54 protein-coding genes (2 of these 54 cut by a window edge) are annotated in these 56196 nt (G+C 71.4%); 22 read left to right on the top strand and 32 right to left on the bottom strand.

Going from position 1 to position 56196, the window contains the following annotated elements; genetic code table 11:
* The 5 genes in view from tkt to pgl are tightly spaced (at most 35 nt apart) and all read left to right on the top strand, a layout consistent with a single transcriptional unit that may run on beyond the window.
* Positions 1–2064, top strand: the 3' portion of a protein-coding gene (gene tkt / locus ACFWYM_RS29310; RefSeq protein ID WP_384843730.1) for a transketolase. Its footprint begins 30 nt before the window's first position; 2064 of the gene's 2094 nt are visible here — the last part of the coding sequence; the start codon falls outside the window, past its left edge; the stop codon is at positions 2062–2064.
* Between the two features lie 35 nt (positions 2065–2099).
* Positions 2100–3218 carry a transaldolase gene (tal, locus tag ACFWYM_RS29305; RefSeq protein ID WP_384843727.1) on the top strand — a complete coding sequence of 373 codons (1119 nt, stop codon included), beginning with the start codon at positions 2100–2102 and terminating at the stop codon, positions 3216–3218.
* A gap of 4 nt (positions 3219–3222) precedes the next feature.
* Positions 3223–4755, top strand: coding sequence for a glucose-6-phosphate dehydrogenase (gene zwf, locus ACFWYM_RS29300; RefSeq protein WP_384843724.1), 1533 nt, complete (start codon positions 3223–3225; stop codon positions 4753–4755).
* Positions 4752–5777, top strand: a complete 1026-nt coding sequence (gene opcA, locus ACFWYM_RS29295; RefSeq protein WP_384843721.1) for a glucose-6-phosphate dehydrogenase assembly protein OpcA — start codon at positions 4752–4754, stop codon at positions 5775–5777. Before zwf ends, opcA begins: the two co-directional genes overlap by 4 nt.
* Positions 5774–6556 (top strand): 6-phosphogluconolactonase, encoded by a 783-nt coding sequence (pgl, locus tag ACFWYM_RS29290; protein WP_384843718.1) that lies wholly within the window; start codon positions 5774–5776, stop codon positions 6554–6556. Before opcA ends, pgl begins: the two co-directional genes overlap by 4 nt.
* Positions 6557–6602: 46 nt before the next feature.
* Here pgl and ACFWYM_RS29285 read toward each other — a convergent pair whose 3' ends face one another.
* The 13 genes from ACFWYM_RS29285 to ACFWYM_RS29225 form a co-directional block, all read right to left on the bottom strand.
* Entirely contained in the window at positions 6603–7091 is a 489-nt protein-coding gene (locus tag ACFWYM_RS29285) for a DUF2087 domain-containing protein (RefSeq protein ID WP_384843715.1), read from the bottom strand.
* A gap of 106 nt (positions 7092–7197) precedes the next feature.
* Entirely contained in the window at positions 7198–8850 is a 1653-nt protein-coding gene (pgi, locus tag ACFWYM_RS29280; RefSeq protein ID WP_384843712.1) for a glucose-6-phosphate isomerase, read from the bottom strand.
* 189 nt (positions 8851–9039) lie between these two features.
* Positions 9040–9375: an RNA polymerase-binding protein RbpA gene (locus ACFWYM_RS29275; protein WP_003957010.1), complete on the bottom strand. Its 336-nt coding sequence runs from the start codon at positions 9373–9375 to the stop codon at positions 9040–9042.
* 237 nt (positions 9376–9612) lie between these two features.
* Positions 9613–9846: a preprotein translocase subunit SecG gene (secG, locus tag ACFWYM_RS29270; protein ID WP_384843709.1), complete on the bottom strand. Its 234-nt coding sequence runs from the start codon at positions 9844–9846 to the stop codon at positions 9613–9615.
* Between the two features lie 158 nt (positions 9847–10004).
* The gene (gene tpiA / locus ACFWYM_RS29265) at positions 10005–10781 is read right to left on the bottom strand and encodes a triose-phosphate isomerase (RefSeq protein ID WP_384843706.1); all 777 of its coding nucleotides are present in this window, start codon (positions 10779–10781) and stop codon (positions 10005–10007) included.
* Positions 10782–10787: 6 nt separating this feature from the next.
* Positions 10788–11999, bottom strand: a complete 1212-nt coding sequence (locus ACFWYM_RS29260) for a phosphoglycerate kinase (RefSeq protein ID WP_384843703.1) — start codon at positions 11997–11999, stop codon at positions 10788–10790.
* Positions 12000–12099: 100 nt separating this feature from the next.
* On the bottom strand, positions 12100–13110 hold the full coding sequence (gene gap / locus ACFWYM_RS29255; protein ID WP_384843700.1) for a type I glyceraldehyde-3-phosphate dehydrogenase: 1011 nt from the start codon (positions 13108–13110) through the stop codon (positions 12100–12102).
* Positions 13111–13606: 496 nt separating this feature from the next.
* Positions 13607–14596 (bottom strand): DNA-binding protein WhiA, encoded by a 990-nt coding sequence (whiA, locus tag ACFWYM_RS29250; protein ID WP_384843697.1) that lies wholly within the window; start codon positions 14594–14596, stop codon positions 13607–13609.
* Entirely contained in the window at positions 14587–15615 is a 1029-nt protein-coding gene (gene yvcK / locus ACFWYM_RS29245) for a uridine diphosphate-N-acetylglucosamine-binding protein YvcK (RefSeq protein ID WP_384843694.1), read from the bottom strand. The genes whiA and yvcK overlap by 10 nt, the downstream gene beginning before the upstream one ends.
* Positions 15612–16547 (bottom strand): RNase adapter RapZ, encoded by a 936-nt coding sequence (gene rapZ / locus ACFWYM_RS29240; protein WP_384843691.1) that lies wholly within the window; start codon positions 16545–16547, stop codon positions 15612–15614. Before rapZ ends, yvcK begins: the two co-directional genes overlap by 4 nt.
* Positions 16544–18619, bottom strand: a complete 2076-nt coding sequence (gene uvrC, locus ACFWYM_RS29235; RefSeq protein ID WP_384843688.1) for an excinuclease ABC subunit UvrC — start codon at positions 18617–18619, stop codon at positions 16544–16546. Before uvrC ends, rapZ begins: the two co-directional genes overlap by 4 nt.
* 84 nt (positions 18620–18703) lie before the next feature.
* Positions 18704–19531: a hypothetical protein gene (locus tag ACFWYM_RS29230; RefSeq protein ID WP_384843794.1), complete on the bottom strand. Its 828-nt coding sequence runs from the start codon at positions 19529–19531 to the stop codon at positions 18704–18706.
* 5 nt (positions 19532–19536) lie between these two features.
* Positions 19537–20199, bottom strand: a complete 663-nt coding sequence (locus tag ACFWYM_RS29225; protein ID WP_384843685.1) for a papain-like cysteine protease family protein — start codon at positions 20197–20199, stop codon at positions 19537–19539.
* A 313-nt stretch (positions 20200–20512) separates the two neighbouring features.
* On the opposite strand from ACFWYM_RS29225, the gene ACFWYM_RS29220 reads away from it, so the two are divergent.
* Positions 20513–21418: a hypothetical protein gene (locus tag ACFWYM_RS29220; RefSeq protein ID WP_384843791.1), complete on the top strand. Its 906-nt coding sequence runs from the start codon at positions 20513–20515 to the stop codon at positions 21416–21418.
* Between the two features lie 43 nt (positions 21419–21461).
* Here ACFWYM_RS29220 and ACFWYM_RS29215 read toward each other — a convergent pair whose 3' ends face one another.
* Positions 21462–21884, bottom strand: a complete 423-nt coding sequence (locus ACFWYM_RS29215; protein WP_384843683.1) for a Rieske (2Fe-2S) protein — start codon at positions 21882–21884, stop codon at positions 21462–21464.
* Between the two features lie 166 nt (positions 21885–22050).
* Here ACFWYM_RS29215 and ACFWYM_RS29210 point away from each other — a divergent pair, with 166 nt between their 5' ends.
* Complete coding sequence (locus ACFWYM_RS29210) at positions 22051–22983, top strand: carbohydrate kinase (protein ID WP_384843680.1); 933 nt, start codon at positions 22051–22053, stop codon at positions 22981–22983.
* A 78-nt stretch (positions 22984–23061) separates the two neighbouring features.
* Here the strand turns inward: ACFWYM_RS29210 and ACFWYM_RS29205 are convergent, their stop codons facing one another.
* On the bottom strand, positions 23062–23919 hold the full coding sequence (locus ACFWYM_RS29205) for a helix-turn-helix domain-containing protein (protein WP_384843677.1): 858 nt from the start codon (positions 23917–23919) through the stop codon (positions 23062–23064).
* A 101-nt stretch (positions 23920–24020) separates the two neighbouring features.
* On the opposite strand from ACFWYM_RS29205, the gene ACFWYM_RS29200 reads away from it, so the two are divergent.
* Positions 24021–24590: a YceI family protein gene (locus ACFWYM_RS29200; RefSeq protein WP_384843674.1), complete on the top strand. Its 570-nt coding sequence runs from the start codon at positions 24021–24023 to the stop codon at positions 24588–24590.
* A gap of 9 nt (positions 24591–24599) precedes the next feature.
* Here ACFWYM_RS29200 and ACFWYM_RS29195 read toward each other — a convergent pair whose 3' ends face one another.
* Together ACFWYM_RS29195 and uvrA are read right to left on the bottom strand one after the other, a co-directional pair.
* Positions 24600–25385: a crotonase/enoyl-CoA hydratase family protein gene (locus ACFWYM_RS29195; RefSeq protein ID WP_384843671.1), complete on the bottom strand. Its 786-nt coding sequence runs from the start codon at positions 25383–25385 to the stop codon at positions 24600–24602.
* 146 nt (positions 25386–25531) lie between these two features.
* Positions 25532–28576 (bottom strand): excinuclease ABC subunit UvrA, encoded by a 3045-nt coding sequence (uvrA, locus tag ACFWYM_RS29190; protein ID WP_384843668.1) that lies wholly within the window; start codon positions 28574–28576, stop codon positions 25532–25534.
* A 224-nt stretch (positions 28577–28800) separates the two neighbouring features.
* Between uvrA and ACFWYM_RS29185 the strand changes: the two genes are divergently transcribed.
* Together ACFWYM_RS29185 and ACFWYM_RS29180 are read left to right on the top strand one after the other, a co-directional pair.
* Positions 28801–29526 carry a maleylpyruvate isomerase family mycothiol-dependent enzyme gene (locus ACFWYM_RS29185; RefSeq protein ID WP_384843665.1) on the top strand — a complete coding sequence of 242 codons (726 nt, stop codon included), beginning with the start codon at positions 28801–28803 and terminating at the stop codon, positions 29524–29526.
* A gap of 9 nt (positions 29527–29535) precedes the next feature.
* On the top strand, positions 29536–30192 hold the full coding sequence (locus tag ACFWYM_RS29180) for an MBL fold metallo-hydrolase (protein ID WP_384843662.1): 657 nt from the start codon (positions 29536–29538) through the stop codon (positions 30190–30192).
* A 27-nt stretch (positions 30193–30219) separates the two neighbouring features.
* Here the strand turns inward: ACFWYM_RS29180 and aroQ are convergent, their stop codons facing one another.
* On the bottom strand, positions 30220–30702 hold the full coding sequence (gene aroQ / locus ACFWYM_RS29175) for a type II 3-dehydroquinate dehydratase (protein ID WP_384843659.1): 483 nt from the start codon (positions 30700–30702) through the stop codon (positions 30220–30222).
* Between the two features lie 97 nt (positions 30703–30799).
* On the opposite strand from aroQ, the gene ACFWYM_RS29170 reads away from it, so the two are divergent.
* Positions 30800–31858 carry a S66 peptidase family protein gene (locus tag ACFWYM_RS29170; RefSeq protein ID WP_384843656.1) on the top strand — a complete coding sequence of 353 codons (1059 nt, stop codon included), beginning with the start codon at positions 30800–30802 and terminating at the stop codon, positions 31856–31858.
* Positions 31859–31942: 84 nt separating this feature from the next.
* Complete coding sequence (locus ACFWYM_RS29165; protein WP_384843653.1) at positions 31943–33241, top strand: MFS transporter; 1299 nt, start codon at positions 31943–31945, stop codon at positions 33239–33241.
* Positions 33242–33253: 12 nt separating this feature from the next.
* On the opposite strand, the gene ACFWYM_RS29160 is transcribed toward ACFWYM_RS29165, so the two are convergent.
* From ACFWYM_RS29160 to ACFWYM_RS29130, 7 genes are all read right to left on the bottom strand, one after another.
* Positions 33254–34354, bottom strand: coding sequence for a calcium:proton antiporter (locus ACFWYM_RS29160; RefSeq protein ID WP_384843650.1), 1101 nt, complete (start codon positions 34352–34354; stop codon positions 33254–33256).
* A gap of 59 nt (positions 34355–34413) precedes the next feature.
* Positions 34414–34716 (bottom strand): hypothetical protein, encoded by a 303-nt coding sequence (locus ACFWYM_RS29155; RefSeq protein ID WP_384843647.1) that lies wholly within the window; start codon positions 34714–34716, stop codon positions 34414–34416.
* A 128-nt stretch (positions 34717–34844) separates the two neighbouring features.
* A complete protein-coding gene (locus tag ACFWYM_RS29150; protein ID WP_384843644.1) occupies positions 34845–35834 on the bottom strand; it encodes a TerC/Alx family metal homeostasis membrane protein in 990 nt (329 codons plus the stop codon).
* A 239-nt stretch (positions 35835–36073) separates the two neighbouring features.
* On the bottom strand, positions 36074–38008 hold the full coding sequence (locus tag ACFWYM_RS29145) for a TerD family protein (protein ID WP_384843641.1): 1935 nt from the start codon (positions 38006–38008) through the stop codon (positions 36074–36076).
* 50 nt (positions 38009–38058) lie between these two features.
* Complete coding sequence (locus ACFWYM_RS29140) at positions 38059–38637, bottom strand: TerD family protein (protein WP_384843638.1); 579 nt, start codon at positions 38635–38637, stop codon at positions 38059–38061.
* Positions 38638–38764: 127 nt separating this feature from the next.
* Positions 38765–40924: an excinuclease ABC subunit UvrB gene (gene uvrB, locus ACFWYM_RS29135; RefSeq protein WP_384843636.1), complete on the bottom strand. Its 2160-nt coding sequence runs from the start codon at positions 40922–40924 to the stop codon at positions 38765–38767.
* A 97-nt stretch (positions 40925–41021) separates the two neighbouring features.
* Positions 41022–41909: an MHYT domain-containing protein gene (locus ACFWYM_RS29130; protein WP_384843633.1), complete on the bottom strand. Its 888-nt coding sequence runs from the start codon at positions 41907–41909 to the stop codon at positions 41022–41024.
* 272 nt (positions 41910–42181) lie between these two features.
* On the opposite strand from ACFWYM_RS29130, the gene ACFWYM_RS29125 reads away from it, so the two are divergent.
* The 3 genes from ACFWYM_RS29125 (at position 42182) to ACFWYM_RS29115 (ending at position 45081) form a co-directional block, all read left to right on the top strand.
* The gene (locus ACFWYM_RS29125; RefSeq protein ID WP_384843630.1) at positions 42182–43102 is read left to right on the top strand and encodes a glycerophosphodiester phosphodiesterase; all 921 of its coding nucleotides are present in this window, start codon (positions 42182–42184) and stop codon (positions 43100–43102) included.
* 48 nt (positions 43103–43150) lie between these two features.
* Positions 43151–43720 carry a methylated-DNA--[protein]-cysteine S-methyltransferase gene (locus tag ACFWYM_RS29120; RefSeq protein ID WP_384843627.1) on the top strand — a complete coding sequence of 190 codons (570 nt, stop codon included), beginning with the start codon at positions 43151–43153 and terminating at the stop codon, positions 43718–43720.
* Between the two features lie 71 nt (positions 43721–43791).
* Positions 43792–45081, top strand: a complete 1290-nt coding sequence (locus tag ACFWYM_RS29115; RefSeq protein ID WP_384843624.1) for an MFS transporter — start codon at positions 43792–43794, stop codon at positions 45079–45081.
* Between the two features lie 38 nt (positions 45082–45119).
* Here ACFWYM_RS29115 and ACFWYM_RS29110 read toward each other — a convergent pair whose 3' ends face one another.
* On the bottom strand, positions 45120–45494 hold the full coding sequence (locus ACFWYM_RS29110) for a cupin domain-containing protein (protein ID WP_384843621.1): 375 nt from the start codon (positions 45492–45494) through the stop codon (positions 45120–45122).
* Positions 45495–45589: 95 nt separating this feature from the next.
* Here ACFWYM_RS29110 and ACFWYM_RS29105 point away from each other — a divergent pair, with 95 nt between their 5' ends.
* Complete coding sequence (locus ACFWYM_RS29105) at positions 45590–46498, top strand: pseudouridine-5'-phosphate glycosidase (RefSeq protein ID WP_384843618.1); 909 nt, start codon at positions 45590–45592, stop codon at positions 46496–46498.
* Positions 46499–46503: 5 nt separating this feature from the next.
* A complete protein-coding gene (locus ACFWYM_RS29100) occupies positions 46504–47433 on the top strand; it encodes a carbohydrate kinase family protein (protein ID WP_384843614.1) in 930 nt (309 codons plus the stop codon).
* Positions 47434–47604: 171 nt separating this feature from the next.
* Here ACFWYM_RS29100 and ACFWYM_RS29095 read toward each other — a convergent pair whose 3' ends face one another.
* On the bottom strand, positions 47605–48420 hold the full coding sequence (locus ACFWYM_RS29095) for a methyltransferase domain-containing protein (protein WP_384843611.1): 816 nt from the start codon (positions 48418–48420) through the stop codon (positions 47605–47607).
* 149 nt (positions 48421–48569) lie between these two features.
* Between ACFWYM_RS29095 and ACFWYM_RS29090 the strand changes: the two genes are divergently transcribed.
* Positions 48570–49721, top strand: a complete 1152-nt coding sequence (locus tag ACFWYM_RS29090) for a magnesium and cobalt transport protein CorA (RefSeq protein ID WP_384843608.1) — start codon at positions 48570–48572, stop codon at positions 49719–49721.
* Between the two features lie 19 nt (positions 49722–49740).
* Here the strand turns inward: ACFWYM_RS29090 and ACFWYM_RS29085 are convergent, their stop codons facing one another.
* Both ACFWYM_RS29085 and ACFWYM_RS29080 read right to left on the bottom strand, forming a co-directional pair.
* Positions 49741–50160, bottom strand: coding sequence for a CBS domain-containing protein (locus ACFWYM_RS29085; protein WP_384843605.1), 420 nt, complete (start codon positions 50158–50160; stop codon positions 49741–49743).
* Positions 50161–50367: 207 nt separating this feature from the next.
* Positions 50368–51060, bottom strand: coding sequence for a uridine kinase (locus ACFWYM_RS29080; RefSeq protein WP_384843602.1), 693 nt, complete (start codon positions 51058–51060; stop codon positions 50368–50370).
* A gap of 129 nt (positions 51061–51189) precedes the next feature.
* Between ACFWYM_RS29080 and ACFWYM_RS29075 the strand changes: the two genes are divergently transcribed.
* Positions 51190–51669: a DUF1772 domain-containing protein gene (locus ACFWYM_RS29075; protein WP_384843599.1), complete on the top strand. Its 480-nt coding sequence runs from the start codon at positions 51190–51192 to the stop codon at positions 51667–51669.
* Between the two features lie 114 nt (positions 51670–51783).
* Positions 51784–53316 carry a glutamate synthase subunit beta gene (locus tag ACFWYM_RS29070; protein WP_384843596.1) on the top strand — a complete coding sequence of 511 codons (1533 nt, stop codon included), beginning with the start codon at positions 51784–51786 and terminating at the stop codon, positions 53314–53316.
* A gap of 30 nt (positions 53317–53346) precedes the next feature.
* On the opposite strand, the gene ACFWYM_RS29065 is transcribed toward ACFWYM_RS29070, so the two are convergent.
* From ACFWYM_RS29065 to ACFWYM_RS29055, 3 genes are all read right to left on the bottom strand, one after another.
* Complete coding sequence (locus ACFWYM_RS29065) at positions 53347–54201, bottom strand: SAM-dependent methyltransferase (RefSeq protein WP_384843593.1); 855 nt, start codon at positions 54199–54201, stop codon at positions 53347–53349.
* Positions 54179–54394: a DUF397 domain-containing protein gene (locus tag ACFWYM_RS29060; protein WP_384843788.1), complete on the bottom strand. Its 216-nt coding sequence runs from the start codon at positions 54392–54394 to the stop codon at positions 54179–54181. The genes ACFWYM_RS29065 and ACFWYM_RS29060 overlap by 23 nt, the downstream gene beginning before the upstream one ends.
* A 99-nt stretch (positions 54395–54493) precedes the next feature.
* Positions 54494–55354, bottom strand: a complete 861-nt coding sequence (locus tag ACFWYM_RS29055; protein ID WP_384843590.1) for a helix-turn-helix domain-containing protein — start codon at positions 55352–55354, stop codon at positions 54494–54496.
* A 201-nt stretch (positions 55355–55555) separates the two neighbouring features.
* Here ACFWYM_RS29055 and ACFWYM_RS29050 point away from each other — a divergent pair, with 201 nt between their 5' ends.
* Positions 55556–55996, top strand: a complete 441-nt coding sequence (locus ACFWYM_RS29050) for an ATP-binding protein (RefSeq protein WP_384843588.1) — start codon at positions 55556–55558, stop codon at positions 55994–55996.
* A gap of 64 nt (positions 55997–56060) precedes the next feature.
* On the top strand, positions 56061–56196 hold the 5' portion of the coding sequence (locus tag ACFWYM_RS29045; protein ID WP_384843785.1) for a hypothetical protein. 317 nt of this gene lie beyond the right edge of the window; the window shows 136 of its 453 coding nt (coding positions 1–136); the start codon lies at positions 56061–56063; its stop codon lies off the right edge, out of view.

The following is a 56196-nucleotide window of genomic DNA, read 5'->3' as shown; positions in this document are numbered from 1 at the left end:
GAGTGGACCGAACTGGACCAGCGGGCCGTCGATACCGCCCGCGTCCTGGCCATGGATTCCGTACAGAAGGTCGGCAACGGCCATCCTGGTACGGCCATGAGCCTCGCGCCCGCCGCGTACACCCTCTTCCAGAAGGTGATGAGGCACGACCCGGCGGACGCCGACTGGACCGGCCGTGACCGGTTCGTCCTCTCCGCGGGCCACTCCTCCCTGACCCTGTACGTGCAGCTGTACCTGGCCGGCTTCGGCCTGGAGCTGGACGACCTGAAGGCGTTCCGCACCTGGGGCTCGAAGACCCCCGGTCACCCGGAGTACGGCCACACCACCGGCGTCGAGACGACGACGGGCCCGCTGGGCCAGGGTGTCGCCAACGCCGTGGGCATGGCGATGGCCGCCCGCTACGAGCGCGGTCTGTTCGACCCGGAGACGGCGCAGGGCGAGTCTCCCTTCGACCACTTCATCTACTCCATCGCCGGTGACGGCTGCCTGGAGGAGGGCATCTCCGCGGAGGCGTCCTCGATGGCCGGGCACCAGAAGCTCGGCAACCTGATCCTGCTGTGGGACGACAACCACATCTCGATCGAGGGCGACACGGAGACGGCGATCTCCGAGGACACCGTGAAGCGGTACGAGGCGTACGGCTGGCACGTCCAGCGCGTGGAGCCCAAGGAGAACGGCGACCTGGACCCGGCCGCGCTGTTCGCCGCGATCCAGCAGGCGAAGGCCGTCACGGACAAGCCGTCCTTCATCGCGATGCGCTCGATCATCGCCTGGCCCGCCCCCAACGCGCAGAACACCGAGGCCGCGCACGGCTCGGCGCTCGGCGACGAGGAGGTGGCGGCCACCAAGCGCGTCCTGGGCTTCGACCCGGAGCAGCACTTCGAGGTCGCCGACGAGGTCATCGCCCACACCCGCACGGCACTTGACCGGGGCCGTGAGGCCAAGGCCGAGTGGGAGAAGGGCTTCGCGGCCTGGCGCACCTCGAACGCGGAGCGCGCCGCCGAGTTCGACCGCATCACGGCGGGCGAGCTCCCGGCGGGCTGGGAGGAGAAGCTCCCGGTCTTCGAGACGGGCAAGGGCGTCGCGACGCGTGCCGCGTCCGGCAAGGTGCTGCAGGCCCTCGGCCCGGTCGTCCCCGAGCTGTGGGGCGGCTCCGCCGACCTGGCCGGGTCGAACAACACGACCATCGACAAGACGAGTTCGTTCCTCCCGGCGGACAACCCGCTGCCCGAGGCGGACCCGTACGGCCGGACGATCCACTTCGGCATCCGCGAGCACTCCATGGCCGCGGAGATGAACGGCATCGCGCTGCACGGCGGTACCCGCATCTACGGCGGCACCTTCCTGGTGTTCTCCGACTACATGCGCAACGCGGTCCGGCTGTCCGCGCTGATGCACCTGCCGGTGACGTACGTGTGGACGCACGACTCCGTGGGACTCGGCGAGGACGGCCCGACGCACCAGCCGGTCGAGCACCTGGCCTCGCTGCGCGCCATCCCGGGCCTGAACGTGGTGCGCCCGGCGGACGCCAACGAGACCGCGGTCGCCTGGCGCGAGATCCTCAAGCGCTACACGAAGGTCTACGGCAAGGGCGCCCCGCACGGCCTCGCGCTGACCCGCCAGGGCGTGCCGACCTACGACCGCGAACTCACCGAGGGCGCGGCCAAGGGCGGTTACGTGCTGTTCGACGCAGAGGGCGGCGAGCCTCAGGTCGTGCTCCTCGGCACCGGCTCCGAGGTGCAGCTCGCCGTCGAGGCGCGCGAGCAGCTGCAGGCCGCGGGCGTCCCGACCCGGGTGGTCTCGATGCCGTCCGTGGAGTGGTTCGAGGAGCAGGACCAGGCGTACAAGGACAGCGTCCTGCCGCCCGCCGTGAAGGCGCGCGTGGCGGTGGAGGCGGGCATCGGCCTGACCTGGCACCGCTACGTCGGTGACGCCGGCCGCATCGTTTCCCTTGAACACTTCGGCGCTTCCGCGGACGGCAAGGTCCTCTTCCGCGAGTTCGGTTTCACTGCGGAGAACGTGGTGGCCAAGGCGCGGGAATCCATCGACGCAGCTCAGCGCTGACGCCCGTATACGACCAAGTAGGAGATGTATTTTCCATGACAGACGCACTCAAGCGCCTCTCCGACGAAGGCGTCGCGATCTGGCTGGACGACCTGTCGCGCAAGCGGATCACGTCCGGCAACCTCGCCGAGCTGATCGACCAGAGCCACGTCGTGGGCGTCACGACCAACCCGTCGATCTTCCAGAAGGCGATCTCCAGCGGTGACGGCTACGAGCAGCAGGTCGCCGACCTCGCCGCCCGCGGCGTCACCGTCGAAGAGGCGATCCGCATGATCACGACGGCGGACGTCCGCGACGCCGCCGACATCCTGCGCCCGGTCTTCGACGCGACGGGCGGCCAGGACGGCCGTGTGTCGATCGAGGTCGACCCGCGCCTGGCCCACAACACGGCGGCCACGGTCGCCGAGGCCAAGCAGCTGGCGTGGCTGGTGGACCGTCCGAACACGCTCATCAAGATCCCGGCCACCAAGGCGGGCCTCCCGGCGATCACCGAGGTCATCGGCCTCGGCATCAGCGTCAACGTGACGCTGATCTTCTCCCTGGAGCGCTACCGCGCGGTCATGGACGCCTTCCTCGCGGGCCTGGAGAAGGCCAAGGAGCGCGGCCTGGACCTCTCCAAGATCCACTCGGTGGCGTCCTTCTTCGTGTCCCGCGTGGACACGGAGATCGACAAGCGCATCGACAAGCTCGGCACCGACGAGGCCAAGGCCGCGCGCGGCAAGGCCGGTCTCGCCAACGCCCGCCTCGCCTACGAGGCGTACGAGGAGGTCTTCTCCTCCGACCGCTGGGCCGCCCTCGACAAGGCGCAGGCCAACAAGCAGCGTCCGCTGTGGGCCTCGACCGGCGTGAAGGACAAGGCGTACAAGGACACCCTGTACGTGGACGACCTGGTCGCCCCGAACACGGTGAACACGATGCCGGAGGCCACCCTCGAGGCGACCGCCGACCACGGTCAGATCACCGGCAACACCATCGCCGGGACGTACGACCAGTCGCGCGCCGAGATCGCGGCCGTCGAGAAGCTCGGGATCTCCTACGACGAGGTCGTGCAGCTGCTCGAGGACGAGGGCGTGGAGAAGTTCGAGGCGTCCTGGAACGACCTGCTCAAGTCGACCGAGGCAGAGCTCAAGCGCCTCGCCCCTTCGGAGGGCTGAAACCTTGACCGCAGTACATGGAGCGAATCCGCTCCGTGACGCCGCGGACCGACGGCTCCCGCGTATCGCGGGGCCGTCGGGCCTGGTCATCTTTGGCGTTACGGGCGATTTGTCCCGCAAAAAGCTGATGCCCGCCGTGTACGACCTGGCCAACCGGGGTCTGCTGCCGCCGGGCTTCTCCCTCATCGGCTTCGCCCGCCGGGAGTGGCAGGACGAGGACTTCGCGCAGGAGGTGCACGACGCGGTCAAGCAGCACGCGCGCACGCCCTTCCGCGAGGAGGTCTGGCAGCAGCTCATCCAGGGCATGCGCTTCGTCCAGGGCAACTTCGACGACGACGACGCCTTCGAGGCCCTGAAGAAGACCATCCAGGACCTGGACCAGGCCCAGGGCACCGGCGGCAACTTCGCCTTCTACCTCTCGGTCCCGCCGAAGTTCTTCCCGCAGGTCGTCCAGCAGCTCAAGAAGCACGGGCTCGCGGACGCCCCGGAGGGCTCCTGGCGGCGCGCCGTCATCGAGAAGCCGTTCGGCCACGACCTGGCCTCGGCGCAGGACCTGAACGCGATCGTGCACGAGGTGTTCGCCCCGGACCAGGTGTTCCGGATCGACCACTACCTCGGCAAGGAGACCGTCCAGAACATCCTGGCGCTGCGCTTCGCCAACCAGATGTTCGAGCCGATCTGGAACCGGTCGTACGTCGACCACGTGCAGATCACCATGGCCGAGGACATCGGCATCGGCGGCCGCGCCGGCTACTACGACGGCATCGGCGCCGCCCGTGACGTCATCCAGAACCACCTGCTCCAGCTGATGGCGCTGACCGCCATGGAGGAGCCCGCCTCCTTCGACGCGGACGCGCTGGTCGCGGAGAAGGCCAAGGTGCTCGGCGCCGTGCGGCTGCCGAAGGACCTCGGCGCGGACACGGTGCGCGGCCAGTACGCGGCCGGGTGGCAGGGCGGCGAGAAGGCCGTCGGCTACCTCCAGGAAGACGGCATCGACCCCAAGTCGAAGACCGACACGTACGCGGCCATCAAGCTGGAGGTGGACAACCGCCGCTGGGCGGGCGTGCCCTTCTACCTGCGTACGGGCAAGCGGCTCGGCCGCCGGGTCACGGAGATCGCCGTCGTCTTCCAGCGGGCGCCCCACTCCCCCTTCGACCACACCGCCACCGAGGAGCTCGGCCAGAACGCGATCGTGATCCGCGTCCAGCCGGACGAGGGCATCACGGTCCGCTTCGGCTCCAAGGTGCCGGGCACGTCGATGGAGATCCGGGACGTGTCGATGGACTTCGCGTACGGCGAGTCCTTCACCGAGTCCAGCCCGGAGGCGTACGAACGCCTCATCCTGGACGTCCTGTTGGGCGACGCCAACCTCTTCCCGCGCACCGAGGAGGTCGAGCTCTCCTGGAAGATCCTCGACCCGATCGAGGAGTACTGGGACAAGCACGGCAAGCCCGCGCAGTACCCGTCCGGGACCTGGGGCCCGGTCGAGGCGGACGAAATGCTCGCACGAGACGGACGGAGCTGGCGTCGGCCATGAGGATCGACCTGACGGACACCACGTCCAGCAAGATCAACAAGGCGCTCGTACAGGGGCGCAGGGCGATCGGCACCCCGGCCGTGGGCATGGTGCTCACCCTCGTCATCGTCACCGACGAGGAGAACGCCTACGACTCCCTGAAGGCCGCCAACGAGGCGTCCCGCGAGCACCCCTCGCGCACCCTCGTGGTCATCAAGCGCGCCGCCCGCTCCCCGCGTGACCGCATCACCTCGCGGATCGACGCGGAGGTGCGGGTCGGCGCGGACGCGGGCACCGGCGAGACGGTGATCCTGCGCCTGTACGGCGAGGTCATCAACCACGCCCAGTCGGTCGTCCTGCCGCTGCTGCTGCCGGACGCCCCCGTGGTGGTCTGGTGGCCGGTGAACGCGCCGCTGGACCCGGCCAAGGACCCGCTGGGTGCCCTGGCCCAGCGCCGCGTCACGGACACGTACGCGGCCGAGCAGCCGATCCAGGAGCTGACCGCCCGCGCCGAGGCGTACCACCCCGGCGACACGGACCTGTCCTGGACCCGGATCACGCCGTGGCGCTCCATGCTCGCGGCCGCCCTGGACCAGGTCGCGTGCAATGTGACGTCGGTCGAGGTGGAGGGCGAGGAGTTCAACCCGAGCGTCGAGCTGCTCGCGATGTGGCTCGCCGACCGGCTGGACGTCCCCGTGAAGCGGTCGCTCTCGGCGGGCCCGGGTCTGACCGGCGTCCGCATGGAGACGAGCTGCGGCCCGATCGTCCTGGACCGGGCGGACGGCTCGCTGGCCACGCTCTCCATCCAGGGTCAGCCCGACCGCGCGGTGGCGCTCAAGCGCCGCGAGACGGCCGAGCTGATCGCGGAGGAGCTGCGCCGCCTCGACCCGGACGACACCTATGCCTCGGCGCTGAAGTTCGGCGTCGACCGCCTCGGTGAGCCGTCCGACCAGACTACGGTGCCTCCGGTCACGGAGACGCCCGAGCCGAAGAAGGCGGCCCCGGCGAAGAAGGCCGCGGCCAAGAAGGCGGCCACGAAGTGACCGCGTCCACGCCGCAGCTCGTCGTCCACCGCGACAAGGAGCTGATGGCGCAGGCCGCCGCGGCCCGCCTCATCACGAAGATCGTCGACGCGCAGTCCGCCCGGGGCTACGCGTCGGTGGTCCTCACCGGCGGCCGCAACGGCAACGGCCTGCTGGCGGCGCTGAGTTCGGCCCCCGCGCGGGACGCGATCGACTGGTCGCGCCTGGACCTGTGGTGGGGCGACGAGCGCTTCCTGCCGGACGGCGACCCGGACCGCAACTACACCCAGGCCCGCGAGGCACTCCTCGACTCGGTGCCGCTCAACCCCGACCGGGTGCACCCGATGCCCGCGTCGGACGGCCCGTACGAGGTGGAGGCGGCGGCGGAGGCGTACGCGGCCGAACTCGCCGCGGCGGCGGGCCCGGAGGACCACGGCCCGGTCCCGACCTTCGACGTCCTGATGCTGGGCGTCGGCCCGGACACGCACATCGCCTCGCTCTTCCCTGAGCTCCCGGCGGTGCGCGAGACGGAGCGCACGGTGGTGGGCGTGCACGGCGCCCCGAAGCCCCCGCCCACCCGCGTCACCCTCACCCTCCCCGCCATCCGCTCCGCCCGCGAGGTGTGGCTGCTGGCGGCGGGCGAGGACAAGGCGAAGGCGGCGGCGATCGCGCTGTCCGGGGCGGGCGAGATCCAGGCCCCGGCGGCGGGCGCCCACGGCCGGTCCCGCACCCTGTGGCTGCTGGACTCGGCGGCGGCGTCCCAGCTGCCCCGGGACCTGTATCCCCCGGCGTCGCCCTGACCCTCGTACGACAAGGGCCCCGCACCAGCCAACTGGTGCGGGGCCCTTACGCGTTGACGGCGGCCGGCCTCCGATAGTGGCTGCCGTCCCGGGACCGGACCAGCAGCCCGTCGCTGACGCAGTAGCGGCGCAGCGCGGCGGTGTCGTCATGGACCGTGCGGAAGGCGTCATTCACCTCGCGCTCGCTGTAGCTGCGGTCCTCGTCGAAGAAGGTGCCGGTGAGGTGGACGAGCAGCTCGTGCCGTACGGCGGTGCGGACCGGTATCGAGGTGAGCCGCCCCCGGGCGAAGAATCCCGTGAGCCGCCGCGGCACCGCCATCGGCAGCTCGGCCGGGTGCTCACGGCGGAAGACGGCGGGGTCGGCGTGCAGGGACCCGTCGGGCCGCCGCTCGACGAGCCCCGCGGCGACCAGCCGCCCGAGATGTCTGCGCGCCACCGGCGCCGCCTCCTCGCGCGGTGGCAGGTCGTCGAGCACGATGCGCGCGTACAGCCGGAGCCGCTCGGGATCGGCGAGAGCGGCCAGGAGCTGGTCCATGGCGGGAGGTCCTTCCGGTGGGCGACATCGCAGCCGCAGCAGTCTCACCCGCCGGAAGGCACCCCCGCACCTGATTAAGCGGCGCCCGGACCGGGGTGGGCGGCGATCAACGCCCGCGCAGCTCCCGGTACTTGGCCACCAGCGCCGTCGTCGAGGCGTCCAGGCCCGGTACGTCCGCGCCCTCCGTCAGGGCGGGCTCGACGCGCTTGGCGAGGACCTTGCCGAGTTCGACGCCCCACTGGTCGAAGGAGTCGATGTTCCACACCGCGCCCTGGACGAACACCTTGTGCTCGTACAGCGCGACGAGCTGGCCGAGGACCGAGGGGGTCAGGGACTTCGCCAGGATCGTCGTCGTGGGGTGGTTGCCCTTGAACGTCTTGTGCGGGACGAGGTCCTCGGCGACGCCCTCCGCACGGACCTCGTCGGGCGTCTTGCCGAACGCCAGCGCCTGCGTCTGCGCGAAGAAGTTGGCCATCAGGAGGTCGTGCTGGGCGACCAGGCCCGGCAGCAGATCGGCGACCGGCTCGGCGAAGCCGATGAAGTCCGCCGGGATCAACTTCGTGCCCTGGTGGATGAGTTGGTAGTACGCGTGCTGGCCGTTGGTGCCCGGCGTGCCCCAGACGACGGGCCCGGTCTGCCACTCCACCTCCTCGCCGTCGCGCCCCACGTACTTGCCGTTGGACTCCATGTCCAGCTGCTGCAGATACGCGGTGAACTTGGAGAGGTAGTGCGAGTACGGCAGTACGGCATGCGACTGCGCGTCGTGGAAGTTGCCGTACCAGATGCCCAGCAGGCCCATCAGCAACGGCACGTTGGACTCGACGGGAGCGGTGCGGAAGTGCTCGTCGACGAGGTGGAAGCCGTCGAGCATCTCGCGGAACGCGTCGGGCCCGATGGCGATCATCAGGGAGAGCCCGATCGCCGAGTCGTACGAGTAGCGGCCGCCGACCCAGTCCCAGAACTCGAACATGTTGGCCGTGTCGATGCCGAACTCGGAGACCTTCTCGGCATTGGTCGACAGCGCCACGAAGTGCTTGGCGACGGCTTCCTGACCGGCCCTCAGCCCGGTCATCAGCCAGGCCCGCGCCGACGTCGCGTTCGTGATCGTCTCGATGGTGGTGAAGGTCTTCGAGGCGATGATGAAGAGGGTCTCCGCCGGGTCCAGGTCCCGCACGGCCTCGTGCAGGTCCGCCCCGTCCACGTTCGACACGAAGCGGACCGTGAGGTCGCGGTCGGTGAAGGAGCGCAGCACCTCGTACGCCATCGCCGGACCGAGGTCGGAGCCGCCGATGCCGATGTTGACGACGTTCTTGATGCGCTTGCCGGTGTGGCCCGTCCACTGGCCCGACCGGACCTTCTCGGAGAAGGCGCTCATCTTGTCGAGGACGGCGTGGACACCCGGCACCACGTCCTCGCCGTCGACCTCGACGACCGCGTCGCGCGGGGCGCGCAGCGCGGTGTGCAGGACCGCGCGGTCCTCCGTGGTGTTGATCTTGTCGCCGCGGAACATGGCGTCGCGCAGACCGAAGACGTCCGTCGCGGCGGCCAGCTCGCGCAGCAGCCGCAGCGTCTCGTCCGTGACGAGGTGCTTGGAGTAGTCGATGTGCAGATCACCGACCTGGAGGGTGTACGAGGAGCCGCGCGCCGGATCCTGCGCGAAGAGCTCGCGCAGCTGCACCTCCCCCAGCTGCTCGCGGTGCTTGGCCAGCGCCGTCCACTCGGGCGTCTGGTTGAGCCTGGCACGGCTTTCTGCATTCATCTCGGACTTCAGCCTTCTCTCGTACCTGTGTACGTACCTTGCCCCGCTGCTCTCTCCAACCTAATTGATCAGAGACCGGTATGAGACCTCGGGAGACATCTGTCCGGACACGTCGCGAGAAAGAGGCATCCACGCCGGGAAAAGGACACCGGCCGGACACCCTCTCGGTGTCCGGCCGGTGTTCAATGGCTAGATCTCGCCCCGCAGTTTGGCGAGTGCCTCCGCGAGAATCGCCTCGCCGTCCGCGTCGCTGCGCCGCTCCCGTACATACGCGAGGTGCGTCTTGTACGGCTCGGTGCGCGGCGGGTCCGGCGGGTTGTCCCGGTCCTGACCGGCCGGAAAGCCACAGCGGGGGCAGTCCCAAGTGTCGGGAACCTGCGCGTCGCTGGCGAAGCTGGGCTGCGTCTCGTGCCCGTTGGAGCACCAGAAGGAGATGCGCAGTCGCGGCGCGGACTCGCCGCGCTCGGCCTCGCCCATCGGCCCCGCCCCGACCCGACTTCCTCGGATCGCGTTGCCACTTGCCACGGTCGTAACTCCCTGCGTGATGGTGCTGCCTGTGTCGAACAGCGGCTGCGCCGCGGGGTCGGGCTCCGGCTCCGCTGCGGGCGCCTCAGTCTACGTAAGGCCCAACGCGCGTCCAGTGTTTGGAGTTACACCCCACTCACGACGCAAGCCCCATGATAAGCCGCGCTCGTCGACGCGTACTGAACATGGGGCTTGGGGTGATGCTTTGGGAAGGTGCCAATTCGGCCGCTGTGAACGTCAGGGAGTATTCGACTTCATCAGCAGGCCGAGCACGACAATGCAGGCGAACCAGAGCAGACCGACCACGACGGTGATGCGGTCCAGGTTGCGCTCGGCGACCGAGGAGCCGCCGACGGACGACTGCATGCCGCCACCGAACATGTCGGAGAGACCGCCGCCCTTGCCCTTGTGCATCAGCACCAGCAGCATCATCAGAGCACTGAAGACGATCAGGGCGATCGAGAACCCCATAACCACGGCTGGACCAACTTCCTCGGATCTGGATCGACGACGGGGGCCGGGTAGTACCACCCGGCCCCCGCAAGGGTACGTCGTCTCGGCGCCGGCGCATACTCACCGGTCGCCGAGCGGGCTCAGGCCCGGCGGATCACCGGGCGCTCACTGGGCCCTCACTGGTCGGCGAATCGGACGATCTTGACGAACTCTTCCGAGTCGAGCGCCGCGCCGCCCACCAGGGCGCCGTCCACGTCGGGCTGCGCCATGATGTCGGCGACGTTCTTCGCCTTCACGGAGCCGCCGTACTGGATGCGGACCTTGTCGGCCAGCTCCTGCGAGTACAGCTCGGCCAGGCGGCCGCGGATCGCACCGCAGACCTCCTGCGCGTCCTCGGGGGTGGCGACCTCGCCGGTGCCGATCGCCCAGACCGGCTCGTACGCGATCACGATCGACTCGGCCTGCTCGGCCGGGACGTCCTTGAGGGCGCCGTCCAGCTGGTTCAGCGTGTACTGGACCTGCTGGCCCGCCTTGCGGATGTCCAGGCCCTCGCCGACGCAGAGGATCGGGGTCAGGCCGTGCTTGAAGGCGGCCTGCACCTTGGCGTTGCAGAGCTCGTCGGTCTCGTTGTGGTACTGGCGGCGCTCGGAGTGGCCCACGGCCACGTACGTGCACTTCAGCTTGGCCAGCATCGGGCCCGAGATCTCACCGGTGTAGGCGCCGGAGTCGTGCGCCGAGATGTCCTGGGCGCCGTACTTGATCTTGAGCTTGTCGCCGTCGACCAGGGTCTGCACGGAGCGCAGGTCGGTGAAGGGCGGCAGGACCGCGACCTCGACGGCCTCGTAGTCCTTGTCGGCGAGCGCGAAGGCGAGCTTCTGGACGTGGGCGATGGCCTCGAGGTGGTTGAGGTTCATCTTCCAGTTGCCCGCCATCAGCGGCGTACGGGTGGTCATGCGGGGTCAGTCCTCCAGTGCGGCGAGGCCGGGGAGCGTCTTGCCCTCGAGGTACTCGAGGGAGGCGCCGCCGCCGGTCGAGATGTGGCCGAACTTCGTCTCGTCGAAGCCCAGGTTGCGGACGGCGGCGGCGGAGTCGCCACCACCGACCACGGTGAAGCCCTTGCTGTCGAGCAGGGCCTGCGCGACGGCGCTGGTGCCGCCCGCGTAGTCGGGGTGCTCGGCGACGCCGACCGGCCCGTTCCAGAAGACGGTCTCGGCGTCGACGATCTTCGAGGCGAACAGCTCGCGGGACTTGGGGCCGATGTCCAGGCCCTCCTTGTCCGCGGGGATCTTGTCCGCGTCGACGGTGTCGAAGTCGGCCGGGGCCTTCGTCTTCAGGTCCGGGAAGTCCTTGGAGACCAGGACGTCGACGGGCAGCACGAGCTCGACGCCGTTCTTCGCGGCGCGCTCCATGTACTCCTTGACGGCCGGGATCTGGTCCTCCTGCAGGAGGGAGATGCCCACCTCGTGGCCCTGGGCCTTGAGGAAGGTGTACGCCATGCCGCCGCCGATGAGGAGACGGTCGGCCTTGCCGAGCAGCTCGTCGATGACGGCGAGCTTGTCGGAGACCTTGGCGCCGCCGAGCACGACGGTGTACGGGCGCTTGACGTCCTCGGTGAGCTTCTTCAGGACGCCGACCTCGGTGGCGATGAGGTAGCCCGCGTAGTGCGGCAGCTTGCCCGGGAGGTCGTACACGGAGGCGTGCTTGCGGTGCACGGCGCCGAAGCCGTCGCCCACGTAGACGTCGGCGAGGGCGGCGAGCTGGTCGGCGAACTGGCCGCGCTCGGCGTCGTCCTTGCTCGTCTCGCCGGCGTTGAAGCGCAGGTTCTCGATGACGGCGACCTGGCCGGGCTGCAGGCCGTCCACCGCGTCGTGCGCGGCGGGGCCGACGGTGTCCTGCGCGAACGCGACGGGCGCGCCCAGGAGTTCACCGAGCCGCTCGGCGGCGGGCAGCAGCGAGAAGGCGGGGTCCGGGGCGCCCTTGGGGCGGCCGAGGTGCGAGGCGACGACGACCTTGGCGCCTGCCCCGGCGAGGGCCTTGACCGTCGGCAGGACGGCGCGGATGCGGCCGTCGTCGGTGATGGTGCCGTCGGCGAGCGGCACATTGAGGTCGGCGCGGACGAAGACCCGCTTGCCGTCGACCCCTTCGGCGAGAAGTTCGTCGATCGTCTTCACTACTGGACTCCTTGGGTGGGCTGACGCACAACAGGGCCCGTACGGCGCGTCCTTGCGCGGTACGGGCCCTGTGCTCACATCTAAGTGCCTGCTCTGGTGCTTAGAGCTGGCCGCCGACGAAGACCGTGAGGTCGACGAGGCGGTTGGAGTAGCCCCACTCGTTGTCGTACCAGCCGAGGATCTTCACCGTCTTGCCCTCCTGGACCATGGTCAGGGAGGAGTCGAAGGTGCAGGAGGCCGGGTCGCTGACGATGTCGGACGACACGATCGGGTCCTCGGTGTAGAAGAGGATGCCCTTGAGGGCGCCGTCGTCGGCGGCCTTCTTGAACGCGGCGTTGACCTCGTCCTTGGTGACCTCGCGCTGGAGCTCCACGACCAGGTCGGTGGCCGAGCCGGTCGGGACCGGGACGCGCATCGCGATGCCGTCGAGCTTGCCCTTGAGCTGCGGCAGGACCAGGGCGGTGGCCTTGGCGGCACCGGTCGTGGTCGGGATGATGTTCTCCGCGGCGGCGCGGGCGCGGCGCAGGTCGGAGTGCGGGAAGTCCAGGATGCGCTGGTCGTTCGTGTACGCGTGGACCGTCGTCATCAGGCCCTTGACGATGCCGAAGTTCTCGTCGAGCACCTTCGCCATCGGCGCCACGCAGTTGGTGGTGCAGGAGGCGTTCGAGATGACGTGGTGGTTGGCCGCGTCGTACTGGTCCTGGTTGACGCCCATCACGATGGTGATGTCCTCTTCCTTGGCCGGAGCCGAGATGAGGACCTTCTTCGCGCCGCCGGCGATGTGCTTCGCGGCGTCGGCCTTCTTGGTGAAGATGCCGGTGGACTCGATCACGATGTCGACGCCCAGCTGACCCCACGGGATGTCGGCGGGGTTGCGCTCGGACAGCACCTTGATGGTGTGGCCGTCGACGGTGATGGTGTCCTCGGTGTGCGACACCTCGGCCTTGAGGCGGCCCAGAATGGTGTCGTACTTCAGCAGGTGCGCCGTGGTCGCGGTGTCACCCAGGTCGTTGACAGCCACGATCTCGATGTCCGCACCCTGGTCCAGCAGCGCGCGGAAGTAGTTGCGCCCGATGCGGCCAAAGCCGTTGATGCCTACGCGGATCGTCACGAACCGATCTCCTCGTTAGGTACGCCGGGTTTCGACGCCGGCGAGTTGTATGGGATGTCCCCGACCGAGTCCGACCCTACCTCTCTGCGGGCCTCGGGGTGACATCGAGAGCGCCCGGAAGCGGCACCGCGGGCCGTGCCGCCGAGGCGCCGCCGGGCCTCGGGGGACCTTGGTCCCGGCTACGCAGCGTCAACACCGCGCCGGGGCCGCCCCCTTGCCCGTACGTCCGGTCCCCTCCGTATCCCGTCCGGACTTCACCCAGCCCGCCCGGCACCTGCGCGAACTGCTCCCCAGGCCGCCCGCCGTCACGCGCTGTGACCGTCGCACGGGGTGTCCGGAGCTCACGTTCCGTGGTCCATGTGCCCGCGAAGTCGGGACTTGCGGCCGGTGACTCCGTCAGGTCCGCGGACGTGCCGGAGCCGCCGGCGCCCGAGGGCGGCGGCGGCTCCGTGCGGTGTCCGTGGCGGGAGGCGGGGCGGGAGAGGGGGCGGCCCCGTCAGACCGCGAGGTTCTCCGCCATCTCCTCGCTCAGGTTCGACTCCGTGCCCGGGATGCCGAGGTCCTGGGCGCGCTTGTCGGCCATGGCGAGCAGGCGGCGGATGCGGCCCGCGACGGCGTCCTTGGTCAGCGGCGGGTCGGCGAGGGCGCCCAGCTCCTCCAGGGACGCCTGCTTGTGCTCCATGCGCAGCCGTCCGGCGGCCGCGAGGTGCTCGGGGACCTCGTCGCCGAGGATCTCCAGGGCGCGCTGCACGCGGGCGCCCGCGGCGACGGCGGCGCGGGCCGAGCGGCGCAGGTTGGCGTCGTCGAAGTTGGCGAGGCGGTTGGCGGTGGCCCGGACCTCGCGGCGCATCCGCCGCTCCTCCCAGGCGAGCACCGACTCATGGGCGCCGAGGCGGGTCAGGAGCGCGCCGATCGCGTCCCCGTCCCGGACGACGACGCGGTCCACGCCGCGCACCTCGCGGGCCTTCGCGGCGATGGAGAGGCGGCGGGCGGCGCCGACGAGCGCGAGGGCGGCCTCGGGGCCCGGGCAGGTCACCTCCAGGGAGGAGGAGCGGCCGGGCTCGGTCAGCGAGCCGTGCGCGAGGAACGCCCCGCGCCAGGCGGCCTCCGCGTCACAGGTGGCCCCCGAGACCACCTGCGGCGGCAGGCCGCGGATGGGGCGCCCGCGCCCGTCCACCAGACCGGTCTGGCGGGCGAGTTGGTCGCCGCCCGCGACGACGCGGACGACATAGCGGGAGCCGCGGCGCAGCCCGCCGGGAGCCATCACGATCAGCTCCGAGCCGTGCCCGAAGATCTCCAGGATGTCCCGCTTCAGCCGCCGCGCGGCCATCGCGGTGTCCAGCTCCGCCTCGATCACGATGCGGCCGCTCACCAGGTGAAGGCCGCCCGCGAACCGCAGGATCGCCGAGACCTCCGCCTTCCTGCAGCAGGTCCGGGTGACGGGGAGCCGGGAGATCTCGTCCTTCACCGCTGCCGTCATCGCCATGGGCCGATCCTTCCATGCATCCGAAAAATACGGTCGTACGCGGCGGCCAGGAGCTCCGGATCGTGCCTTGGAGTTCCGTCGGGCCGGGCCACCGGCGCCAGCTCGACCGTGGCGCCGAACCGCTTGGCGGCGTCGGTCAGGGATGCACGGTCGGGCACGGCGGCCTCGTCGGCCAGCACCACGTCCAGGGCGAGTTTAGGGGCGTGTCGGGCCAAAACCTCCAAATGACGCTGCGGAGAGAAGCCATCGGTTTCTCCGGGCTGCGGGGCGAGGTTGAGCGAGAGGACCCGGCGCGCCTTCGTCTCCGTCAGTGCGTCCAGGAGCTCGGGCACGAGCAGATGCGGGATGACGGAGGAGAACCAGGAGCCGGGGCCGACCACGACCCAGTCCGCGTCCAGGACGGCGGCGACCGCCTCGGGGACGGCCGGCGGGTCGTGCGGGACGACGTGCACGGACTGCACCTCGCCCCGGGTGAGGGCGACGGTGGCCTGGCCGCGGACCGTGTCCACGTCGTCCGGGCGGGCCGGGTCGTGGCCCTTGACCAGGGCCTGGAGCTCCAGGGGCACCGCCGACATGGGCAGCACCCGGCCCTGCGCGCCGAGCAGCTTGCCGACCAGGTCCAGGGCCTGGACGTGGTCGCCGAGCTGCTCCCACAGGGCGACGATCAGGAGGTTGCCGACGGCGTGCTCGTGCAGGTCGCCCTGGGACTTGAAGCGGTGCTGGATGACCCGGGCCCAGGTCTGGCCCCAGTCGTCGTCGCCGCACAGGGCCGCGAGGGCCTTGCGGAGGTCGCCGGGGGGCAGCACGCCCAGCTCGTCGCGGAGCCGCCCGCTGGAGCCGCCGTCGTCGGCGACCGTCACCACGGCGGTGAGGTCTCCGGTGATGCGGCGCAGCGAGGCCAGCGAGGCGGACAGGCCCATGCCGCCGCCGAGCGCGACGACCTTGGGCTGTGCCCCGCGCTTGCGGCTGCCCAGGCGGCTGAGGCGGATCATGTTGCTGGCCCGGCGCGTGGGGCTCATTCGCGCCCCATGTCCCGGTGGACGATGACGGTCTCGACGCCCTCGGAGACCAGGCGCGCGGCGAGCTTCTCCGACATGGCGACGGAGCGGTGCTTGCCGCCCGTGCAGCCGACCGCGATCGTCACGTACCGCTTGCCCTCCCGCCGGTAGCCGGCGGCGATGAGCTGGAGCAGCTCCGCGTACCGGTCGAGGAACTCCTTGGCGCCGGGCTGGTTGAAGACGTACGCCGCCACCTCCTCGTTGAGGCCGGTGTACTGGCGCAGCTCGGGCACCCAGTGCGGGTTGGGCAGGAAGCGCATGTCGACGACGAGGTCCGCGTCGACCGGCAGGCCGTACTTGAAGCCGAACGACATGACCGTGGCCCGCAGTTCGGGCTCCTCCTCGCCCGCGAACTGGGCGTCCATCTTGGCGCGCAGCTCGTGCACGTTCAGGCTGGAGGTGTCGATGACCAGGTCGGCGTCGCCGCGCAGCTCGCGCAGGAGCTCGCGCTCGGCCGCGATGCCGTCGACGATGCGGCCGTCGCCCTGGAGGGGGTGCGGGCGGCGCACCGACTCGAAGCGGCGCACCAGGGCGTCGTCGGAGGACTCCAGGAAGACGATCCGCCGGGTGACGTTCTTCGCCTCCAGGTCGGCGAGGGACTCGCGGAGGTTGTCGAAGAAGCGCCGGCCGCGGACGTCGACGACGACCGCGATGCGGGCGACATTGCCCTGCGAGCGGGCGCCGAGCTCCACCATGGTGGGGATCAGCGCGGGCGGCAGGTTGTCGACGACGAACCAGCCGAGGTCCTCCAGACACTTCGCGGCGGTGCTGCGCCCCGCGCCCGACATCCCGGAGATGATCACCAGCTCGGGGATCGCCGCGTCGGGGGCTCCCGGTGACTCGATGGCCGTGCCCGTACTCACTTGTTCTCCGCCTTCGCCGTGCTCGGTCATGTCTCTTGCCCCCGTCGTTCCGCTTCGGGGCCCGCGGTCGCGAGTTCCCCGTTCTCCTGCGCGGCCGCGCCTGATTCGGCCGCTTCTTCTTCCATGATCTCTCCGGTCGCGGTGTTCACCGCCGGGGCCGCGGGTGCCGCCTGCGCGAAGGCCGCCACGACGGCCTCAGCGGTCTTGCGGCCCACGCCGGGGACCTCACAGATCTGGTCGATTGTCGCGGATCGGAGCTTTTTCACCGAACCGAAGTGCTTGACCAGTGTCTGCTTGCGAGCCTCTCCGAGCCCGGGCACCGCGTCGAGGGGGCTCGCCCGGAACCGCTTGGCCCGCTTGCTGCGCTGGTAGGTGATCGCGAAGCGGTGCGCCTCGTCCCGTACGCGCTGCAGCAGGTAGAGGCCCTCGCTGGTGCGGGGCAGGATCACCGGGTCGTCCTCGCCCGGCACCCAGACCTCTTCGAGGCGCTTGGCGAGGCCGCACACCGCGATGTCGTCGATGCCGAGCTCGTCCAGGGCCCGCTGGGCGGCCGCGACCTGCGGCTGCCCGCCGTCCACGACGACGAGCTGCGGAGGGTACGCGAACTTCTTGGGGCGCCCGTCCTCCTCGGTGAGGGCCGCCTGGGCGTCCACGGCGTCTTCCGCGCCTTCCGCGTCCTTGGGGGACCACTCCCCCGTCTTCTCCTTGTCCGCGAGGTACCGCTTGAAGCGCCGGGTGATGACCTCGTGCATGGAGCGGACGTCGTCCTGCCCCTCGAAGCCCTTGATCTGGAAGCGGCGGTACTCGCTCTTGCGCGCGAGCCCGTCCTCGAAGACGACCATGGAGGCGACCACGTCGTCGCCCTGCAGGTGCGAGATGTCGTAGCACTCGATCCGCAGGGGGGCGCTGTCGAGCTCCAGCGCGGCGGCGATCTCCTCCAGGGCGCGGGAGCGCGTGGTGAGGTCGGAGGCGCGCTTCGTCTTGTGCAGGACGAGGGACTGCTGGGCGTTGCGCGCGACGGTCTCCATGAGGGCCTTCTTGTCGCCGCGCTGCGGGATGCGCAGCGAGACGTTCGACCCGCGGCGGCCGGTGAGCCACTCCTGGACCGGCGCTATCGGGTCGGGCAGCGCGGGGACGAGCACCTCCTTCGGCACGGCGTCGCCGCTCTCCTCCCCGTACAGCTGCTGGAGCGCGTGCTCCACGAGGTCTCCGGTGGTGACCGCCTCGACCTTGTCGGTGACCCAGCCGCGCTGGCCGCGCACCCGGCCGCCGCGCACGTGGAAGATCTGCACGGCCGCCTCGAGCTCGTCCTCGGCGACGGCGATGAGGTCCGCGTCCGTGGCGTCGGCGAGGACGACGGCGCTCTTCTCCATCGCCTTCTTCAGGGCGTCGATGTCGTCGCGCAGGCGGGCCGCCCGCTCGTACTCCATCTCCTCCGCGGCGTCCGTCATCCGCCGCTCCAGGCGGCGGATGAAGGTGCCCGTGTGGCCCGCCATGAACTCGCAGAAGTCCTCGGCGAGTTCGCGGTGGTCCTCGGGCGAGATCCGGTCCACGCAGGGAGCCGAGCACTTGCCGATGTAGCCGAGCAGGCAGGGGCGGCCGGTGCGGGCGGCGTTCTTGAACACCCCGGCGGAGCAGGTGCGGACGGGGAAGACGCGCAGCAGCAGGTCGACGGTGTCGCGGATCGCCCACGCGTGCCCGTACGGGCCGAAGTAGCGCACACCCTTCTTCTTCTGGCCGCGCATCACCTGCACGCGCGGGAACTCCTCGTTCATCGTCACCGCGAGGTACGGATAGCTCTTGTCGTCGCGGTACTTGACGTTGAACCGGGGGTCGAACTCCTTGATCCAGGAGTACTCCAGCTGCAGCGCCTCGACCTCGGTGCTCACCACCGTCCACTCGACGGAGGCGGCGGTGGTCACCATCGAGCGCGTGCGGGGGTGCAGGCTCGCCAGGTCCTGGAAGTAGTTGGCGAGGCGCTGGCGCAGGCTCTTGGCCTTGCCGACGTAGATCACCCGGCGGTGCTCGTCGCGGAATTTGTAGACCCCCGGCGAGTCGGGGATCTGTCCCGGCTTGGGGCGGTAACTGGAGGGGTCTGCCATGCGGGACAGCCTACTGGCGGCCGCTGACAGGGCGGGGCCCGCCGGGGCCCCGCCCTGTTTCCCTCCCCTGCCTCGGCCGGTTCCTCAGCCGAGACGGCGCGAGCGGCGCCGGAGCACCGCGATCCCGGAGAGGCCGAGGGCGACGGCCGCCCCCACTCCGGCCACGGCGGAGACGACGGTCAGCGGCCCGTCGGTGGACGTCCCGGTGGACGAGGCCGACTCGCTCCCGCTCGGCCGGGCGCCGAAGCCGCCCGCCTTGCCGGACTTCGCGTAGCCCGAGCCGGGCAGTTTGTCGCCGTACTCCTTGTGGACCCGCTTCTGGTACGCGGCGACCGACGTCCCGCGCGCGCCGATCGCGCGCACCGCGTCCGCGTCGAGGGGCAGCACGCGCGTGCGTGCCTGCACGTACCAGGCGTTGATCTGCGGCTCGTGGAAGACGGTGCCTCCGGGGAGCTTCTTGGCGCCCGCGCGCGCGTAGCGCGTCTCGTCGTCGCCGGTGGCGATGTTGACGACCTTCCAGGAGGTGCCCTGCTTCGCGGTCCACAGGGAGGCCCGCTGCCCGTCCGCCGAGACCGCCTCGCTGGCGAGGAACTGCAGCCGGCCCACGGGGGCGTCCTTCTTGCCCGCGACGAACTCCGGGGAGAGGTAGTACACGGGCACGGCCGCGCCCTCCACGCGCGGGTGGGCCGCCGTCCTGCTGACGGCTCCGTCGCGGGCGAAGAAGCGGGACAGGGTGTCGAGGGTCGCGGGCGCCGTCGCCGCCTCGTGCGCGGCGCTGCGGTTGGCCGCCGAGGGGGCGGTGGGCCGGGCGGGCTCGGCGTGCGCGTACGGCGCCGCGAGGCCCAGCAGGAGCGTGGCCGCGGAGCCGGCGAGACCGGCCTTCAGGAGGGTGTGCGGAAGCCTTCTGGTCATCGCGCTCACGCCCCGATCCCGTAGAGAGAGTGGGTCCAGGAGAAGGTGTTGTTGTCGACGTACCAGGCGTGCGAGGCCCAGTTGTAGCGGTCGTTGGAGGGCCATGGATCGCCCCAGTACACCCAGCTGTTGGCGTCGTCGTAGCCGTAGAGGACGTGCATGTGGCCGCCGCCGTTGGACCACTGGATGCGGGTCTCGACCGGGCGGCCCGCGTCGATCTCCGACTTCACGGTGGAGTAACGCAGCCAGCCGCTGACATACCTGCCGGGGTTGATGCCCGCCCAGTCGAGGCCGTCCTGCACATTGCCGAGCGTGGCCTGGTTGTTGGGGCAGGTGCTGCCCTGCTGGCGGCCGAACGCGGCGTTGCAGAACTGGTTCTGGCTGTAGTTCTTGCCGAGGAAGGTGGCGATCGTGTTGCCGGCGGCGGCCCAGCACCAGTTGGTCTTCTGCTGGGCCTGCATGGTGATGTCGAGCCGCTTGGCGGCGAGGGCACCGGCGTCCGAACTGCCGTACGTCGTGGACCCGGACGTCGTGGACAGGGTGGCCGCGGCGGGGGCGTGGGCCGGGGCGGCGGTCGCCGTGGCAGGGGCGACGAACAGGGCCGCCGCGACGGCGGCGACCGCGGACAGGCGTCTCAGCCCGCTGGTGCTGCTGGTTCTGTGGCGCATCGCGTTCCTCCCGAGGGGGGTGGGGAGTGGTGGAGGAGCGCGTCCGGACGCTGCGATTGAGCATCGAGTGTTGTCGGGAGCAGGTCAACACGCTTCAATGCGGGATGACTTGGGCCGTGAACGGCGGCGTACGGGTGTGAACGGGGGCCGTACTCCCACCTGGCGGCCCGCTCCGACCGGCGAGAACGCGCGGACGGCCGAAGTGAACGTTCACAGAGGGAGCCCTGCAGTGCGGAACGGCACACAGCTCGCGGACGGCGCACCGACGGAGCGGGACAGCGCCGCGTCCGGAGCACACGGCAGCTCCCCCGACCTGGAGGCCGCCCTGCGGACCGGCCCTTTCCACATCGCCCTGCGCACCGCGATCGCCGCTCGCCGCCTCCCCCTGCAGCGGGTGCGCCACCACCTCGCGCGTCACGGCGTCAACGTCGGTGTCACGAGCCTCAGTTACTGGCAGCAGGGCGCCCGCCGCCCCCAGCGGCCCGAGTCCCTGCGGGCCGTGCGCGCCCTGGAGGAGATACTCCGGCTCCCTGAGGAGTCCCTGATCCGGCTGCTCGCCCAGCCCGCGGAGCGCGCCGACCGGGAGCGCCCGGCGGCCCGTTCGTACCGCTCCCTGGTGGAGGCGTCCGACGTCCTGCAGTCGCTGCTCGCGGAGCTCGGCTCACCGCTCGACGGCGGCCTGCACACCATCGGCCACCACGAGCGCGTCCGCATCGGCCGGGGCCGCGAACTCCTCGGCCGCGACTCGCAGCACGTGGTCCGCGCCCACAAGGACGACATCGACCGCTATCTGGCCATCCACCACGGCGACCCGGGCTGCGACCCCGAGCGCATGACCGTACGGGCCCTGGAGAACTGCCGTACGGGGCGGGTGCGCTGGCACCGGGCGACGGGCGTGCTCGTCGCGGAGCTGCTCTTCGACGCCCGGCTGCGCGCGGGCGACACCCATCTGTTCCGCTACGGCTTCGAGGACGGCACGGCCGGGGTGAGCTCCGAGTACCAGCGGGGCTTCAGTTTCGCGGGCGGCCAGTACGCGCTCCAGATCCGCTTCGCCGAGCAGGCCCTGCCGGTGCGCTGCCACCGCTTCACCCAGCACTCGGCAGCCGCTCCGCGCGGCGGCGTCCGGGAGTTGACGCTCAGCGGCAGCCACCGCTCGGTGCACCTGGTGGAGCCGCAGGTGCGGGCCGGGATCGTGGGGATCGGCTGGGACTGGGAGTGACCTCGCTGCCCCACCAGAGCGTCAGGCCCCGGAACCCGGTGCGTCAGGCCCCGGGCCCCGCGATGATCTTGCCCTTCTCGACCTTGACCGGGAGCTCCTGCAGCGGCACGGTCGCCGGCTCGTGCAGCACCTTGCCGTCGGTGGCGTCGAACTGGCTGCCGTGGCAGGGGCAGATGAGCTTGTGCCCCTCCAGCTTGTTGATGGGGCACTTGGCGTGCGTGCAGATCGTGCTGAACGCCTTGTACTCGTTCTCCGCGATCCGGCTGACCACCACGTTCTCGTCGGTGTAGAGCTTCGAGGCACCCACCGCCACCTCGTCCTGCCTGCCCAGGTCCACCGGGGCCGTCGGCGCCGACCGGTTGCCGCCGCCGTCGTCGGACGAGCAGGCGGTGAGCCCGATCCCGGCGGCCGGGACGAGGGCCGCCGCACGCAGCACGGAACGGCGGGCGGGGGGCGTGCCGGGCATGGTGTCTCCACAGGTCAGCGGGGCAACAGTGACGGAAGTGACCATACCGGTGCGTTGTGCGCGGCCCGGGTTGGGCACGGGCGTGCCCGAGTGGCGCCCGCATCCGCCCGTACGGGCCGGGGAGCTCTAGGGTCTGACGGGAAGCCGAGCCCGGGAGGAACACACCGTGATAGTCGTCGCCGGAGAGGCCCTGATCGACCTGGTGCCGCACGAGGAACCGGTGGGCACCGGCCCCGGCCCCGGCGGGCTGCCCGCGCTCGCGCCGCGGCTCGGCGGCGGCCCGTTCAACACCGCGGTGGCGCTCGGCCGCCTCGGCGCTCCCGTCGCGTTCGTCTCGCGGGTCTCCCGGGACGGGTTCGGGGAGGCCCTGCTCGGGGGCCTGCGCACGGCGGGAGTCGACGTGTCGTACGTGCAGCGGGGCGCCGAACCGACGACGCTCGCCGTGGCCTCGATCGGCGCGGACGGCTCGGCCGGGTACTCCTTCTACGTCGAGGGCACCGCCGACCGGCTCTTCGACGTGCCCGGGCAACTTCCGCGCGCGGTGCGGGCGATGTCGTTCGGGACCTGCTCCCTCGTCCTGGAGCCGGGCGCGAGCGCGTACGAGGAACTGCTGCGCGCCCAGGCGGCACGCGGCGTCTTCACGGCGCTCGACCCCAACATCCGGGCGGTGCTCATCCCGGACGCGGACGCCTACCGGGCCCGCTTCAAGAGCTGGCTACCGTCGGTGTCGCTGCTCAAACTGTCGCAGGAGGACGCCGACTGGCTCGGCGGGAGCCCGCAGGAGTGGCTGGCGGCGGGGGCCGCGGCCGTGGTGGTGACGCGGGGCGGCGCGGGACTCTCGGTGCACACGCGCGCGTGCGGGGAGGTACGGGTGCCGGGCGAGCAGGTCGCCGTGGTCGACACGATCGGCGCGGGCGACACCGTCAACGCGGCACTGCTGCACGGGCTTTCGGCCCGGGACGCGCTGTCGGCCGAGGCGGTGGAGGCCCTGTCCGGCGACGCCTGGGCCGAGGTGCTGCGGTTCGCGGCGCGTGCGGCGGCGGTCACGTGTTCCCGGGCGGGCGCCGAGCCGCCGTACGCACGGGAGTTGGGGATCTGAGGGGGCGCCTACCCCCGGGCGCCTCCCCGGAGCGGCTCCCCCAGGGCGGCTCCGGTCAGCAGGGCGGCTCCGGTCAGGTCAGCCCGACACCGCGCGCAGACCGCCCGGCTTGCGGCCGTCGAGCCGGTCGAGGGCCGCCGCCGTGGCGTCGTCGTCCGGCAGGTACACGACGAGGCGCTGCTGGTCGATCTCCGGCAGCGTCAGGGTCTCGTACGCCAGGCAGAGGCCGCCCACCTCGGGGTGGTGCAGGCGGTCGGTCCCGGTGCGCCGGGGCAGCTGGGGCGCCCCCTTGAGGCGCTCGGCGAACGGGCAGCCCGCCATGACCGTCAACTCGTCGATGAATCCCTTGACATGGGGGTCGGCGGGCGGGGACTCGGTGCGCAGATAGGCGAACTGCTCGTCCGCGACGCGGTCCCAGTCGGGGTAGGCGCGCCGGGCGCGGGCGTCGGTGAAGACGAACCGGACGAGGTTGGGTTCGCGCTCGTCGAGCAGGCCGAGGGGGCGCACGATCCGCTCGTAGCCGGTGGTGTGCGCGAGGACGTCGCCGAGGCGGTTGAGCAGGACGGCGGGGGCGGGCTCCAGGCGGTCGAGGAGGGCGCGCACCGTGGGGCGGACCGTGCGGGACGGCTCGGGCGCCCCGGCGCAGCAGACGGCGTCGGCTCCGTGGGCCTTCTCCAGGCGGTGCAGGTGGATGCGCTCGTCCAGGGTCAGGCGCAGCGCGTCGGCGAGAGCGCCGAGGACGGGCGACGAGGGGTGGCGGTCGCGGCCCTGCTCGAGCCGGGTGAGGTACTCGACGCTGATCCCGGCGAGGGTGGCGACCTCGGAGCGGCGCAGCCCGGGGGTGCGGCGGCGGGGCCCGGTGGGCAGGCCGACCTCCGTGGGTGTGACGGCTTCGCGCCGGGCGCGCAGGAACAGTCCCAACTCGTTGTCGCTCACTGTTCGAACGTATCAGCAGGCTTCACGCGGAGGGTGGCCCTGTCACTACCAGTCTCGGCCCGGCCTTCCTCGCGCCGTCGCGGCGCCGCAGAGTGGTCGGCATGACTACTGAGACCGGAACGCCGACCACCGCCGCCGCACAGCTGCCGCTGCCCGCGGGCCGCTGGGAGTACGACCCGCTGCACTCCGCCGTGAACTTCTCCATCCGCCACCTGGGCATCTCGAAGGTGCGGGGCCGCTTCACCGAGGCGACGGCCGAGCTGGTGGTGGGCGAGACGGCCGAGACGACGACGGTCGGCGCGACCATCGCCCTGGCCTCGATCGACACCGCCAACGCGGACCGGGACGCCCATGTGCGCGCCTCCGACCTGTTGGACGTGGAGAAGCGCCCGACGATGACGTTCCGCTCGACGCGGGTGTCGGGTGCGGGCGAGGAGTGGACGATGGCGGGCGAGCTGACCATCGGCGAGGTGACCCGTCCGGTGTCGCTCGCCGTGGAGTTCGGCGGCCTGCAGAACTTCCCCGGCGATGAGCGCCGCCGGGCCGGTTTCGAGGCGAACGGCGAGATCCGGCGCAGCGAGTTCGGGCTCGACTTCGCGCCCGGGCTGCTCGGCGAGGTCGTGAAGATCCAGCTGGACATGCAGTTCGTGGAGCCCGCGAAGGCGGAGTAGAGGCTCAGCTCACGGTCGGGGATCTTCGAAGGCGCCGTGCCGGCCCGCGCCCGCCGCGAATCTCGCCGCCCCGTCGGCGGCTTCCTTGAGCGACCGCAGCCCGTGCGTCAACTCGCCTGCCAGGGCGGCCTCTTCGGAGAGGCCGCCCTGCTCGCGTACGGAGAGCCGGTCCTCTCGCAGGCAGGTCTGCGGGAACGCGGCGAGCTGGGCGGCCAGTTCCTCGGCCGCCGCGCGTGCGGTGCCGCTCGGCACGACCCGGTTGACCAGGCCCATGCCGAGCGCCTCGGCTGCGGCCACCGGGCGGCCGGTGAGGACGAGGTCCATGGCGTGCGACTCGCCGATGAGACGGGGCAGCCGCACCGTGCCGCCGTCGATGAGCGGGACGCCCCAGCGGCGGCAGAAGACGCCGAGCACGGCGTCGTCCTCGGCGACGCGCAGGTCGCACCAGAGGGCGAGTTCGAGGCCCCCCGCGACGGCGTGCCCGGAGATGGCCGCGATCACCGGCTTCGACAGCCGCATTCTGGTGGGCCCCATCGGCCCGTCCCCGGCCGCCGGACCCTCGACCTGGGTGATCTCGTTGCCGTCCGGGGTCGCCATGGCCTTCAGGTCGGCGCCCGCGCAGAACGTGCCGCCCTCGCCCCACAGGACGGCGACGGAGGCGTCCGGGTCGGCGTCGAAGTCCCGGAAGGCGCCGGCGAGGGCCCGCGCGGTGGGCCCGTCGACGGCGTTGCGCACCTCGGGGCGGGACAGCACGACGGTGGTGACGGGTCCTTGGCGTTCGCTGCGTACGGGCATGCGGACCAGACGACCATGCCCCGCCTCCGTGGACAAGACGTCCACGGGGGCGGGGCGTTGGCGATGCGGCCCCGCGGCTCAGCCCTGCGGCTCAGCTCAGCGGCTCAGCTCTGCTGCTGCTCAGTCCTGCTGCCCAGCCCTGCGGCTCAGCTCTTCCGCGCGCGGGTCGCCTTCTTGGCGGGCGCCGCCTTCTTCGTGGCGGTCACCTTCTTCGTCGCCGTCTTCCTCGTGGGGGCCTTCTCCGCCGCCGTCACCTTCTTCGCGGGTGCCTTCTTGGCGGCTGTCTTCTTGGTGGCCGTCTTCTTGGTGGCGGTCTTGCGCGCCTGGGCGGGCACCGCGTCGCTGATGCGGTCGGCCGCGAGGATGTCCCTGAGGAACTTGCCGGTGTGGCTGGTCGGGACGCCGGCGACCTCTTCGGGGCTGCCCTCGGCGATGACCAGGCCGCCGCCGCTGCCGCCCTCGGGGCCCATGTCGACGACCCAGTCCGCGGTCTTGATGACGTCGAGGTTGTGCTCGATGACGATGACCGTGTTGCCCTTGTCCACGAGGCCGGAGAGGACGGCGATGAGCTTGCTGATGTCCTCGAAGTGCAGGCCGGTGGTGGGCTCGTCCAGGACGTAGACGGTGCGGCCCGTGGAGCGCTTCTGCAGCTCGCTCGCCAGCTTCACGCGCTGGGCCTCGCCGCCGGAGAGCGTCGGCGCGGACTGGCCGAGGCGGACGTAGCCCAGGCCGACGTCGTTGAGCGTCTTCAGGTGGCGGGCGATCGCGGGCACCGCCTCGAAGAAGCCGAGGGCCTCCTCGATGGGCATGTCGAGCACCTCGGCGATGGACTTGCCCTTGTAGTGCACGTCCAGCGTCTCGCGGTTGTAGCGGGCGCCGTGGCAGACCTCGCACGGGACGTACACGTCCGGCAGGAAGTTCATCTCGATCTTGATGGTGCCGTCACCGGAGCAGTTCTCGCAGCGGCCGCCCTTGACGTTGAAGGAGAAGCGTCCGGGGAGGTAGCCCCGCACCTTCGCCTCCGTCGTCTCCGCGAAGAGCTTGCGGACGTGGTCGAAGACTCCGGTGTACGTCGCCGGGTTCGACCGCGGGGTGCGGCCGATGGGTGACTGGTCCACGTGCACGACCTTGTCGACGAGGTCGTCGCCGTCCACGCGCGTGTGCCGCCCGGGGACGTTCCTCGCGCCGTTCAGCTCGCGGGCCAGGTGGGTGTACAGGATGTCGTTGACCAGCGTCGACTTGCCGGACCCGGAGACGCCCGTGACGGCCGTGAGGACGCCGAGCGGGAAGGAGACGTCGATGTCCTGGAGGTTGTTCTCGCGCGCGCCGTGCACCGTGAGCCGGCGCGAGGGGTCGGCGGGGCGGCGTACGTCCGGGACCGGGATGGCCTTGCGGCCCGACAAGTAGGCGCCGGTCATGGACTGTTCGTTGGCGAGCAGCTCCTTCAGGGAGCCGCTGTGCACGACCTTGCCGCCGTGCTCGCCGGCGCCGGGGCCGATGTCGACGACCCAGTCCGCCACCTTGATGGTGTCCTCGTCGTGCTCGACGACGATGAGGGTGTTGCCCATGTCGCGCAGGCGGACGAGGGTCTCGATGAGGCGGTGGTTGTCGCGCTGGTGGAGGCCGATCGACGGCTCGTCCAGGACGTAGAGCACGCCGACGAGGCCGGAGCCGATCTGGGTGGCCAGGCGGATGCGCTGGGCCTCGCCTCCGGAGAGGGTGCCCGCCGCGCGGTTCAGCGAGAGGTAGTCCAGGCCGACGTCGACGAGGAAGCGCAGCCGCTCGTTGACCTCCTTGAGGACGCGCTCGGCGATCTTCTTGTCGCGGGCGCCCAGCTTGAGCTCGGCGAGGAAGTCCGCACAGTCGCTGATCGACATCGCGGAGACCTCGGCGATGGACTTCCCCATGACCGTGACGGCCAGGACGATCGGCTTGAGGCGCGTGCCCTCACAGGTGGGGCAGGGCACCTCGCGCATATAGCCCTCGAAGCGCTCGCGGCTCGCGTCGCTCTCGGCCTCGCTGTGGCGCCGCTTCACGAAGGGGACGGCGCCTTCGAAGGCCGTGGTGTAGACGCGCTCGCGGCCGTACCTGTTGCGGTAGCGCACCTCGATCTGGGTCTTGTGGCCGTACAGGAGGGCCTTCTTGGCGCGCTGCGGGAGGCCCGCCCAGGGCATGTCGGTGGAGAAGCCGAGGGCGTCGGCGAGGGCGCCCACGAGGCGGCCGAAGTAGTCCTTGGTGTGGCCGTGCGACCAGGGGTGGATGGCGCCCTCGTCGAGCGACTTGTCCTCGTCCGGGACGATCAGCTCGGGGTCGACCTCCATGCGCGTACCGATGCCGGTGCAGTCGGGGCAGGCGCCGAAGGGCGAGTTGAAGGAGAAGGAGCGGGGCTCGAGCTCTTCGAACGACAAATCGTCGTACGCGCAGTACAGGTGCTCCGAGTACATGCGCTCGCGCTCGGGGTCGTCCTCCGGGAGGTCGACGAAGTCGAGCACGACCATGCCGCCGGAGAGGCCGAGGGCGGTCTCCACGGAATCGGTGAGGCGGCGCTTGGCGCTGTCCTTCACCGTGAGGCGGTCGACGACCACCTCGATGGTGTGCTTCTCCTGCTTCTTGAGCGTGGGCGGCTCGGAGAGCTGGATCGTGGCGCCGTCCACCCGCGCGCGGGAGTAGCCCTTGGTCTGGAGGTCGGCGAAGAGGTCGACGAACTCGCCCTTGCGCTCGCGCACCAGCGGCGAGAGGACCTGGAAGCGGCTGCCCTCGGGAAGCTCGAGCACCTTGTCGACGATGGCCTGGGGCGACTGCCGCGCGATGGGGCGGCCGCACTGGGGGCAGTGCGGCTTGCCGATGCGGGCGAAGAGCAGCCGGAGGTAGTCGTAGACCTCGGTGATGGTGCCGACCGTCGAGCGCGGGTTGCGCGAGGTCGACTTCTGGTCGATGGAGACCGCCGGGGAGAGGCCCTCGATGAAGTCCACATCGGGCTTGTCCATCTGGCCGAGGAACTGGCGGGCGTACGAGGACAGGGACTCCACGTACCGGCGCTGGCCCTCGGCGAAGATCGTGTCGAACGCGAGCGAGGACTTTCCGGATCCGGACAGACCGGTGAAGACGATGAGCGAGTCACGCGGGAGGTCGAGCGAGACGTTCTTGAGATTGTGCTCGCGCGCGCCACGGACGATGAGACGGTCGGCCACGCCGGTCCGCACCTTTCTTGAGGGAGGTGACAGAGGCACGGAGCCCCCATCGCTCAAAGAGTAGGGGGAGCCACTGACAACGCCGGTCGGATTCCCTGGTGGGTAACAAACCCCGCCTGCCAAGAATGCCCGACGCCTCGGCCGAGCTTATAGCACGGGCTTTCGATTTACGGGACCGATCCGCCACCTTCACCCGAAGGTGTGGCGGGGCTATCGTCAGGACCATGATCGATCATGCGCATGACCTGGCGTCTGTACGTGACGCGACCGACCGGCTGCTCGCCGCAGCCGCCAAACTGGACAACGCCTCGGTGGCCGAGCCGTCACGGCTGCCGGGCTGGACGCGCGGCCACGTCCTGGCCCACCTGGCGCGCAACGCGGACGCACTCGTCAACGTCCTCGCCGGGCGGCCCATGTATGTGAGCGGGGAGGCGCGGGACGCGGACATCGAGCGGGACGCGCCGCGGGGGCTCGCCGAGCAGCTGGCGGACGTCCGGGAGAGCGCGGAGCGCTTCGCCGCGCAGGGGGCGGAGCCCGCGGACTGGTCCCGCACCGTCGAGCTGCGCAACGGGGTCACGGACTCGGCGTCGCGGGTGCCGTTCCGCCGCCTCGTCGAGGTGGAGCTGCACCATGTGGACCTCGGCATCGGGTACGAGCTGGAGGACCTGCCGGCGGAGTTCACCCAGCGGGAGATCAACTTCCTCGCCGACCGGTTCCGGAACGCCTCCGGTCTGCCTGCCGTCGCGATCAGGCAGGACGACGGCCGGACGCTCTTCACAGGCGCCGTCGAGGGCGTCACACGGGAGCAGGTCGAGCGCGGCCACGAGCACACCTGGGACATCGCCGTGAGCGGCCGCCAGGCCGACCTCCTGGGCTGGCTCTCCGGCCGCCGTGACGGCTCCGCCCTCACCCCCGAAGGCGGCCCCCTGCCCGCCCTGCCCCCGCTATAGGCTGCCTCCATGACGTACAGCGGAGCAGTGAAGGTCGGCGGTCCCGCGGATGTGCACGAGCTGCAGGACCTGATGATCTCGAAGGTCGCGGTCGGGCCGATGGACAACAACGCCTACGTGCTGCGCTGCCGGGCCACGGACGAGCAGCTCCTGATCGACGCGGCGAACGAGCCGCAGACGCTGCTGAACCTCATCGGGGGCGACGGCATCACGGCCGTCGTCACCACCCACCAGCACGGCGACCACTGGCAGGCCCTGGAGGAGGTCGTCGCGGCGACGGGCGCGCGCACGTACGCCGGGCGCGAGGACGTCGAGGGCATTCCGGTGCCGACGGACGTGGCGGTCGACGACGGGGACACGATCCGGTTCGGGCGCATCACGCTCACCGCCCGCCACCTGGTGGGCCACACCCCGGGCTCGATCGCGCTCGTCTACGACGACCCGCACGGCCACCCGCACGTCTTCACCGGCGACTGCCTCTTTCCCGGAGGCGTCGGCAACACCTGGAAGGACCCGGAGAAGTTCGCGAGCCTCATCGAGGACGTGGAGACGAAGATCTTCGGGACCCTCCCGGACGAGACGTGGGTCTACCCCGGGCACGGCAACGACACGACGCTGGGCGCCGAGCGCCCGCACCTGGCGGAGTGGCGCGCACGCGGCTGGTGAGCCGAACAGGCCCGGTGCGTACGGGAGTTATCCGGCGGTAGGAGCGGTGGCGGCGGTGACGAGCGCCGCCACGCGCTCCACCCCGAACACGTACCCCTGCACGCCGCACCCCGCGATCACGCCGTCCGCGCGCTGCGACACATAGCTGTGGTGCCGGAATGCCTCGCGCTGGTGGACGTTGGAGATGTGGACCTCCACGACGGGAAGACCGTCGCAGGCGTTGAGTGCGTCCAGAATCGCGACCGACGTGTGGGAGTAGGCGGCGGGGTTGATGACGATGCCCACGTGGTGCTCACGCGCCTCGTGGATCCAGTCCACCAACTCACCCTCGTGGTTGGACTGCCTGAGGTCGACGGTCCCGCCGTGCGCGGCGGCCGCCTTGGCGCACAGGGCCTCGACGTCGGCGAGCGTGTCGGAGCCGTAGATCTCGGGCTGGCGCTTGCCCAGGACGTTCAGGTTCGGCCCGTTCAGGATCATGATCGGGGCGGTGGCGAGGGTGCGGGCAGTCATACGGTCCTCCAGTGGTCGGCGCCTGAGGGAGGTCTATCACGGCACCCGTACGGAATCTCATGTGCGGTCTTCGTAGCGGGCTGTCTAGGCTCCCGCCATGAACGCCTCCCCCGAAGAGCCCGTCTACCCGCCGAAGCCGTCGCCCGGCGACCGCGTCGCGGTCCTGTCCCCCTCGGCGGGACTGCCCGGACTGTTCCCGCTCCCCTACGAGTTGGGGCTGCGTCGGCTGCGCGAGGAGTTCGGCCTCGAACCGGTGGAGTATCCGACGACCCGGAAGATGGGCGCGAGCGCCGAGGAGCGGGCCGCCGACATCAACGCCGCGTTCGCCGATCCCGGCATCAAGGCGGTCATCGCGAGCATCGGGGGCGACGACCAGATCACCGTCCTGCCGCATCTGGACCGGGAGTTGATCCGGGCGAACCCGAAGCCGTTCTTCGGCTTCAGCGACAACACGAACCTCCTCGCCTATCTCTGTGACGCGGGCGTCGTCGGCTTCCACGGCGGCAGCGTGATGTGCGAGTTCGGCCGCCCCGGCGCCATGGCCGGTCCGACGGCGGACTCGCTGCGGGCCGCGCTGTTCACCCCGGGGCCCTACGAGCTGCGCCCCACCGAGCGCTTTCGCGACGTCGACCTGCCGTGGGACGACCCGGCGAATTTCGCGGGCGAGCCGCCGACCGAGCCGGCCGGAGGCTGGACCTGGCGCCGCCCCGAGCGCGTCGTGGAGGGCCGCTCCTGGGGCGGCAACCTGGAGATCCTGTCGTGGCTCCTGATGGCGGACCGGGCGATCGCCGAGGACCTGTCCACGTACGACGGACGGGTGCTGTTCCTGGAGACCTCCGAGGAACTCCCCACCGCCGAAGAGGTGTTCCGCGTTCTGCGCTCCATGGGCGAGCGCGGTCTGCTGAGCCGCTTCCCCGCCCTCCTGATGGCCCGCCCTAAGCGCCAGTCGCTCACGCAGCGCAACGACGCGGCGGCCCGGGAGGCATACGCGCGCGGGCAGCGGGAGGCCGTGCTGCGGGCCCTCGACGCCTACGCGCCGGACATGATGGCCGTCTTCGACGTGGACTTCGGGCACACGGACCCGCAGGTGGTGATCCCGTACGGGGGCGTGGTGCGGGTGGACGGGCCGGGGCGGCGCATCACGGTCACGTACTGACGTCCACCCTGACGTACGGCTGAAGCCGCGCCGGGCTTCCGCGCGCCCCCGTAACTCGTGGTGACGGCGGGTAGTTGACGCGGCATGCGTACCGCTTCATCACCCCCCGCTCCCCCGTCCCTGCCCCGGCTCGCCGCTGCCTCGCTGGTCGGGACCGCCATCGAGTTCTACGACTTCTTCGTCTACGGCACCGCGGCCGCCCTGGTGCTCGGGCCGCTGTTCTTTCCGAGCTTCTCGCCGCTGGCGGGAACTCTCGCGGCCTTCGCGACATTCGGAGTGGGCTTCGTGGCGCGGCCGCTCGGGTCGATGCTCTTCGGGCACATCGGGGACCGGCGGGGGCGGCGGCCCGTGCTCATCGGATCGCTGCTGCTCACCGGGGTCGCGACGGTCGCGGTCGGCTGCGTACCGACGTACGGGACGATCGGGACCGCCGCTCCCGTGCTCCTCCTTGTGCTGCGTTTCCTCCAGGGGCTCGGGCTCGGCGGCGAGTGGGGCGGTGCGGTGCTGCTGACCGCCGAGCACGCCCCGCCCGAGCGGCGCGCGCTGTGGTCGAGCTTCCCGCAGATCGGGCCGTCGTTGGGGTTCCTGCTCGCCAACGGCATCATGCTGGCGCTCTCCTTGACGCTCACCGACGCGGAGTTCGCGGCCTGGGGGTGGCGGGTGCCGTTCTGGGTGGCCGGCGTCCTCGCGGTGGCCGGGCTCGCGCTGCGCACCTCGCTCGCGGAGAGCCCCGACTTCCTGGAACTCGACGAGCACGCGCGCGTGCCGCTCGCCGAAGTGGTGCGCGGACACTGGCGGTTGGTGCTGCTCACGGCGGGCGCCCTGGCCGTGGGGTACGCGGTGTTCTACGCGGTGACGACCTGGTCGCTCGCCTACGGAGTGGAGCAGCTCGGGGTGAGCCGCACGGTCATGCTGACCTGCATCATGGCGGCCGTCGTGGTGAAGGGCTCGCTGACTCCGGTGGTGGCGCTGCTGGGTGACCGCTTCGGGCGGCGGCCGCTGTGTCTGGCGGGCTCGGCGGCCGCGGCGCTGTGGATGTTCCCGATGGTGGCGCTGCTCGCGACGGGGCAGCCGCTGCTGATGTTCTGCGGCTTCCTGGGGGCGCTGCTCGCGTTCATCACGATGTTCGCGGTGATCGCCGCGTATCTGCCGGAGCTGTACGCGCCCCGGGTCCGGTGCACGGGCGCGGCGGTGGGCTACAACCTGGGCGGGGTGCTCGGGGGCGCGCTCACGCCGATCGTGGCGACGGCTGCGGCGAGCGGCGAGGGGACGCCGTGGGGTGTCGCGGCGTATCTGACGGGCATCGCGCTGCTGAGCCTGGGGTGCTTCGCGCTGCTCCCCGAGACCCGTCCGGCGCCGGAGACGGTGCCGGTCACGGCGTGACGCCGGAGCCGGTCACGGCGTGACGGCGAGCTCCAAGTAGGCGGCGAAGAGCACCAGATGGACCCCGCCCTGCAAGGGGGTGGCCCGTCCGGGAGCGACCGTGAGGGTGCTGACGATCATCGTGAGGGTGAGCAGCACCATGTGGGTCGCGGAGAGGCCGAGCACCAGCGGCCCCGACAGCCAGACCGTCGCGATGGCCACGGCGGGGACGGTCAGGCCGATGCTGGCCATCGCGGAGCCGAGGGCCAGGTTGAGGCTGGTCTGGACCCGGTCGCGGCGGGTGGCGCGCAGCGCGGCGATGGTCTCGGGGAGCAGGACGAGCAGCGCGATGACGACACCGACCACGGCGTGCGGCATCCCGGCGCTCTCCACGCCCGACTCGATCGTCGGCGAGACGCCCTTGGCGAGCCCGACGACGCCGATCAGGGCGAGCAGGAGCATGCCCACGCTGATCAGGGCGGTGCGCGAGGAGGGCGGTTCGGCGTGGTCGTCGGCGTCGACCACATGGCCGTCGCGGGTGATCGGCAGGAAGTAGTCGCGGTGGCGCACGGTCTGGGTGGCGACGAAGAGCCCGTACAGGGCGATCGAGGCGACGGCGGCGAAGACCAGCTGGGACGTGGAGTACTCGGGTCCCGGCTTGCTGGTGGTGAACGTCGGCAGGACGAGGCCGAGGGTGGCCAGTGTGGCGACGGTGGCGAGGGCCGCGCCGGTGCCCTCGGGATTGAAGACGGCCATGCCGTGGCGGAGGGCGCCGACCAGCAGGCAGATGCCGACGATGCCGTTGCAGGTGATCATCACGGCGGCGAAGACGGTGTCGCGGGCCAGGGTGGCACTCTTGTCGCCGCCGTCGGCCATGAGGGTGACGATCAGCGCGACCTCGATGATCGTGACCGCGACGGCGAGGACCAGCGAGCCGAAGGGCTCACCGACCCGGTGGGCGATCACCTCCGCGTGGTGGACGGCGGCGAGGACCGCGCCGGCCAGGACCAGGGTCACCAGGGCGACGACGCCGCCGGGCAGGTCCCGGCCCCAGGTGAGGGCGAGCAGGATGGCCGCGATGACCGGCACCACGGCCGTCCACTGCGTGACGAGCGGGCGGAGCCGAGTGATCATGCCTCCGATGGTCTCCCGGAGGCTCGGGGGCCGCTACTTCAGCGGCATACGGGCGTCCGCTACTTCAGCTCGGTCATCTCCCGTACGTCGCAGTCGGTGAAGCCGGGCCGGCGCGTGCACATCGCGATGAGCCGCTCGGAGAGCTGCTGCGTCTCGGGGCGTTCGTTGTTGCGGACCGCGTCCTCGTGCGAGGCGAACTCGACGATGACGAGGTAGCGCCGCGGATTGTCGCGGTCCTGGAGGATGATCCGGTGCGTGGGGCCGCCTGCACGGCCGGCGTTCTGCTGGTCGAACTGGCCGATCAGCTCCCGCATCTCGTCGATGCGGTCGGTTTCGAAGTCGATGATCTGGCAGAAACGCATGGGTGCCTCCCCTGGCCCGCGCGCCCCGGGCGGGCGCCGCGCCCACCGCACAAACAAGCACCGGGAGTGGTGCGCGACAATCGGCCGCGCACCGCTCCCGGTGCCGATAATTCCTACGCCCGACGCGGTCAGGCTTCGATGCTGTCCTTCTGAGCCGCTTCGGCCGCTTCCCGCTCCTCCTGCTTCTTGGAGGCGATCAGGCTGGTGATCGTGGTGATCACCAGGACGCCGCAGATGACGCCGAGCGAGACCGGGATGGAGATCTCGGGGACATGCACCCCGTTCTCGTGCAGGGCGTGCAGGACGAGCTTCACGCCGATGAAGCCGAGGATGACCGACAGGCCGTAGCTGAGGTGGACCAGCTTCTTCAGCAGGCCGCCGATGAGGAAGTACAGCTGCCGCAGGCCCATCAGGGCGAAGGCGTTGGCCGTGAAGACGATGTACGGGTCCTGGGTGAGGCCGAAGATCGCGGGGATGGAGTCCATCGCGAACAGGACGTCGGTCATGCCGATGGCGAGCATGACGACCAGGAGCGGCGTCATGATCTTCTTGCCGTGCTCCACGATGAAGAGCTTCGTGCCGTGGTAGCGGTCGGCGACGCCGAACTTCTTCTCGATGGACTTCAGGAGGCGGTTCTCCTCGAACTCCTCGTCCTCCTCGTCGGAGCGCGCCTCCTGGATGAGCTTCCAGGCGGTGTAGATCAGGAACGCGCCGAAGATGTAGAAGACCCAGGAGAAGCTCGCGATGATCGCGGCGCCTGCGGCGATGAAGATCGCGCGCAGGACGAGGGCGATCAGCACACCGAAGAGCAGCACGCGCTGCTGCAGGTGGGTCGGCACCGAGAACTTCGCCATGATCAGGATGAAGACGAAGAGGTTGTCGACACTGAGCGACTTCTCGGTGATGAAGCCCGCGAAGAACTCGCCGGACGCCTGGCTCTCGCCCGCGATGAGCAGGCCGATGCCGAAGAGGGCGGCGAGCACGATCCAGACGACCGTCCAGATGCCGGCTTCCTTGATCGACACGTCATGGGGCTTGCGCCCGATGAAGAAGTCGACCGCGATCAGGGCACACAGACCAACGATGGTCAGTACCCACAGGGTCATTGAAACGTCCACTGCGCCTCCGGCGTCGTACGGCTACTTGATCAGCGTCGTCGCTGCCGGAGGTCTCTTCCACCCGAGGCGCTCTGCGCGCCTGCCGGGCCGACGCCCCGGGACCGATGGCGGTCCGTATTGACGGGTACGTCGCGTACGGGAGTACTCCCCTCCGCAGGAAGAGAGTACGCGAATTACCAAGGTTAGGTAAAGGGGATGGCAAACAAGAGCCAAAAGACCTGGTCAGGAGGTCTTTACCGTCAACGCCCCCGGGTCCTGCGGGCCTCCGCGACCTTGGCCAGGACGTCCTCGAGGACGCGGCTGCCCGCGGGGGCGGCCGGTGGCTCGTACGTCCACGCGTGCCCCACCCACGGGTCGGCGAGGTGGTCGTCGGGCACCGGCGTGAGGCGGAGCAGGGAGCGCCAGAGCGGGTCGAGCAGCGGGCCGTACCCCGCGGCGTCCTCCCGGTCGGCGACCAGCATGAGGTGCACGCCGACGGCCGGGCCCTCGTCGGCGAGGTAGCGGAGCTGGGTGACCGCGCGGTCGTCGAAGCCGTGCGGGAAGTCGTTGACGATCAGGAGCTGCTCGGCGGTGTCCAGGTCCGGGGGCAGCGAGTCGGCGGCGCCGCCGCGGACGGCCATCTGCACCAGGTCGACGCGCTGGGTGAGCCGGGCCAGGACGGCGGAGACCCCGGCGGCCCCGGAGGCGGGCGGCTCGTCCAGGACACCGGAGGCGACCAGCGGGGCCAGGGCGCCCGTGGCGCTGCCCGCCGGGTCGATGACGTGCACCGCGAACTCCCGCGCGGGGTAGACCGCGAGGAGCCGGGCGGCATGGGCGACGGCGCTCTCCATGGCGCGGCGGCGCACCTCGTCCGCGTCGGCCAGGGAGTCGGCGGCGGAGCGGCCGCTGTCGATCCACAGGCCGCGCTCCAGGGGCAGCCGGACCAGCATCGGGATCCGCAGATCGGGCGTCTCGGCCAGGCTGAGGTCGCCCAGACGCAGCGCCATCGGGATCTCGAACGGGGCGCGGTAGCCGTGCCAGACGGGGTTGTCCCAGGAGGCGTAGGCCGGGGGCAGGGCGGGCTCGACCACGTCGGACTCGGCGGTGAGCTGGGCCAGGTCGCGGTCGAGGGCGGCCCGGGCCTGGTCGACGAGGTCGGCGTGCTTGGCCTGGGCGGCCTCGCGCGCGGTGTCACCCGCTCCCCCGATGCGGCTGCGCGGGTCGGACAGGGCGCGGTCGAGCTCCTGCTCCATGCGGGAGTCGGCGAAGTCCACGGCGCTGCGGTACGCGGAGACCGTGCGGGCCAGGTCCTCGAACATGCCCCACACCTGGTTGTAGAGCCGCTCGTCCATGGACCAGCCGGTCGCGTCGCCCGCCACGGGCTGGGCGGGCTGTCCGGGGGCGGCCGGGGGCGCGGTGGGCGCGGGCGGTGGCGGGGCGGTGGTCTGGCGGCCGGGGTGGCTGTAGTTGACGGGGCCGCCGGTGGACGGTGCGTCCGCCGGGGCCGTGTTCGACGGGCCGTCGGCGGACGGCTGCACGGAGGGAGAGGCGCCGTCGGCGAGCGGCGTGCCGTTGCCCTGGGTCCCCGCCCGCACCCGGGCCTCGTCCGGCGGGCGCGGGGGCGGGGCGGCGACCGAGCGGGCGAGGCCCTGCGCCACCGCCTCGTTGATGGTGCCCGCGAGCTCGCGGGCCTGGGGCAGGCCCTGGTCGACGAGCATGTCGGCGAGGCCGCCCGCGTAGCCCTGGCCGACGGCGCGCACCTTCCAGGCGCCCTGCCTGCGGTAGATCTCCAGGGCGACGACGGCGGACTCGGCGTCCAGGTCCGTGATCGTGTAGCTGGCGACCTCGGTGCCGTCGAGTCCGGTGACCGCGACGAAGGGGGCGGCCAGGGCGCCGAAGCGGACCGGGCCGCCCACGCCGACGGGGAGCGAGAGCAGCACGTTGACCTGGTGGACGGCGTCCGGGACGGCGTCCAGGTCGACGGCGAGGCGGTGGTCGGCGGCCGCCTGCTTGGGCACTTCGAGGCCGGGCAGGGTGGGGGCACCGGGATGGGCCACCCACTCGGTCCCGCGCACCTTGCCCTGGTCGTCGCAGAGCGTGGCCCCGGCCACGATCGGCTTGCCGACCGAGACGCGGATTTCCAGTCGGTTCCCGGGGAGCGGGTGGTTCTGCCCCCGGACCAGTTCGGCCGTCATCGCCTTCGTCCCCCTCGTCAGGCTTCTCTCAGAGCGCTGTGGGCAGCGCTCTACAGGTGCGGCAGGATCGCCGGCATCAGGTCCTGGAACGTCCGGCCGTTCGCGGGGTTGCCGAGGGCCGTCATCTGCCAGCCGCCGCCCACCCGGTGGACCTTCGCCATGATCTGGGCGGTGTACTGGCCGCCCCCGTCCAGGGTGTAGCGGGCCAGCTCCTGGCCGTTGGTCTCGTCGACGATGCGGCAGAAGGCGTTCTGCACCTCCTGGAACGTCTGGCCGGTGAACGAGTTCACCGTGAAGACGATCTGGTCGATGTGGACCGGGACCCGCTGCAGGTCGACGAGGATGGACTCGTCGTCGCCGCCCTGGCCCGCGCCGCCGACCAGGTTGTCGCCGGTGTGCCGGACCGAGCCGTCGTCGCTGACCAAGTGGCGGAAGAAGACCACGTCGACCGGCTGCTTGTCGGCGAAGAGCACCGCCGACGCGTCCAGGTCGACCTCGCGGGTGCGGGAGCCGAACAGGCCGCGCCTGGGGGCCGCCTGCCAGCCGAGCCCCATGCGCACCGCGGTCAGGGCGCCCCCGTCGTTCTTCTGCAGGCTGATGGCCTGACCCTTGGTCATGTTGACCGTCACGCGCTGTCCCCTCTCGAACTGCCCTGGGCGACCGCTCTGTCGGCGCGGTCGCCCAGCAACCCTATGCACTGGCGCGGACGGCTCCGCACCCCGGGCAGGACTTTGTGTCGGTCCTGCAACACACCGGCTATGCCTGGCCCGCCTCCCTCATCTGACGAAGCTCCTTCTTCATCTCCGACACCTCGTCCCGCAGGCGTGCGGCGATCTCGAACTGCAGGTCGGCGGCGGCCGCGCGCATCCGCTCGGTCATCTCCTCGATCTGCTCGGCGAGTTCGGCGGCGGGCCGGTCGGTGGGGACCTTCGCCGCGGTCTTGCCCTTGGCGGGCTTGGCGGCCTTCGCGGTGGCCGCGCCCGCCTTGTCGTGAGCGCCGCCGAGCGAGGGGACGGGGGCCTTGGCGCCCTTTCCGTCCTTCGGCTTGCGGTAGTCGGAGCCGAGCAGCTGCTCCGTGTCGACCTCTTCGCGGGCGATCGTGGCCACGATGTCGTTGATCTTCTTGCGGAGGGGCTGGGGGTCGATGCCCTTCTCCTTGTTGTACGCGATCTGCTTCTCCCGGCGGCGGTTCGTCTCGTCGATGGCCTTCTCCATCGCCGGGGTGATCTTGTCCGCGTACATGTGGACCTGGCCCGAGACGTTGCGCGCCGCGCGGCCGATGGTCTGGATCAGCGAGGTGCCGGAGCGCAGGAAGCCCTCCTTGTCGGCGTCCAGGATCGCCACGAGGGAGACCTCGGGCAGGTCGAGGCCCTCACGGAGGAGGTTGATGCCGACCAGGACGTCGAACTCGCCGGCGCGCAGCTCGCGCAGGAGCTCGACGCGGCGGAGCGTGTCCACGTCGCTGTGCAGATAGCGGACCTGGATGCCCAGTTCGAGGAAGTAGTCGGTGAGGTCCTCGGCCATCTTCTTGGTGAGCGTGGTGACCAGGACGCGCTCGTCCTTCTCGGTGCGCGTGCGGATCTCGTGCACCAGGTCGTCGATCTGGCCCTCCGTGGGCTTCACGACGACCTCCGGGTCGACGAGGCCGGTGGGGCGGATGATCTGTTCCACATAGCCGTCGCCGCGCGACAGCTCGTACTTCCCCGGGGTCGCGGAGAGGTAGACGGTCTGGCCGATGCGCTCCTGGAACTCCTCCCACTTCAGCGGGCGGTTGTCGAGCGCGGAGGGCAGCCGGAAGCCGTGGTCGACGAGGGTGCGCTTGCGGGAGGCGTCGCCCTCGTACATCGCGCCGATCTGCGGGACCGTGACGTGCGACTCGTCCAGGACGAGGAGGAAGTCGTCCGGGAAGTAGTCGAGGAGGGTGTGCGGCGGGCTGCCGGGGTCGCGGCCGTCGAAGTGCATCGAATAGTTCTCCACGCCGGAGCAGGAGCCGATCTGGCGGAGCATCTCCAGGTCGTACGTGGTGCGCATGCGCAGGCGCTGGGCCTCCAGCATCTTGCCCTGCTTCTCCAGCTCGTCCAGGCGCTCCGTGAGCTCCTTCTCGATGCCGTTGACCGCCTTCTCCATGCGCTCCGGGCCCGCCACGTAGTGCGAGGCCGGGAAGACGTAGAGGTGGTCGTCGTCGCTGATGACCTCGCCGGTGAGGGGGTGGAGCGTGGAGAGGGCCTCGATCTCGTCGCCGAACATCTCGATGCGGACGGCCAGTTCCTCATAGACCGGGAAGATCTCGATGGTGTCGCCGCGGACGCGGAAGGTGCCGCGGGTGAACGCCACGTCGTTGCGCGTGTACTGGATGTCGACGAAGCGGCGCAGGAGCTGGTCGCGGTCGATCTCGTCGCCGACCTTCAGGGGGACCATGCGGTCCACGTACTCCTGCGGGGTGCCGAGGCCGTAGATGCAGGAGACGGAGGCGACCACGACCACGTCACGCCGGGTGAGCAGGGAGTTCGTCGCGGAGTGGCGGAGGCGCTCCACCTCCTCGTTGATCGACGAGTCCTTCTCGATGTAGGTGTCCGACTGCGGGACGTATGCCTCGGGTTGGTAGTAGTCGTAGTACGAGACGAAGTACTCGACCGCGTTGTTCGGCAGGAGCTCGCGGAACTCGTTGGCCAGCTGGGCGGCCAGCGTCTTGTTCGGCGCCATCACGAGCGTGGGGCGCTGGAGCTTCTCGATCATCCACGCGGTGGTGGCCGACTTTCCGGTACCGGTCGCGCCGAGCAGGACGACGTCCTTCTCGCCTGCTCGGATGCGCTGGTCCAGCTCGGCGATGGCCGTCGGCTGGTCGCCGCTGGGCTGGTACGGGCTGACGACCTCGAAAGGTGCCACCGTGCGTTCGATCTTGGATACGGGCCGCATGGAAACCACCGTACGACTCCCCACTGACAACCGGGTCCGATCAGCGGCTCGGCGCCCTTGGCCTCCCGCCGGCCACCCGCCGGCCACCCGCCCCGGCTCAGCGCTTCTGCGGGCTGCGGCGGCCGGGCCGCGACGGGGGCCTGCGGCCGATGCGCGGGGGGCGGCGGTCGCCGGAGCGCGGGACCGCGCGGTCGCCGGAGCGGGGCACGGGGTAGGGCGGGCGGCGGGCGCTCAGGTGGGCCCTGGTGTCGGCCTTGCCCATGACCATCAGCGGGTCGAACATCACGACCACGCCCGCGAGCAGCAGGAAGGCGAGCGGCCCGATCATCATGGGCGCGAGCAGCTCGGCGGGCGAGTCACCGGGCGGCAGCGCGGTCGAGCCGTGCAGATGGACGCTGAGCGCGGCCATGCCCGTGTAGTGCATGCCGGTCACGGCCAGGCCCATGACGAGGCTCGCGCCCAGGCTCCACAGGAAGCCCCTGACCTGAGCGGCGGCCCAGAGCGCCGCGCAGGCGGCGACGACGGCGATGACGACGGAGGCGGAAACCGTGAGGGTGTTGTACTGCAGCGTCCCGCGTAGACGCATACCGGCCATTCCCAGGTAGTGCATCGACGCGACGCCGAGCCCGGTGATGGTGCCGCCGGTGAACAGGGCCGTCCCGGTCGCGCCGCGGTAGCCGACGATGAAGATCCCGATGCCGACCATCACGATGGCGACGGCCAGGCTCGCGAAGGTGGTGGCCTTGTCGTAGTGGATGGGGACTTCCTTGACGGTGAAGCCCATCATCGCGATGAAGTGCATGGTCCATATCCCGGAGCCGATCGCCGCCGAGCCGAGGGCGAGCCAGCCGGGCCGCCAGGACTGTGCGACAAGGAGGGATCTGGTCGTGCAGCGCAGTCCGAGCGCTCCGCCCAGACAAGCCATCAGGTACGCCACTACCGGGGTGACGACTCCGTAGCTGAAACCGTCGACCGTGCCCTGCATCCGCGGTTGCCCTTCCGCCTGTTGTGCCTGAATGCCCCGGACCGTCCCAGCCCGTCCCCCGACGCCGGGAGACCGACCGCGGGCTGAGGCAGAGAGTAAAGCTCACTCCGGAACGTACGAACGATTTTCCGGCAAAGAAACCCAACCCCCGCGCGTGGGATTCACGTCTGGGGTCACTCCGTTCAACCTGTGGCCATCCTGCACCTGTCTCCCGTTGGCCCAGCGCTGTCACCCTCGACCGGTCTGTGATCGCACGAACGCGAGGAGTACCCGTGTACGCACGCGCCGCCGCTGCCACCACCGCCGCCCTGCTGGGCGCCGGTGCACTCGTCCTCCCCTCCGCCACCGCTTCCGCCGCGCCCGCTCCGAAGGCGTCGGCTCCGTCCGCTGCCGCCTCCATAGCGAGCAAGCACGGCAGGCCCCTGGTCGTCGCCCACCGCGGCGCCTCCGGATACGCGCCGGAGAACACTCTCGCAGCCATCGACAAGGCCGCTGACATGGGGTTCCGCTGGGTCGAGAACGACGTCCAGCGCACCAAGGACGGCGAGTTGGTCATCATGCACGACGACACCCTGAAGAGGACCACCGACGTGGAGGAGGTCTTCCCGGACCGGGCGCCGTGGAAGGTCGCCGACTTCACGGCGGCGGAGATCGCGAAGCTCGACGCGGGCAGCTGGTTCGACCCCAAGTACGCGGGTCAGCGCGTGCCGACGCTGAAGCAGTACATGAACCGGGTCGAGCGCAACCACCAGAGCCTGGTCTTCGAGTTCAAGAAGCCCGAGCTCTACCCCGGCATCGAGAAGCAGGGGCTTCAGGTGCTGCGCAGGACGGGCTGGCTCGACAAGCACCACGTGAAGCGGAAGCTCGTCATCCAGAGCTTCAGCGCGGACAGCGTGAAGACGGTGCACGCCCTTCGGCCGGACATCAAGACGGGCTTCCTCGGCACGCCCAAGGCCGCCGAACTGCCCGCGTACGCGGAGTTCTCCGACCAGATCAACTCCTCGCACACGACGATCTCCGACGACTACGTCTCCGCGATCCACGCGCTCAAGGGCCCGCACGGCAAGCCCCTGGAGATCTTCACGTGGACCGTCAACGACGCTCCGGCCACGAAGCGGGTGGCGGGCTTCGGCGTGGACGGGATCATCACCAACGTGCCCGACGTGGTGCGGTCGGCGCTGCGCGAGGGCTAGTCCCCGAGGCCAGGGCCGTTGTCAGTGGCCCGTCGTACGGTGGTCCGCATGAACGCCACTGGGCAGGACGCCACCGGGCAGGGCACGCAGCGGCTCGTCTGGGCCGTCGTCGGCAGCGACATCGGCCCGCTGCTGCTCGCCGCGACGGAGGACGGCTTGGTGAACGTCGTCTTCCACGCGGCCGGGGACGTGCGCGACAAGGCGCTCGAGCGGCTCGGGTCCCGCCTGGGGACCGAGCCGGTCGAGGCGCCCGGCTCCCCGCTGCTCGCCGAGCCCATACGGCAGTTGAGGGCGTACTTCGCGGGCGAGCGGCGCGACTTCGAGCTGCCTCTGGACTGGAGCCTGATCGCGGGCTTCAACCGCCAGGTGCTGCGCGAGCTCGCGACCGGCGTCCCCTACGGCACGGTCGTGGGCTACGGGGACCTGGCGAGCCGCGTCGGCCAGCCCGGCGCGGCCCAGGCCGTGGGCATCGCGATGGGCGCCAATCCCCTGCCCGTGGTGGTGCCGTGCCACCGGGTCGTGGAGAGCGACGGCGGCATCGGTGGGTTCGGCGGCGGCCTGGAGACGAAGCGGCAGCTGCTCGCGCTCGAAGGGGTGCTGCCGCAGCCGCTGTTCTGAGGGATCCTCCTCAGGGATCCGGCCGCGCCGTCCCATGTCGCCCGGCCGGTGGGTGCTGCCACACTGCGCCGGTGCTCATACCGAACTCCGCCGAGCGGCGGCCCGACGCCACCCCCGTGGCGGCAGCAGACCTGCCCGCGCTGCGGCGCCGGACCTCCGCCGTCCTGATCGCGAGCCAGATACTCGGCGGGCTCGGGACCGCCACGGGCATCGCGCTCGCCGCGGTGCTGGCCAAGCAGGTCAGCGGGGACGAGGCGCTGTCCGGTCTCGCGTCCACCGCGAGCGTCGTCGGGTCCGCGGTGCTCGCGGTGCCGCTGGCCGCCCTGATGACGGCGCGGGGGCGGCGGGCCGGGCTCGTACTGGCGTATCTGATCGGCGCGTCCGGGGCCGTCGTCACGGTGGTGGCCGCCGTCGCGGGGATCTTCCCGCTGCTGCTGCTCGGGCTCGCCGGGTTCGGCGCGGCCTCCACGGCCAATCTGCAGGCCCGGTACGCGGCGGCCGACCTGGCCGAACCGGCGCACCGCGCGCGGGCCATCTCGAACGTCGTGTGGGCCACCACGATCGGCGCGGTGGCCGGACCGAACATCGCGGCGCCCGCGGGCCGCAGCGTCTCGGGGCTCGGCGTCCCCGCGGAGGCCGGGCCGTTCGTGTGGGCGACGGGGGTGTTCCTGATCGCGGCCGCGGTGGTGCAGCTGCTGCTGCGCCCCGACCCGCTGCTCACCGCGCGCGCCCTGGCACCGGAGGCGGAGCAGTCCACCGAAGGGCGTTCCGTCCGGGCCGGGTTGGCGGCCGTGGCCGCCTCGCCGCGGGCCCGGCTCGCGCTCGTGACGGTCGCCGTGGCGCACACCGCAATGGTGTCGATCATGTCGATGACGCCGGTGGACCTGGGGCACCACGGCGCGAGCATCGACCTCATCGGCCTGGTGATCAGCGGGCACGTCGCGGGGATGTACGCGTTCTCGCCCGTCATGGGGTATCTGTCCGACCGGCTGGGGCGGTTCGCCGTGATCGGGCTCGCGGTGGGGCTGCTCTCCTGCGCGGCGCTGCTCGCGGGGACGGCGGGCGGCAGCCACGGACAGATCGCCGCCGGGCTCTTCCTGCTGGGGCTCGGCTGGTCGGCGGCGCTCGTGTCGGGCTCGGCGCTGCTCACCGACTCCGTGCCGCAGGCCGCGCGCCCCGCCGCCCAGGGCCTGTCGGACCTGACGACGAGCGCGGCGGCCGGCGTGGGCAGCACGGTGGCGGGCCTGGTGGTGGCGACGGCGAGCTACGCCTGGCTGAACCTCGCGGCGGCGTCCCTGCTGCTGCCGCTCGCGGGGCTCGCCCTGTTCACACCGCGCCCGAAGGACACCAAAAGGCCCTAGGGCCCGATCCGCCGGACAGGCCCTGGTCGTAAGGGAGTTCAGGCGAGCGTGATGTGGTACGCCTTGCGCAGCGTCTCGTGCACGGTCCACGTCGTGCGGTCGCCCTCGCGCAGGACCGCCGCGACGCCCGGGCCGAGCTCCAGGGTCGTGCCGCCCTCGACCTCGACGGTGGCACGCCCGCTGACGACCACGAAGAGCTCGTTGGCCTCGGTGTCGGTGACCACGCCCGGGGTGATCTGCCAGATGCCGCGCAGCTGCTTGCCGTCGGCGGACTCCCACAGGACCTTCCCCGTGACGACCGGCGTGCCCGAGACGATCTGGTCGGGGTCGAGCTGCTCGACCTCCAGCTCGACATCCGGAATGTGGACGGCGAAGGAGCCAACGGCGGCGACGGACTGATCATTTGTGGTCATGGCCGGTCACCCTAGCTGCCGTGGTGCGCGGGGTTTGGCGGGGGCCACCGCCCGCCAGGGATGAGGAGGAGACCCGACAGGCAGGAGGCAGGCCCGTGTTGGTGGTGTCCGAAGAGGTGCGGGAAGCCGTCGCGGCGCGACGGCCCGTGGTGGCCCTGGAGTCCACGATCATCGCGCACGGGCTGCCGCGCCCACGCAATCTCCAGGTGGCGCGGGAGCTCGAGGACGTCGTACGGGAACAGGGAGCCGTGCCCGCGACGATCGCCGTCCTGGACGGGCGGCCCCACGTGGGCCTGGACAAGGGCCAGTTGGAGCGGATCGCCAACCAGGAGGGGCTGCGCAAGCTGGGCCACCGGGACCTGGCGCTCGCGGTCGCGACGGGCGCGAGCGGGGCGACCACGGTGTCCGGGACGGCGCTGCTCGCCGCGCGCGCGGGGGTGCGGGTGTTCGCGACGGGCGGGCTCGGCGGGGTGCACCGGGAGTGGACCGCGACGCAGGACGAGTCCGCGGACCTGGGGCTGCTCGCCCGCACCCGGATCACGGTCGTGTGTGCGGGCGTGAAGTCGATCCTGGACGTGGCCGCGACGCTGCAGCGCCTGGAGACACTGGGCGTCGCCGTGGCCGGGTACGGCACGGACCGCTTCCCCGGCTTCTATCTGGCCGACTCCGGGCATCCGGTCGACTGGACCCTGCGGACGCCGCGGGAGGTGGCCGAGGTGATGCGCGCCCACGATCAACTGGGCGTCCCGGACTCGGCGTTGATCGTGGCGAACCCGGTGCCCGAGGCCGAGCAGCTCGATCCCGCTCTCCACGCGCGCGTGCTGGCCGACGCGCTGCGGGCCTGCGACGAGCGGGGCATCTCGGGGCAGGCGGTCACGCCCTTCCTGCTGGACTATCTGGCCCGGCACACCGAGGGGGCGTCCTTGGCGGCCAACCTCGCGGCGGTACGGGGGAATGTGCGGGTCGCGGGGCGGGTGGCGGGGGCCTGGGCGGAGGGACGGTGAGAGGGGTGGCGGGGCGCTTCGGGGTTCCTGGAGGCGGCGGCGCGCTCCTGGTCGTCGGGGACGTCGTCACCGATGTGGTCGCGCGGCACCGCGGCCCCCTCGCGCAGGGCACCGACACCGTGGCGGAGATCCGTACGGTGCCGGGCGGCGCGGGGGCGAACGTGGCCTGCTGGGCGGCGTACGAGGGATGTCCGGACGTGCGGCTCCTCGGGCGGGTGGGGGCGGACTCGGCGGCCTGGCACGAGGAGGCGCTCACGCGCGCGGGGGTGCGGCCGCGGCTGGTCGTCGACCCCGAGGCGACCACCGGGACGGTGATCTGCCTGGTCGACGGGGAGGCCGCCGCCGAGCGGACGTTCCTCACGGACAGCGGGGCGTCGCTGCGGCTCTGCGCCGACGACTGGTCTCCGGAGCTGCTCGACGGGGTCGGGTGGCTGCATCTGTCGGGGTATCTGTTCTTCGCCGAACCCAGCAGGGCGGTCGCGGCGGTCGCGCTGAGGGCAGCACGCGCGCGTGGGGTGCCGGTGAGTGTGGACCCCGCATCGGCGGGATTCCTCCGGGAGTTGGGGGTGGAGAGGTTTCTGGGGCTCGTGGACGGCGTCGATGTGCTGCTGCCCAGCCGGGACGAGGCGGAGCTGCTGGCGGGGGTGCCGGACGGGGAGGGGGCGGCGGCGAAGTTGAGCCTGCGGTTCGCGGAGGTGGTGGTGAAGCAGGGGGCCGAGGGGGCCGTCGTCGCTCGCGGTGGGGTGGTGCGGGAACGGGTGGGGGCGGGGGTCGGTGTGGTGGCTCGGGACTCGACCGGGGCCGGGGATGCGTTTACGGGGGCCTTTCTTGCGGCTCGGTTGGGTGGGGTGGGGGTGCGTGGGGCTGTGGGGGTGGGGTGTCGGGCGGGGGGTGTGGCCGTGGGGCGGGTGGGGGCGAGGCCGCCGGGGCGGTAGACCGCCGGGGGTGGGGCCCTGCGGGGCCCTTTCCCCAATCCCGCCCCTTCCCGAATCGCGACTCCGTCGCCCTGGGGCGCCCTCTTTTTGGGGCTTCGCCCCTTGCCCCCGTATCGGCCTGGACGGCCTCGTCCTCAAACGCCGGACGGGCTGAAATGGCACCGAAGAGTGTTATGCCTTGCGGCCCCACGCCGAGATCAACGGTGCCGTCGTCAGGTCCAGTTGGCCCTCCGCCACATTCGCCAAGTGGCGGTCGATGTCGGCGGGAGTGGCCAGGCCCGCCGCCAGCAAGGGCTCGCGGATGTGGTTGATCGTTGCCGACTCCAGCGTCGCGCACGCGGGGGACGTCAGGGGGAAGTACGCGTCCGCCTCCACCTGGCGCAGGCCCGCCTCGCGGAGGATACGGGGGAGCTTTCTGCCGTACGACAGGTCGGCGCCGCGGTCCGCGAGGAGGGCGCGCAGGCCGTGGCGGAGGCGGTTGGCCAGCTGCTGGGCGGGGCCGTGCTCGTCGGGGCAGGCCAGGGGCTGGAGCGCGGGGTCGGCGTCCTCGACGAGGAGGCGGCCGCCGGGGCGCAGGGCGCGGATCATCGAGTGCAACGCCCGCTCCCGGTCCGGCACATGGACGAGGACGAGGCGGGCGTGGACCAGGTCGAAGCCCTCGGTGGGCGGCTCGTCCGCGGCCACGTCGTGGGTGCGGACCTCCAGCGGTGAGCGGGGCGTCGTCGTCTGCCAGGACGTGTCGATGTCGGTGGCGAGCACGCGTCCCGTGGGGCCGACGCGCTTGGCCAGCCACGAGACGACCGACGTGCCGCCCGCGCCGACCTCCCAGACGCGCCAGCCGGGGCCGACGCCGAGCCGGTCGAGGTGGCGGAAGGTCGTGGGGTCGAAGAGTGCGGCGAAGGCTTCGAAGCGGCGGCCCGCCTCCGCCTGCTGGTTGTCGAGGAGATAGCCGTTGTGGGAGGAGGCGCCGTCGGTTTGCAGTGTCATGTCGGGATCATCCCAGTTGTGGAGGCGGAGAGGGAGAGACACGGACAGACAGAGGGGACTTATGGAGCGGAACCTTCCATTTCCACAGGGGGTTCGGCTGATTCGGCAGCCCTGGCACACTGGCCGTTCACGTCGGACGAGGAGGCCCCATGACGGTGGCGGACAATCTGCGGAAGGTCAGTGGCCTCCGCACAGTAGGAACACTCCGTAGGGTCGGCGGCCTGCGCAGGGTCGCGCGGCTTGCGCGGCGCAGCCCTCGCGTGGACCTGAGCCACCCGGCCCGCTCCCCCTTGGGCTCGGCGGTGGTCAAGTGCGTGACGTACCAGGACGGCATCCGCAAGTCCGGGGGCTCCGACGGCGACGTCGTCGAGGCCGTCGAGCGGGTCCGCAGGGCCAAGGACGGATTCGTCTGGCTGGGGCTGCACGAGCCCACGGAGCAGGAGTTCGCGGGGATCGCCGAGCTCTTCGACCTGCACCCGCTGGCCGTGGAGGACGCGGTGCACGCACACCAGCGGCCGAAGGTCGAGCGGTACGGGGAGACGCTGTTCGCCGTGTTCAAGACCGTTTGCTATGTCGAGCACGCCCAGCTGACCGCGACCAGCGAGGTGGTCGACACCGGTGAGCTCATGGTCTTCGTCGGGCAGGAGTTCGTGATCACCGTGCGGCACGGCCGGCACGGCTCGCTGGGGCCGCTGCGGGAGGCGCTGGAGGCGGATCCCGAGCAGTTGAAGAAGGGCCCGGCCGCCGTCCTGCACGCGGTCGCCGACCAGGTGGTGGACGACTACCTGGAGGTGGCCGACGCGGTGCAGAGCGACATCGACCAGGTCGAGACGGACGTCTTCGCGAAGGACGGGGTGCGGGCCGACCCGGGGCGGATCTATCAGCTCAAGCGTGAACTGCTCGAGCTGAAGCGGGCGGTGGTGCCGCTGGGGCGTCCGCTCCAGATACTCGCCACGCAGCCGATGCGCGTCGTCGCCCCGGAGATACAGGCGTACTTCCGGGACGTCGACGACCATCTGAAGCGGGCCACGGAGCAGATCGCCGCCTTCGACGAACTGCTCAACTCCATCCTGCAGGCGCACTTGGCGCAGGTGACGGTCGCGCAGAACGAGGACATGCGGAAGATCACGGCGTGGGCCGCGGTCATCGCCGTGCCGACGATGGTCTGCGGGCTCTACGGGATGAACTTCGACCACATGCCCGAGCTGCACTGGAAGTACGGCTACGGGATGGTGGTCGGCCTCATCGTCACCGCCTGCTTCGCGCTCCATCGGGGGTTCCGGCGCAACGGCTGGTTGTGAGGCTCCGCCTCGCGACCGGTCAGCCCTTCGCGTAGACGCTCTCGCACCACGTCGCGAGCTGCTCCTCGGAGAGGTGCGTGGCCAGGTCGGCCTCGCTGATCATGCCGACGAGCCGCTTGTTCTCGATCACCGGCAGGCGGCGGATCTGGTGGTCCTGCATCTCGTGCAGGACGTTGTCGATGTCGGCGTCCGCCTCGATCCAGCGGGGCGTGCCCTTGGCCATGTCGCCCGCGGTGACCTTGGCGGGGTCGTGCCCCTTGGCGACGCAGCCGACGACGATGTCACGGTCGGTGAGGATGCCGCAGAGCCGCTCGTTCTCGTCGCTGATGGGGAGCGCGCCGACATCGAGCCGGGCCATCAGCTGGGCGGCCCGGTCCAGGGTCTCGTGGGCGGGGATCCACTGTGCACCGCGGTGCATGATGTCTCCGGCTGTGGTCATGACGTACCTCCCGGGCCGGACGACCGGCGCGGCACGGGGTCGCCGCTGTCCCGGCGCGGCGCAGAGCGGGCCGCTGTCCCGGCGCCCCTCATTCTCACCGCGCGCCCGGCGGTCCGCATGCGCAGTCACAGAGAGCGAGCAGCGCCGCGCGGCCATGCGGTCAGCCTGTCGTCAGCCGTGCGGTCAGCTGCGTCGTCAGCCGTGTCGTCAGCCGCTCCAGGCCGGGCGGCGGGGGTCGTCGGCGCGCACGACGACATCGGCCGTGGCCATGGGGGCGGCCTCCGCCTCGTAACGCTCGAAGGCGGGGAGCGTCCACTGCTCCCCCGGGTCCGTGTGCCGTCGCAGGGCGCCCGGCGTGAGCCGCAGGTGCACCGTCAGATCGAAGGGGAACCAGTGGCCGAGGAGGAGCGGACCGTGCAGCAACAGCAGCCCGCCGGGCGGGAGTTCGACGTACGGGCTGCGCGTGGCGCGGTCGGCGTCCGGGTCCCACAGGTCGGGCAGCACCCGCCCGCTGCCGCCCGGGTCGAGGGGCCCGAAGACCTCCCGCCACAGGGCTCCGGTGTCGAACCAGCCGCTGTAGTACGACTCCACGTCCTCGCGCCCGTGCTCCAGGCGCAGCGAGGCGGGGCGCAGGAAGTCCCCGGCGGCGACGACGAGGACGGAGCGGCCGCGCAGCCGCAGCGCCTCGGCCACGCGCCGGGCCAGCTCGCCGGGGCGGGCGGCCGGGGCGCCGTCGAAGGCGACGCGCGGCCACTCGCCCCCGTCGTCCGGCTTCAGGGCGAGCAGCCGGTCGGCGAGCTGGTCCGCGAGCCGCTCCCAGGTGATCGGTTCGAGTCGCACGGGCCCATGATGCCGGGCGCCCGCGCGGTGCGGCGCGACGGGTACTGGACGATCACGCATGAGCCTGCTGCCGGGACGCTGGCGCGGAACGCGCCGTGGCAATTGACTTGTGGGTGGCACACCGCGCGATGCAGGATCACTCGCGGTCCGCCTGCTCAAGGGCCGTGGCTACTCAGGGGGTTGGTTGGCATGATCGATGGACCTTATTTCGTGCTCGCCGTCCTGGGCGCGCTCTTCTGCGGTCTGGCCGCCGGTGTCTTCGTCGGCTTCTCGACCTTCGTGATGAAAGGGCTCGCCGCGCTGCCGCCGGCCCGGGGCATCGCCGCGATGCAGTCGATCAACGTCGCGGCGGTCACGCCTCCCTTCATGGCGGTGTTCATGGGCGCGACCGGGCTGTGCGCCGTCCTCGCCGTGGTCACGTTCGTGCTCTGGCCGGACGAGGGCACGGTGGAGCTGCTCCTCGGCAGCGCGCTGTATCTCGTCGGCTCGTTCGGGGTGACGGTCGCGGCCAACATCCCGCGCAACGACGCCCTGTCCAGGCTCGACCCCGAGGACCCGGCGAGCGCCGAGTACTGGCGGTCGTACGTCGGCGAGTGGACGCGGTGGAACCACATCCGCGCGGGCGCGTCGGCCGCCGCCTCGGTGTCGTTCCTGCTGGCCCTGGCCTGAGCGCGTGCCGGGCCCGGCTGAGCGCGTGCCGGGTCCCACGGCCCGACGTATGGTGGCGGAAAGCCGCGCATCCTCGGGGTGCGCGCGGCACGGAGACTGCCGAGGGAGACGGCCATGGCCGACCCCAAGGGCTTCCTCACCACCGCACGACAGGAGTGGCCGCGCCGCCCCGTCGCCGAGCGGGTCCGCGACTGGGACGAGGTGTATGTGCCCGGCGGACTGCTGCCCCTCGTCGAGCGGCAGGCGGACCGCTGCATGGACTGCGGCGTCCCCTTCTGCCACGAGGCGTGCCCGCTGGGCAATCTGATCCCGGAGTGGAACGACCTGGTCTCGCGGGCCGACTGGCGGGCCGCGGCGGAGCGGCTGCACGCCACGAACAACTTCCCCGAGTTCACCGGCCGGCTCTGTCCCGCGCCGTGCGAGGCCGGGTGCGTGCTCGCGATCAACCAGCCCGCCGTCACCATCAAGAACGTGGAGGCGGCCATCGCCGACCGCGTCTGGGCGGACGGCCTGGCCCCGCCGCAGGCCCCCGACCGGCAGTCCGACAAGACCGTCGCGGTCATCGGCTCGGGCCCCGCCGGGCTCGCCGCCGCCCAGCAGCTGACCCGGGCCGGGCACACGGTCGTCGTGTACGAGCGGGACGACAGGGCGGGCGGGCTCCTGCGGTACGGGATCCCCGCGTTCAAGATGGAGAAGCACCACCTGGAGCGGCGGCTCGCGCAGATGCGGGCGGAGGGCACGCGGTTCCGTACGGGTACGGAGGTCGGACGGGACGTCGGGGCCGGGGAGCTGCGGGCCCGCCATGACGCGGTGGTCGTCGCGGTCGGCGCCCGGGAGGCCAGGGAACTGCCGGTGCCGGGGCGGGAGTTGGCGGGCGTACGACAGGCGATGGAGTATCTGCCGCTCGCCAACCGGGTGTGCGAGGGCGACCTGGAGTCGTCGCCGCTGTCGGCGGCGGGGCGCCACGTCATCGTGGTGGGCGGCGGGGACACGGGCGCGGACTGCGTGGGCACGGCGGTGCGGGAGGGCGCGGCGTCCGTGACCCAGCTCGACATCAGGCCACGGCCCGGGGACGAGCGCGACGAGGGGCAGCCCTGGCCCACGTATCCGCATGTCCACCGGGTGTCGGCGGCGCACGAGGAAGCCGGGGAACTCGGTTCGGAGGCCGCGGAATTCAGCTCGGGGGCCGGGGACCTCGGGTCAGGGGCGGAAGCGGCCGGGCTCGACGCGCGGCTCTTCGCCGCGGCGACGGTGCGGTTCACCGGGGACAAGGCCGGGCGGGTGCGCGCCCTCGAACTGGTCACGGTGGACGAGGAGCGCCGCCCCCGACCCGGCACGGCGCGCACGCTCCGCGCCGACCTGGTGCTGCTCGCCCTCGGCTTCGACGGTCCGGGGCACGAACGGGACGGCGTGGTCGGGCAGTTGGGGCTCGCGGTGGACGCGCGGGGGTGCGTGGAGCGGGACGCCGACTTCGCCACCGGGACGCCCGGGGTGTTCGTGGCCGGGGACGCGGGGCGGGGGCAGTCGCTGGTGGTGTGGGCGATCGCGGAGGGGCGGGCCGCCGCGGCCTGCGTGGACCGGTACCTGAGCGGCTCCACCTCGTTGCCCTGCCCCATCGGCGCGTTCGACCGGCCGCTGGTGGCGTGAGGGCGCCCCTTCTCGCGGCCCCCGGAGGGTTCACCCCTTGCGGGCCAGCCCTCCGTACCCCGGCGTCGGCCCGAGCCCCGAGTCGGGCTCGATCTCACCCAGTTCGGGGTGCCAGGTGTCGAGCACCGCGACGCCCGGGTCCACCAGCTCGTACGGGGCGAAGAACCGCTCCACCTCCGCGTGCGAGCGCAGCGCCAGGGTCAGGCCGCGGGCCCGGTACAGCTCGGCCGCCTGCCGTGCCGTCTCGGGGGTGAAGTCGCCCGTCCCGTGGGAGAGGAGCAGGTGACTCCCGGGCGGGAGCTCCCCCATGAGCCGCTCCACGAGTTCGTACGCGCCGTCCTCGTCCGCGATGAAGTGCAGCAGCGCGACCAGGGAGAGGGCGACAGGCCGGCTGAAGTCCAGTGTCTTGCGGGCCACTTGGAGGATCGCGGCCGGTTCGCGGACGTCGCCCTGGATGTACTCCGTGGCCCCTTCGGGCGTGGAGCGGAGCAGGGCCTCCGCGTGGGCGAGGACGATCGGGTCGTTGTCGCAGTAGACGACGCGCGCGTCCGGGGCGATCGTCTGCGCCACCTGGTGGAGGTTGGGCTCGGTGGGGATGCCGGTGCCGATGTCGAGGAACTGGCGCACGCCGTTCTTGGTGAGCCAGCGCGTGGCGCGGTGCATGAACGCGCGGTTGGCGCGCGCCGTGACCGTGACCCGCGGGTCCATCGCGGCGAGCTGGCGGCCCATCTCCTCGTCGACGGGGTAGTTGTCCTTGCCGCCGAGGAACCAGTCGTACATCCGCGCGGGATGCGGCCTGCTGGTGTCCACATACGGGGAGTTCGCGTGCGAGGAGCTCCCGGGAGCGCCCTCGGAGGAGCCCTCAGGAGAGAAGGAAGTCGGCATCGCCTGCTTTCGCCCCCTGTATGAACGCGTCGATCTCGCCGTGGGTGTAGATGAGCGCGGGACCGTCCGGGTCGGAGGACTGGCGCACCGCGATCCGGCCGTCGGCCAGCTTCATGGCCTCCAGACAGTTGCCTCCGTTGCCGCCGCTCCAGGGCTTGTGCCAGCCCTCGGAGCCCAGTTCACGAGCGGGCATGCCGTTGTAGATGCGGGGCCCGCCGGGCCTGGGTTCGGGCGGCCGGGGGCTGCCCGGCGGCCGGGCACCGGGGCGTGCGCCGGCGCGGTGTCGGTCCATTCACAGCTCCTTGCGGACATCCCGGAGGATCTCCTTTGTGCGTTGTGCCGTCGCGGCCTGGGCCGCCATGCGGTCCATGACCTCGAGATGTGTGGCCACCTCCGTGCGCGCGTCGAGGTAGACGGCACCCGTCAGGTACTCGCTGTAGACCATGTCCGGGAGCTCCGGCATGGCGAAGCGGAAGAGCACGAAGGGGCCGAACGTGCCGGGGTGCGGGCCGCTGGCGAACGGCACCACCTGCAGGGTGACGTGCGGCAGTTCGGTTGCCTCCAGGAGGCGGTCGATCTGTCCGCGCATCACCTCGGGGCCGCCGACGGGCCTGCGCAGCACCGTTTCGTCCATCACGACCCACAGGCGCGGGGCGTCCTCGCGGGTGAGCAGCGACTGGCGCTCCATGCGCAGCGCCACATAGCGCTCGATGTCGTCGGGCCTGGTCTGGCCGATGGCGCCGGAGCGCATCACACCGCGCGCGTAGTCCTCGGTCTGCAGCAGGCCGGGCGCGAAGTGCGGCTCGTACGACCTGATGAGTCCGGCCGCGCCCTCCAGGCTGACGTACATGCTGAACCAGCTCGGCAGGATGTCGTGGAACCGCTGCCACCAGCCGGGCTTGTTGGCCTCCTCGGCGAGCTGCACGAAGGAGTCGGCCTCGTCCTCGGGGATCCCGTACGCCTTCAACAGAGCCTGGAGGTACGGGATTTTGAGCGCGACCTCGGCGGTCTCCATGCGGCGGACGGTGGCCGGGGCGACCCGCAGGATGCGCGCTGCCTCCTCACGCTTGAGGCCCGCTCGCTCGCGCAGGTCCTGCAGCTGCCGGCCTAGGACGACCTGGCCGACAGTCGGCGCGGAGCGCGGTTCGCTCACGTCGTCCTACCTCCACCCAACTCTCTACTCGCGCCGCAGTGTGAGGCGTTGGCAGAAGTGTGCCATGGCCATCGGCCGAGGAACACGCCACTGTGCACATTTCAGAGTGACCCTTGCCAAGGTGTTCACGCCGGGGCGATAGTGGAGAGCGTGACTCCGCCCGCGCCGTTAGGAACCGAAGCCATCGAAGCCCGTCCCGGCATGGCCGCCGACGCATGGGCCGAGGGCGGCGGCGAGCTGTGCGTCAGCTTCGCGCTCGATCCTCGGCCGGGCTCCGCGTCCATGGCCAGACAGTTGACGCGGGACCGGCTTGGCGGGTGGTCCACGGACGAGGACGCTTGTGAGGCAGCGGCCCTCGTCGTATCCGAACTGGTCACCAACGCGATCGTGCACACGGCGAGTCGACGCATCATCTGCGAGCTCTGTACGGAGCCGGGGAAGCTGCGGATAGCAGTGCGCGACGAAGGCCGCGGTCGAGGAGTTCCGCGGCCCGCCCGGCGGGGACCCGACGAGGAGCACGGGAGGGGATTGCTACTCGTCGAGGCGGTGAGCAGCGCGTGGGGGGTACGGGAGTCCGCTCCCGGACTCACGGTGTGGGCGGAGTTGCCTCTGCACGGCGGAGTCGGCGCATCAGGAGTGTGAACGACGGCCGCCGGGCGAGAACGACCGGGACGACGCGGGTGACCGACCCGTGAGCGCGACGACTATGCGGGGCGGGGGACTTGTGAGCGCGGTGAAGGTGCGACCGTTGGAGCTGGACACGCTGGTGCGGGTCGCGCGGGAGCGCGGTCGCGGCGCCGCCGCTCCGGAGCGGCTCGCCGTCCCGGCGGGCATGGAGCAGC

It is taken from the genome of Streptomyces sp. NPDC059009 (genome assembly GCF_042740175.1).
In the GTDB taxonomy this organism is placed as follows: Bacteria; Actinomycetota; Actinomycetes; order Streptomycetales; family Streptomycetaceae; genus Streptomyces.
This window is presented reverse-complemented; position numbering and strand designations above follow the sequence as displayed.

Excerpts from the sequence above, each read along its gene's own strand:
- ACFWYM_RS29080 (WP_384843602.1), bottom strand. The coding sequence starts at position 51,060 with ATGCGTGATCGTCCAGTACCCGTCGCGCCGCACCGCGCGGGCGCCCGG.
- ACFWYM_RS29130 (WP_384843633.1), bottom strand. The coding sequence starts at position 41,909 with ATGCAGGGCACGGTCGACGGTTTCAGCTACGGAGTCGTCACCCCGGTA.
- ACFWYM_RS29180 (WP_384843662.1), top strand. The coding sequence starts at position 29,536 with ATGACGTACAGCGGAGCAGTGAAGGTCGGCGGTCCCGCGGATGTGCAC.
- uvrC (WP_384843688.1), bottom strand. The coding sequence starts at position 18,619 with ATGGCAGACCCCTCCAGTTACCGCCCCAAGCCGGGACAGATCCCCGAC.
- ACFWYM_RS29165 (WP_384843653.1), top strand. The coding sequence starts at position 31,943 with ATGCGTACCGCTTCATCACCCCCCGCTCCCCCGTCCCTGCCCCGGCTC.
- ACFWYM_RS29160 (WP_384843650.1), bottom strand. The coding sequence starts at position 34,354 with ATGATCACTCGGCTCCGCCCGCTCGTCACGCAGTGGACGGCCGTGGTG.
- ACFWYM_RS29060 (WP_384843788.1), bottom strand. The coding sequence starts at position 54,394 with ATGCCCGCTCGTGAACTGGGCTCCGAGGGCTGGCACAAGCCCTGGAGC.
- ACFWYM_RS29110 (WP_384843621.1), bottom strand. The coding sequence starts at position 45,494 with ATGACCACAAATGATCAGTCCGTCGCCGCCGTTGGCTCCTTCGCCGTC.
- ACFWYM_RS29225 (WP_384843685.1), bottom strand. The coding sequence starts at position 20,199 with ATGCGCCACAGAACCAGCAGCACCAGCGGGCTGAGACGCCTGTCCGCG.
- yvcK (WP_384843694.1), bottom strand. The coding sequence starts at position 15,615 with ATGAGCCCCACGCGCCGGGCCAGCAACATGATCCGCCTCAGCCGCCTG.
- rapZ (WP_384843691.1), bottom strand. The coding sequence starts at position 16,547 with ATGACCGAGCACGGCGAAGGCGGAGAACAAGTGAGTACGGGCACGGCC.
- uvrB (WP_384843636.1), bottom strand. The coding sequence starts at position 40,924 with ATGCGGCCCGTATCCAAGATCGAACGCACGGTGGCACCTTTCGAGGTC.
- ACFWYM_RS29090 (WP_384843608.1), top strand. The coding sequence starts at position 48,570 with ATGACGGTGGCGGACAATCTGCGGAAGGTCAGTGGCCTCCGCACAGTA.
- ACFWYM_RS29145 (WP_384843641.1), bottom strand. The coding sequence starts at position 38,008 with ATGACGGCCGAACTGGTCCGGGGGCAGAACCACCCGCTCCCCGGGAAC.
- opcA (WP_384843721.1), top strand. The coding sequence starts at position 4,752 with ATGAGGATCGACCTGACGGACACCACGTCCAGCAAGATCAACAAGGCG.
- tpiA (WP_384843706.1), bottom strand. The coding sequence starts at position 10,781 with ATGACCACCCGTACGCCGCTGATGGCGGGCAACTGGAAGATGAACCTC.
- ACFWYM_RS29155 (WP_384843647.1), bottom strand. The coding sequence starts at position 34,716 with ATGCGTTTCTGCCAGATCATCGACTTCGAAACCGACCGCATCGACGAG.
- ACFWYM_RS29075 (WP_384843599.1), top strand. The coding sequence starts at position 51,190 with ATGATCGATGGACCTTATTTCGTGCTCGCCGTCCTGGGCGCGCTCTTC.
- ACFWYM_RS29085 (WP_384843605.1), bottom strand. The coding sequence starts at position 50,160 with ATGACCACAGCCGGAGACATCATGCACCGCGGTGCACAGTGGATCCCC.
- aroQ (WP_384843659.1), bottom strand. The coding sequence starts at position 30,702 with ATGACTGCCCGCACCCTCGCCACCGCCCCGATCATGATCCTGAACGGG.
- ACFWYM_RS29185 (WP_384843665.1), top strand. The coding sequence starts at position 28,801 with ATGATCGATCATGCGCATGACCTGGCGTCTGTACGTGACGCGACCGAC.
- ACFWYM_RS29215 (WP_384843683.1), bottom strand. The coding sequence starts at position 21,884 with ATGCCCGGCACGCCCCCCGCCCGCCGTTCCGTGCTGCGTGCGGCGGCC.
- tal (WP_384843727.1), top strand. The coding sequence starts at position 2,100 with ATGACAGACGCACTCAAGCGCCTCTCCGACGAAGGCGTCGCGATCTGG.
- ACFWYM_RS29285 (WP_384843715.1), bottom strand. The coding sequence starts at position 7,091 with ATGGACCAGCTCCTGGCCGCTCTCGCCGATCCCGAGCGGCTCCGGCTG.
- secG (WP_384843709.1), bottom strand. The coding sequence starts at position 9,846 with ATGGGGTTCTCGATCGCCCTGATCGTCTTCAGTGCTCTGATGATGCTG.
- ACFWYM_RS29120 (WP_384843627.1), top strand. The coding sequence starts at position 43,151 with ATGAACGCCACTGGGCAGGACGCCACCGGGCAGGGCACGCAGCGGCTC.
- ACFWYM_RS29070 (WP_384843596.1), top strand. The coding sequence starts at position 51,784 with ATGGCCGACCCCAAGGGCTTCCTCACCACCGCACGACAGGAGTGGCCG.
- pgi (WP_384843712.1), bottom strand. The coding sequence starts at position 8,850 with ATGAATGCAGAAAGCCGTGCCAGGCTCAACCAGACGCCCGAGTGGACG.
- ACFWYM_RS29200 (WP_384843674.1), top strand. The coding sequence starts at position 24,021 with ATGACTACTGAGACCGGAACGCCGACCACCGCCGCCGCACAGCTGCCG.
- ACFWYM_RS29170 (WP_384843656.1), top strand. The coding sequence starts at position 30,800 with ATGAACGCCTCCCCCGAAGAGCCCGTCTACCCGCCGAAGCCGTCGCCC.
- ACFWYM_RS29065 (WP_384843593.1), bottom strand. The coding sequence starts at position 54,201 with ATGCCGACTTCCTTCTCTCCTGAGGGCTCCTCCGAGGGCGCTCCCGGG.
- whiA (WP_384843697.1), bottom strand. The coding sequence starts at position 14,596 with ATGGCGATGACGGCAGCGGTGAAGGACGAGATCTCCCGGCTCCCCGTC.
- ACFWYM_RS29230 (WP_384843794.1), bottom strand. The coding sequence starts at position 19,531 with ATGACCAGAAGGCTTCCGCACACCCTCCTGAAGGCCGGTCTCGCCGGC.
- ACFWYM_RS29195 (WP_384843671.1), bottom strand. The coding sequence starts at position 25,385 with ATGCCCGTACGCAGCGAACGCCAAGGACCCGTCACCACCGTCGTGCTG.
- ACFWYM_RS29095 (WP_384843611.1), bottom strand. The coding sequence starts at position 48,420 with ATGACACTGCAAACCGACGGCGCCTCCTCCCACAACGGCTATCTCCTC.
- ACFWYM_RS29050 (WP_384843588.1), top strand. The coding sequence starts at position 55,556 with ATGGCCGCCGACGCATGGGCCGAGGGCGGCGGCGAGCTGTGCGTCAGC.